This window comes from Gordonia terrae (assembly GCF_051789125.1).
GTDB lineage: Bacteria > Actinomycetota > Actinomycetes > Mycobacteriales > Mycobacteriaceae > Gordonia > Gordonia terrae_A.
The window spans coordinates 2,920,988-2,978,658 of record NZ_CP196526.1; the positions used below are offsets into that span (position 1 = coordinate 2,920,988).

Annotated in this window: 26 protein-coding genes (2 of these 26 running past the window's edge); 6 read left to right on the forward strand and 20 right to left on the reverse strand. The window is 69.0% G+C overall.

Annotated elements, in window-relative coordinates:
• The 17 genes from ACSUZC_RS13345 to infC all read right to left on the reverse strand — a co-directional run.
• Positions 1-1,670 carry the 5' portion of an AMP-binding protein gene (locus ACSUZC_RS13345; RefSeq protein ID WP_439029024.1) on the reverse strand. It extends 1,327 nt beyond the left edge of the window, so only the first 1,670 of its 2,997 coding nucleotides appear in the window; the start codon lies at positions 1,668-1,670; the stop codon falls past the left edge of the window.
• A gap of 78 nt (positions 1,671-1,748) precedes the next feature.
• Positions 1,749-3,215, reverse strand: coding sequence for an argininosuccinate lyase (argH, locus tag ACSUZC_RS13350; RefSeq protein WP_439029025.1), 1,467 nt, complete (start codon positions 3,213-3,215; stop codon positions 1,749-1,751).
• A complete protein-coding gene (locus tag ACSUZC_RS13355; RefSeq protein ID WP_238423305.1) occupies positions 3,212-4,411 on the reverse strand; it encodes an argininosuccinate synthase in 1,200 nt (399 codons plus the stop codon). Before ACSUZC_RS13355 ends, argH begins: the two co-directional genes overlap by 4 nt.
• Before the next feature lie 159 nt (positions 4,412-4,570).
• Positions 4,571-5,077: an arginine repressor gene (locus ACSUZC_RS13360; protein WP_004018766.1), complete on the reverse strand. Its 507-nt coding sequence runs from the start codon at positions 5,075-5,077 to the stop codon at positions 4,571-4,573.
• Between the two features lie 47 nt (positions 5,078-5,124).
• Positions 5,125-6,048 (reverse strand): ornithine carbamoyltransferase, encoded by a 924-nt coding sequence (gene argF / locus ACSUZC_RS13365; RefSeq protein ID WP_439029026.1) that lies wholly within the window; start codon positions 6,046-6,048, stop codon positions 5,125-5,127.
• Positions 6,045-7,280 carry an acetylornithine transaminase gene (locus tag ACSUZC_RS13370; RefSeq protein WP_439029027.1) on the reverse strand — a complete coding sequence of 412 codons (1,236 nt, stop codon included), beginning with the start codon at positions 7,278-7,280 and terminating at the stop codon, positions 6,045-6,047. Before ACSUZC_RS13370 ends, argF begins: the two co-directional genes overlap by 4 nt.
• A complete protein-coding gene (gene argB, locus ACSUZC_RS13375) occupies positions 7,277-8,194 on the reverse strand; it encodes an acetylglutamate kinase (protein ID WP_439029028.1) in 918 nt (305 codons plus the stop codon). The genes ACSUZC_RS13370 and argB overlap by 4 nt, the downstream gene beginning before the upstream one ends.
• Positions 8,191-9,444 (reverse strand): bifunctional glutamate N-acetyltransferase/amino-acid acetyltransferase ArgJ, encoded by a 1,254-nt coding sequence (gene argJ / locus ACSUZC_RS13380; protein WP_439029029.1) that lies wholly within the window; start codon positions 9,442-9,444, stop codon positions 8,191-8,193. The genes argB and argJ overlap by 4 nt, the downstream gene beginning before the upstream one ends.
• On the reverse strand, positions 9,441-10,466 hold the full coding sequence (argC, locus tag ACSUZC_RS13385) for an N-acetyl-gamma-glutamyl-phosphate reductase (RefSeq protein WP_439033117.1): 1,026 nt from the start codon (positions 10,464-10,466) through the stop codon (positions 9,441-9,443). The genes argJ and argC overlap by 4 nt, the downstream gene beginning before the upstream one ends.
• Before the next feature lie 140 nt (positions 10,467-10,606).
• Positions 10,607-13,084 carry a phenylalanine--tRNA ligase subunit beta gene (pheT, locus tag ACSUZC_RS13390; RefSeq protein ID WP_439029030.1) on the reverse strand — a complete coding sequence of 826 codons (2,478 nt, stop codon included), beginning with the start codon at positions 13,082-13,084 and terminating at the stop codon, positions 10,607-10,609.
• A 62-nt stretch (positions 13,085-13,146) separates the two neighbouring features.
• A complete protein-coding gene (gene pheS, locus ACSUZC_RS13395) occupies positions 13,147-14,199 on the reverse strand; it encodes a phenylalanine--tRNA ligase subunit alpha (RefSeq protein ID WP_439029031.1) in 1,053 nt (350 codons plus the stop codon).
• Between the two features lie 90 nt (positions 14,200-14,289).
• A complete protein-coding gene (locus ACSUZC_RS13400) occupies positions 14,290-15,717 on the reverse strand; it encodes an acyltransferase family protein (RefSeq protein ID WP_439029032.1) in 1,428 nt (475 codons plus the stop codon).
• 120 nt (positions 15,718-15,837) lie between these two features.
• Entirely contained in the window at positions 15,838-18,306 is a 2,469-nt protein-coding gene (locus tag ACSUZC_RS13405) for a helix-hairpin-helix domain-containing protein (RefSeq protein ID WP_439033118.1), read from the reverse strand.
• A 61-nt stretch (positions 18,307-18,367) separates the two neighbouring features.
• The gene (locus ACSUZC_RS13410; RefSeq protein WP_439029033.1) at positions 18,368-19,177 is read right to left on the reverse strand and encodes a TrmH family RNA methyltransferase; all 810 of its coding nucleotides are present in this window, start codon (positions 19,175-19,177) and stop codon (positions 18,368-18,370) included.
• A 47-nt stretch (positions 19,178-19,224) separates the two neighbouring features.
• Positions 19,225-19,605: a 50S ribosomal protein L20 gene (rplT, locus tag ACSUZC_RS13415; protein ID WP_188327984.1), complete on the reverse strand. Its 381-nt coding sequence runs from the start codon at positions 19,603-19,605 to the stop codon at positions 19,225-19,227.
• A gap of 43 nt (positions 19,606-19,648) precedes the next feature.
• The gene (gene rpmI, locus ACSUZC_RS13420) at positions 19,649-19,843 is read right to left on the reverse strand and encodes a 50S ribosomal protein L35 (protein ID WP_004018754.1); all 195 of its coding nucleotides are present in this window, start codon (positions 19,841-19,843) and stop codon (positions 19,649-19,651) included.
• Positions 19,844-19,974: 131 nt separating this feature from the next.
• Positions 19,975-20,619: a translation initiation factor IF-3 gene (gene infC, locus ACSUZC_RS13425; protein WP_439029034.1), complete on the reverse strand. Its 645-nt coding sequence runs from the start codon at positions 20,617-20,619 to the stop codon at positions 19,975-19,977.
• A gap of 275 nt (positions 20,620-20,894) precedes the next feature.
• On the opposite strand from infC, the gene ACSUZC_RS13430 reads away from it, so the two are divergent.
• The gene (locus ACSUZC_RS13430) at positions 20,895-21,320 is read left to right on the forward strand and encodes a DUF1844 domain-containing protein (RefSeq protein ID WP_439029035.1); all 426 of its coding nucleotides are present in this window, start codon (positions 20,895-20,897) and stop codon (positions 21,318-21,320) included.
• A gap of 67 nt (positions 21,321-21,387) precedes the next feature.
• Positions 21,388-21,684, forward strand: coding sequence for a PspA domain-containing protein (locus ACSUZC_RS13435; protein WP_439029036.1), 297 nt, complete (start codon positions 21,388-21,390; stop codon positions 21,682-21,684).
• Between the two features lie 58 nt (positions 21,685-21,742).
• On the opposite strand, the gene uvrA is transcribed toward ACSUZC_RS13435, so the two are convergent.
• Entirely contained in the window at positions 21,743-24,625 is a 2,883-nt protein-coding gene (gene uvrA / locus ACSUZC_RS13440) for an excinuclease ABC subunit UvrA (protein ID WP_439029037.1), read from the reverse strand.
• 290 nt (positions 24,626-24,915) lie between these two features.
• On the opposite strand from uvrA, the gene ACSUZC_RS13445 reads away from it, so the two are divergent.
• The 4 genes from ACSUZC_RS13445 (at position 24,916) to ACSUZC_RS13460 (ending at position 30,068) form a co-directional block, all read left to right on the forward strand.
• Complete coding sequence (locus ACSUZC_RS13445) at positions 24,916-25,617, forward strand: MBL fold metallo-hydrolase (RefSeq protein ID WP_439029038.1); 702 nt, start codon at positions 24,916-24,918, stop codon at positions 25,615-25,617.
• A 257-nt stretch (positions 25,618-25,874) separates the two neighbouring features.
• Complete coding sequence (locus tag ACSUZC_RS13450; RefSeq protein ID WP_439029039.1) at positions 25,875-26,969, forward strand: DoxX family protein; 1,095 nt, start codon at positions 25,875-25,877, stop codon at positions 26,967-26,969.
• A 106-nt stretch (positions 26,970-27,075) separates the two neighbouring features.
• On the forward strand, positions 27,076-27,708 hold the full coding sequence (locus ACSUZC_RS13455; protein WP_439029040.1) for a hypothetical protein: 633 nt from the start codon (positions 27,076-27,078) through the stop codon (positions 27,706-27,708).
• Complete coding sequence (locus ACSUZC_RS13460) at positions 27,705-30,068, forward strand: HelD family protein (protein WP_439029041.1); 2,364 nt, start codon at positions 27,705-27,707, stop codon at positions 30,066-30,068. Before ACSUZC_RS13455 ends, ACSUZC_RS13460 begins: the two co-directional genes overlap by 4 nt.
• Positions 30,069-30,084: 16 nt before the next feature.
• On the opposite strand, the gene ACSUZC_RS13465 is transcribed toward ACSUZC_RS13460, so the two are convergent.
• Complete coding sequence (locus ACSUZC_RS13465) at positions 30,085-56,289, reverse strand: non-ribosomal peptide synthase/polyketide synthase (protein WP_439029042.1); 26,205 nt, start codon at positions 56,287-56,289, stop codon at positions 30,085-30,087.
• Positions 56,286-57,671 carry the 3' portion of an amino acid adenylation domain-containing protein gene (locus tag ACSUZC_RS13470; protein ID WP_439029043.1) on the reverse strand. 6,849 nt of this gene lie beyond the right edge of the window, so the window shows 1,386 of its 8,235 coding nt (coding positions 6,850-8,235); the start codon falls outside the window, past its right edge; it ends in the stop codon at positions 56,286-56,288. The genes ACSUZC_RS13465 and ACSUZC_RS13470 overlap by 4 nt, the downstream gene beginning before the upstream one ends.

Here is a 57,671-nt window from a genome sequence, read left to right on the forward strand (position 1 = left end):
TCGGAGGCGGCCGTCGCGAGGTCGAGGTTGGTGGGATCGGTGACGATGACGGAGCTGTCGGCGAGCCGCATCATCTCCCGGACGTCTGCGTCGCCGGCCAGGAGTACCGCCACCGCACCCAGCCGTGACAGCGCCGCGACGACCACCAGTGCGCTGGGGCGGGTGTCCATCAGGACGCCGATGTGCTGACCCGGGCGGATGCCGCAGTCGACGAGACCGGCGACCACGTTGTTGATACGGGCGTTCACCTGCGCGTGCGTGAGCACGCGGTTCTCGAAGAGGAACAGCTCGTTGTCGCCGCCTCGCTTCGTGTTCTCCGCCATCAGTTTCGACAGCGAGATGCGGGTACCGCTCTGGATCTGACCGAGCCGGAAGAGCCGGGGCACGGTTCGCACGGACTCCGAGGCCACCGCCCTCGACGTCCGCTGCAGCGAATTGGCCAGGCCGAGCAGCTCGCGGGATGCCGCGGTGCCGGCGTCGGCGACCGATCCCACCCCGTGGCTGAGCCTCGACGACAGACTGACTCCGCCACCGTGACCCGGTTCGACCAGCGACATCTCGGTGATGAGTTCGGGCCGAGGGCCGTTGTCGGACAGCCAGTTCACCCAGTCCGAGGTCGTCGGCCAGGTGTGCTGGCCGGCCGTACTGCCGACCACGAGTCCGAAATGTCCGGCCGGCAGGGTGGATTCGTACACCTCGGCGTCGGGCGCCGCCCGCACGATGCCCCGGACCGCGGCCGGTTGGCCGATGTCGTCGGCGTCGCCGACGAAGGCCAGGACCGGGCAGGTGATCTCGGCCAGGGACACCAGATCACCGTTGATCACGAAGCCGCCCGAGACCATCCGGTTGTGGGCGACGAACTGCCTGAGAAGTTCGGCGATGGCCGGTCCCGACCAGGCGACCCACCCGTCGGCTTCGAGGAAGCGGCGTTGGTCCTCGCGCGGCAGGAGAGCTTCGCGGTCGTGGAGCCGGCGGAGGAAGTCGATGCGGCTCCGGACCGTCTTGACCGGGTCGAGGAGTTGAAACCCGGTGCGGGCCATCCAGTCCCGCACCCAGAGGTTGCGCGAGAAGGCTTTGTCCGCCAGGAACTCGGCCGCCGGGGCGACGAGTCCGGCGGGCAGTCCGAGCGGAAGTGCTGCGAGGACGTCGACGGGGCTGCCGAAGGTGATGAGGCTCGCGATCCCCTTGGACCTGCGGTATGCGGCGGTCTGGTAGGCGAACATGCCGCCCTGCGAATAGCCCGCGAGGTGGATGTCCCGTCCGGTCGCCTCGATGATGAGGTCGATGGCGCGGCTGATCGCGACCACGTGGTCGGCGAGATTGCGCTCCATCCCGCCCTCTTCGTCGTCGGGCGAGCCGAAATCGATCACCCAGGGCGTGATGCCGTTGCGGTGCAGGATCGACACGGCGCCGTTGTGCTCGGTCACGTCATAGACGTTGGCCGACACCATCATCGGCGGTACCAGCACGATGTTCGGCCCCGTCGACGGCTCGTTCGGGAAGTACCTGCGGAGCCGGAACATCCGGTGTGTCTCGACGATCGCGAACGGCGCCGGCTCCGTTCCGGTCTCCAGACCTCCGAAGCGGAGTACCTCGAGTCCGTTCTGGGCGGTGGCCAGCACACGTCCGACCACCCCGCCTAGATCACGGCCCCCGTCCCACACCGCCATCGTGTTGATCCTCCCGTCGTCGGTGACTTGACCACCGACGAGTCGGTGACACAGGTCACTGTACCTACTGGTGCGCGTTCAGCGTCGCCCTCCGGGGCCCGCCGTCCATCGTGTCCGTAGATCGGTGGTCTGAGCCGTCACGACGTCGAGCTGTCGGCGCAGCTGGACGGGAGCCGTCCCGCCGTGCGCGCTCCGCGATTCGACCGAGCCACGCACGGTCAGCACATCCCGAACCGCGGGGGTGAGACCCGGATTGATGGAGGCCAGGGTCGCGTCGTCGAGCTCGTCGAGCCCGACTCCACGGGCCTCGGCCTCGCGGACGCACGCGCCGGCCACCTCGTGGGCGACGCGGAACGGTACACCCTGCCGCACCATCCACTCGGCGATGTCGGTGGCGAGGGTGAAGCCGGCGGGTGCGAGCTCCTCCATGCGTTCGGTGTGGAATTCGAGCGTCGCGACGAGACCGGTGACCGCGGGCAGCAGCAGTTCGAGCTGCGCGACGGCGTCGAAGACGGGCTCCTTGTCCTCTTGGAGGTCGCGGTTGTAGGCGAGCGGCTGTGCCTTGAGCGTCGCGAGCAACCCGGTCAGATCACCGATGAGCCGCCCGGCCTTGCCGCGCATCAGCTCGGCGACGTCCGGGTTCTTCTTCTGCGGCATGATCGAGCTGCCGGTGGACCACGCGTCGGCGAGGGTCACGTACCCGAATTCCGGTGTGCTCCAGATGATCACCTCTTCGGACAACCGGGACAGATCAACCGCGATCATCGCGAAGACGAACGCGGCCTCGGCGGCGAAATCGCGCGCCGACGTGGCGTCGATCGAGTTCTCGGCGGGAGCGTCGAATCCGAGATCGGCGGCGATCGCCGCGGGGTCGAGACCCAGCGACGAGCCGGCGAGCGCACCGGAACCGTACGGCGACACCGCGGTTCGGCGGTCCGCGTCGGCCAGCCGGTCGATGTCGCGCAGCAGCGGCTGCGCATGGGCGAGCAGGTGATGACCCAGCAGGACCGGTTGCGCGGCCTGCAGATGGGTCTTGCCCGGCATGATCGCGTCGGGATGGGCCGCGGCCTGCGCAGTCAGCGCTTCCACGACATCCAGCACCCCCAGCGCGACCCGGCGCATGGCGGCACGCAGCCACATGCGGAACAGCGTGGCGACCTGATCGTTGCGCGAGCGTCCCGCCCTCAGACGACCACCGAGTTCGGGTCCGACCCGCTCGATGAGTCCGCGTTCGAGCGCACCGTGGACGTCTTCGTCGGAAGGTGCGGGGCCGAAGGTCCCGTCGGCGACATCTGCGGCGAGACGATCGAGGCCGTCGATCATCCCCGCGAGATCGTCAGCCGTGAGCAGTCCGGCCTTGTTCAGGACGCGGGCGTGCGCCTTCGACGCCTCGATGTCGAAAGGCGCGAGCGCCCAGTCGAAGTGGGTCGATTTGCTCAGCGCCGCCATCGCCTCGGCCGGACCGCCGGCGAAACGGCCACCCCAGAGCGAACCCTGGTTGGTGGTCCCGCCGGCGTCCGGACCGGCTCCGGTACCCCCACTCACAGATTCAGGTCCCGCTTCGCGGCGATCTTCGACGACAGGCCGTGCAACTCGACGAAGCCACGCGCGGCGGACTGATCGAAGGTGTCACCCTCGTCGTAGGTGGCGAGGTTGAAGTCGTACAGCGACTCGGCGCTGCGGCGACCGGTCGCGGCGATCGTGCCGCCGTGCAGGGTCAGCCGGATCTCACCCGTCACGTGTTCCTGGGTGGAGGCCACGAAGGCGTCGAGCGAGCGCTTCAGCGGCGAGAACCACAGGCCGTCGTACACCAGCTCGGCCCACTTCTGGTCGGTGCCGCGCTTGTAGCGTCCCAGCTCGCGCTCGATGGTGACGTGCTCGAGCTCCTCGTGGGCGCGGATGAGGACCATGGCGCCGGGGGCCTCGTACACCTCGCGGCTCTTGATGCCCACCAGGCGGTCCTCGACGACGTCGAGACGTCCGACGCCCTGCGCACCGGCGCGCCGGTTGAGTTCCTGGATCGCCTCCAGCACGCTCACCGGTCGGCCGTCGATGCTGACCGGGCGGCCCTTGTCGAAGCCGATGATGACCTCGTCGGGCGAGTTCCAGTTGACCGTGGGGTCCTCGGTGTAGTCGTAGACGTCCTTGGTCGGGGCGTTCCACAGATCCTCGAGGAAACCGGTCTCCACCGCGCGTCCCCACACGTTCTGGTCGATGGAGAAGGGCGACTTCTTGGTGACGTTGATCGGGATGTCGTTCTCGCCGGCGAAGGCGATGGCCTTCTCACGGGTCCAGGCGTAGTCGCGGACCGGCGCGAGCACCTGCAGGTCGGGTGCGAGGGTCGCGAAACCGACCTCGAAGCGGACCTGGTCGTTGCCCTTGCCGGTGCATCCGTGGGCGACGACCGTGCCGCCGTGATCACGCGCCGCGGTGACGAGGTGCTTGGCGATCAACGGACGCGACAGCGCCGAGACGAGCGGGTAGCGGTCCATGTACAGCGCGTTCGAGGTGATCGCGCCGAGGCAGTACTCGTCGGCGAACTCGTCGCGGGCGTCGACCACGACCGCCTCGACCGCGCCGCAGTCGAGTGCTCGCTGACGGATGACCTCCATGTCCTCGCCGCCCTGGCCGAGGTCGAGTGCCACGGCCACGACCTCTTTGCCGGTCTCTTTCTGGATCCAGCTGATCGCGACCGAGGTGTCCAGGCCGCCCGAGTATGCGAGTACGACACGTTCTGCCATGAGGTGAAGCTCCTGTTCTGCGCGTTGACCGGGTCCATCATCGGCCCCGGCGTTCCGGCGACACCGTCCGGGTACCGATTGGGGGTGTCGCGGCTGTTCGTTTGTTGTGGTCTGGGTGTTCTGTGCTGGTCAGCTTGTTCGGATCGATGGCGGGCGCGGCTACACGAGTCCCTCGATCCGTCGTGCGAGGCCGGCGCCGTCGAGCGGCTCGCGCGCCACCACGAAGATCGTGTCGTCCCCGGCGATCGTCCCGACGACGTCGGGCAGGCGTGCCCGGTCGAGTGCGGCCGCGAGGTAGTGCGCGGCGCCAGGGGGTGTTCGCAGCACCGCGAGATTGCCGCTGCTGTCGGTCGACACCAACAGGTCGGAGACGAGCCTGCCGAGCCGGTCGGTGCCACCGGACACGCCGCGGACGGGCGAACCGTCCTCGGGCACCACGTAGACCCCGGCGCCGCCGTCCGCGGCGCGCAGCTTCACCGCGCCGAGCTCGTCGAGGTCGCGCGACAGCGTGGCCTGCGTGGCGTCGACGCCCTCTTCGGCAAGCAACCGCTGCAGCTCGGACTGGCTGCGCACCTGATGCGTGGACAGGATCTCGATGATCCGCGCATGGCGCCCCGCCCGGGTGGCGGCGAGCCGGCTCTCCGAGGGTTCGGCCCCGGCGGTCATCGTGAAGGCCTGATCATGACGAACTCCTACTCACTGCGATTCGCGAGTCACTGGTGCTCCAGCAGCCAGATCAGGAGTGCCTTCTGCGCGTGCAGGCGGTTCTCCGCCTCGTCGAACACGACGCTGCGCGGACCGTCGATGACCGACGCGGTGATCTCGTCGCCGCGGTGCGCCGGCAGGCAGTGCAGCACGATGGCGTCGTCGGCGGCATGCGCGAGGAGGGCGTCGTTGATCTGGTAAGGACGGAACGGTGCGGTGCGGTCCTTGCCGTCGTCCTCGTGTCCCATCGACACCCAGGTGTCGGTCACCAGGACATCGGCACCGGTGGCCGCGGCGACGGGGTCGCCGACGAGCTCCACCGAACCGCCCGTCTGGGCCGCGCGGCGCTCGGTGTCGGCGATGATCCCGGGATCCGGCCGGAAACCCTCGGGCGCACTGATCCGGACGTGCATCCCGGCGGTGACACCGCCCAGGGCCAGGGAGTGCGCCATGTTGTTCGCGCCGTCACCCAGGTAGGTCATGGTGAGGCCGGCGGGAGAACCCTTGTGCTCGATGATCGTCTGCAGATCCGCGAGTACCTGGCACGGGTGGAATTCGTCGGAGAGAGCGTTGACCACCGGCACCGTGGCGGCCGAGGACAACGCGTCGAGTCGATCCTGGCCGAACGTGCGCCACACGATCGCGTCGACGAAACGGGACAGGACGAGGCCGGTGTCCTCCAGGGTCTCCTCGCGGCCGAGCTGTGTGGTGCGGCCGTCGACGACGACGGCGTGCCCGCCCAGCTGGGCGATGCCCACCTCGAACGAGAAGCGGGTGCGGGTGGAGTTCTTGTCGAAGATGACGCCGACTCCGCGCGGCCCCTCCAGGGGTCGGAACTCGAACGGTTTCGCCTTGACCTCGGCGGCCAGTGCGAGCACCTCGGCCTGCTCGGCCGGGGTCAGGTCGTCGTCGCGCAGGAAATGTCGGGTCATGCCTTGTCCCCCTTGGTCGATGTGGCCGCCTCTTCGGCCGCTGCGGTGTCGAGTCGAGCCGCTCCCGCGGCGGTGTCGAGCAGTCCCGGCAAAGCCGCCACGAAGGTCTGCCCCTCCTCCTCGGTGAGGATCAGCGGTGGTGCCAGGCGCAGGACGTCCGGTGCGGGCGCGTTGATGAGGAACCCCGCGTCCCGGGCTGCGGCCTCGACACGCTGCGACAGCGGCTCGTTGAGCACCACTCCGAGCAACAGGCCCGAGCCCCGGACGTGGGAGACCAGCGGGTGCTGCAGGTCCTCGATCCCTGCGGCGATCGACTTTCCCACCGCCGCAACGGAATCGACGAGACCTTCGGTGTCGATGACGCGCAGCACGGCGAGTGCGGCTGCGGCGCTGACGGGATTGCCGCCGAACGTGGTGCCGTGCTGACCGGGCTCGAACAACTCGGCCGCTCGACCGGTGGCGATACACGCACCGATCGGCATTCCCCCGCCGAGCCCTTTGGCCAGGGTCATCACGTCGGGGATGATCCCCACCTGCTGGTGCGCGAAGAAGGTGCCGGTCCGGGCCACCCCGGTCTGGACCTCGTCCAGGATCAACAGCGCGCCACGCTCTTCGGTGATCCGGCGAGCGGCAGCCAGATAGTCGGCAGGCGGCACGACCACACCGGCCTCCCCCAGGATCGGTTCGAGGATGACCGCCGCCGTCCGGTCGGAGACCGCTGCGTCGAGAGCACCGACATCTCCGTAGGGCACGAAGCGGACGCCGGCGGGCATCGGCTCGAACGGCTCCCGTTTCGCCGGTTGGCCGGTCATCGCCAGCGCACCCATGGTGCGCCCGTGGAAGGCCTTCTCGGCCGCGACGATCTCCGGCCGTCCGGTCCGCCGGGCGAGTTTGAAGGCCGCCTCGTTGGCCTCGGTCCCGGAGTTGCAGAAGAAGACGCGTCCCGGGTGACCGAAACGGTCGAGCAGCTTCTCCGCGAGTTCGACGACAGGCGGGGCGATGTACAGGTTCGACACGTGCCCGAGCGTCTGGAGTTGAGTGGTCACCGCCTCGACGATCGCCGGGTGCGCGTGGCCGAGTGCGTTGACCGCGATCCCGCCGAGGAGGTCGAGGTAGCGCTTGCCGTCGGCATCGGTCACATGGGCACCCGATCCGCCGACGAGGGCGATGGCGGGGGTGCCGTAGTTGTTCATCAGCGACTGTGTCCAGCGCTGTTGCAGTGGCGCGGTCATGCGTCCTCCTCCGGTACGACGACGGTGGTGCCCGTCGAACTCCCGGTCAGCAGTTCGGCGAGAACGGAATGTGCCACACGGCCGTCGATCACGTGGGCCCGTTCGACTCCCCCGGTCACCGCACGCAGGCAGGCCTCCATCTTGGGGACCATGCCCGAGTCGAGGGACGGCAGCAGTTCGGTCAGGGTGTCGGTGTCGATCTGTGAGGCCAGGGACCCGCGGTCGGGCCAGTCGGTGTACAGCCCTTCGACGTCGGTGAGCATCACCAGTCGAGATGCTCCGAGCGCTTCGGCCAGCGCTCCGGCGGCGGTGTCGGCGTTGATGTTGTGGACCACGCCGTCGCGGTCCGGCGCGATTGTCGAGACCACCGGGATACGGCCGGCGGCAACGAGATCCAGGACCGCCGAGGTGTTGACCGACGCGATGTCGCCGACGAGACCGATGTCGGTGGGCACACCCTCGACGAGCACCGTCCGCCGTGCGGCGGTGAAGAGGTGGGCGTCCTCGCCCGTGATGCCGACGGCGTAGGGACCGTGCGAGTTGATCAGCCCGACGAGCTCGCGGCCGACCTGGCCGAACAGGACCATCCGAGCCACATCCATGACCTCAGGGGTGGTCACGCGGAATCCGCCCTTGAACTCGCCCTGCAGTCCGAGCCTCTTCAGCATCGCCGAGATCTGCGGCCCGCCACCGTGAACCACGACGGGGTGCATTCCGCAAGCGCGCAGGAAGACCATGTCCGCGGCGAACGCCTTCTTCAGTTCGTCGTCGACCATGGCGTTGCCGCCGTACTTGACGACGACGGTCGCGCCCGCGAGTCGCTGCAGTGCGGGCAGGGCCTCGGCGAGGATCTTCGCCTTGGCGAGACCGCCTTCCGGATCGATCGGGCGAGCTCCCGACATCGTCTCGCTCATGACGAATACGCCGAGTTCTCTTCGACGTACGCGTGCGAGAGGTCGGTGGTCCGGACGCTGGCCCAGGAATCCCCCAGCTTCAGGTCGACGACGACGGCGATGTCGGCGCCGGACAGGTCCACGTCCCGTGCCCCGTCGACGCCGAATCCGTTCTCACACACCGGACTCCCGTTGAAGGACACCGCGATGCGATCGGGGTCGATGGTGACGGGCGAAGCCCCGACCGCGGCAAGCACCCGACCCCAGTTGGGGTCGGACCCGAACAGTGCCGTCTTCACCAGCGAGTCGCGCGCAACGGCACGGGCGACGGTCAGCGCGTCGTCCTCCGAGCGTGCGCCCGTCACCGTGATGACAACCCTCTTCGTGACCCCCTCGGCGTCGGCCATCATCTGGGCCGCGAGGTCATCGCAGACGGCGAAGACCGCATCGTCGAGGTCGGCCTGGTCCACCGGAACCTGACTGGCCCCGGAACTGAGCAGCAGCACGGTGTCGTTCGTCGAACACGAGCCGTCGATGTCGAGGCGGTCGAAGGTCCGGGCCGTCGCCCGTCGCAGTGCGGTGTCGAGTTGCTCCGGCGTGGCCGCCGCGTCGGTGGTGAGCACCACGAGCATCGTCGCCAAGGACGGCGCGAGCATCCCCGCGCCCTTCCCCATCCCGCCGACGTTCCAGCCCTGCGGATGATGCAGCGCAGCTTGTTTCGGCACGGTGTCGGTGGTCATGATCGCGTACGCGGCATCAGTGCCGCCGGACAGCCCGCCGCCCATGTCCTGCACGATCTCGGTGACCCCGGCCAGCACCTTGTCCATCGGCAGGCGATCGCCGATGAGTCCGGTCGAGCAGACCGCGACCTCGACGGCACCGGTACTGGTCCCCCAGTTGCTGAGCGCGTCGGCCAACGCCTCCGCGGTTTTGTGCGTGTCCTGGAACCCGCCCGGACCCGTACAGGCGTTGGCGCCACCGGAGTTCAGGATGACCGTGCGCAACCGGCCCGTGGTGAGGACCTGTTGCGACCACAGGACGGGCGCGGCCTTCACCTGGTTGCGGGTGAAGACACCTGCCGCGGCGTGGTCGGGTCCCTCGTTGAAGACCAGGGCGAGGTCGAGCGCGCCGGAGGCCTTGATCCCGGCGGCGATGCCTGCGGCCCGGAAGCCGAGGGGCGCCGTGACGCCCTGGTCCCGCACGAGGCGCGGGTGATCGCCGGGGGCACCGCCCTCGATCCGGTCGTCGTCGGTCTGCTCGGTTCCGGTCACGGCGCCACTCCCACGGTGCTCAGTCCCTCGTTCTCGGTCCATCCCAGCGCCAGGTTCATCGATTGGACCGCGGCGCCACCGGTCCCCTTGGTGAGGTTGTCCACCGCACCGACGACCACCAGGGTCTGGGCGCGTTCGTCGACGGTCACGCCGAGCTGGACGGCATTCGACCCGATCACCGAACCGGTCGCGGGCAACCGCCCCTCCGGCAGAACGTGCACGAATTCCTCGTCGGCATAAGCCTTCTCGTACACCGCACGGGCCTCCTCTGCGGTCGCAGAGGTGCGCGCGGTGCATGTCGCCAGGATGCCGCGGGCCATCGGCGCGAGGATCGGCGTGAAGGAGACGGTCACCGGCTGCTCCGCGGCGGCCGAGAGGGCCTGCGAGATCTCCGGTGTGTGCCGGTGGACCCCGCCCACGCCGTATGCGCGGGCGGATCCGATGACCTCGGAGGCGAGCAGATCGACCTTCGGTGAGCGACCGGCACCCGAGGCACCGCTCACCGCCACCACGGTCACGTGCGGTTCGGCGATACCTGCGGTGATCGCCGGCAGCAGCGAGAGGATCGAGACCGTCGGGTAGCAGCCGGGTACCGCGATCCGGCTCGCATTCTTGAGCGTCTCCCGGTTACCGGGCAACTCCGGGAGCCCGTAGGGCCAGGTCCCGGCATGATCGCCGCCGTAATAGGCGGTCCACTCGCCCGCGTCCCGCAAGCGGAAATCCGCACCGCAGTCGATGATGAGCGTGGTCGGCGGCAGCGCGTCGGCGATCACCGCGGACGCTCCGTGCGGCAAGCCCAGGAACACCACGTCGTGTCCGGCGAGGATCTCCGGTGTCGTGTCCTCCAGCACCCGATCGGCCAGCGGCAACAGGTGTGGGTGATGGGTCCCGAGGAGCGTGCCGGCATTGCCGCCGGCGGTGAGCGCACCGATCTCGAGGTCACCCGATCGCAGGCGGGGATGCCCGCACAACAGCCGGAGGATCTCACCACCCGCGTATCCACTCGCGCCGGCCACCGCCACCTTCACGACGTCGGTCGAGGCGGTCCCACTGTTGATCGAGCCTGTCTCGCCGCTGGTTGAGCTTGTCGAAGCCATGCTGATCATTATGCAGCAGGATGCAAATCAATTCACGACAGGGTGGTTCTCCCGCGGGGTCGGGGTCAGCGCAGACGGGCGCCCACCCGGGTCGCCGCCGCGTCGACGGCGGCGAGTTTGGCCGCATTCGCCTCGTCCTCGGTCAGAGTCCGGTCCGTGGCGCGGAAGCGAAGCGAGAACGTGAGCGACTTGTTGCCCGCGCCGACCTGCTCTCCGGTGAAGACGTCGAACAGTGCGATGTCCTCGAGCAGGTCGCCCGCCCCGTCGCGGAGCGCCGCCTGGACGTCCGCGGCCGGGACCTCGCCGCCGACGACGACGTTGACGTCCTGCAGGACAGCGGGGAACACCGACACCGATGGGGCCGGGAGGACCTCTCGGAGCGGCAGCGCATCGATGTCGATCTCCACCGCGCAGGTCCGCTTGGGCAGATGGGCCCGCTCCAGAACAGCCGGATGCAGCTCACCTGCGTAGCCGACCGTACGACCGTCGACCGTGAGCCGCGCGCAACGTCCGGGATGCCACGGCCGGTGGTCTGCGGCGGTGAGCTCGACCGTCACACCGGCTGCGCGACCGATGGTGCGCGCCGCCTCGAACGCGTCGAGGTGATCGGCGGGGCGCCCCGGACCCCACGGGCCGGCAGGGTCGCGGAGTCCGGTCAGGACCACGCCCACGTGCAAGGGCTGATGCGGCAGCGATGCGTCGAGTGCCGCGATCTGCTCCTCGGACGGCCGCCGGGTCACGTCGAGAGCGGCAACCGGGGCGACGTGGTCGCCCGCGATCACGACCTGGCCGATGGTGAACAGCGACAGGTCACGCTGCCCACGGGCGATGTTGCGGGCAGTCATCTCCAACAGTCCTGGCAGCAGCGTCGAGTTGAGCTCGGGGCGGTCGGATTCGAGCGGATTGAGGACCTTGACCGTGCGTCGTCGCTCGTCGTCGGCCGGAAGGTCCCACAGGTCGAAGACGCCGGACGGCATGAACGGGTACGGCAGGACCTCGACGTAGCCGTCGAGCGCCAGGGTGCGGCCGACGCTGCGACGCCGACGCTGGACCGGGGTCAGTCCGGTCCCGCCGGGGGCACGCGGTACCACGGCCGGGATGTCCTCCAGGCCTTCCAGCCGGAGGACCTCCTCGACGAGGTCCGCACGCTGCCGCAGGTCGGGCCGCCACGACGGCGGGAAGACGTCGAGCTGGTCGGTCCCGGTCACCACACAGCCGACCTCGGTCAGCCTCGTGACGGTGGTGCCGGCGGGATAGCTGACCCCCGCGACACGATCGGGTTCGTCCGCGGCGATGCCGATCGTCGACCGGACAGGGGTCGGGACGTGCGTTTCCGACAGCGGGGACGCGACCGTGCCGCCGGCGATCTCGACGATCAGCGCCGCCGCGCGATCGGAGGCCACCGTGGTGATCTCCGGGTCGACGATCCGCTCGAACCGCTTGCTGGCCTCGGAGGTCAGCTTGTGGCGCTTACCGGTCCGGAACACTCGAACCGGATCGAAGGTGGCCGACTCCAGCAACACCGCGGTGGTCTCGGAGCCCACCTCGGTGGTCGCGCCGCCCATGACTCCGGCCAGCGCGATCGGTCCGGTCTCGTCGGCGATGACCACGTCCTCGGGGTCGAGGACGCGCACGGTGTCGTCGAGGGTGGTGAGCTTCTCCCCCGCTCGTGCCGGACGGACGGTCATGGTTCCGCTGACCCGGTCGGCGTCGAAGGCGTGCAGCGGTTGCCCGAGTTCGATCATCACGTAGTTGGTGATGTCCACGATGGCGGAGATGGGCCGGATCCCGGCGACCATCAGTCGCTTCTGAATCCACCACGGGGAGACGGCGTTCGGATCGACGCCCGTGATCACGCGCGCGGTGTAGCGGGTCGCGCCGGAGTCCTCGTCGATGGCGACGGGCCAGGCCGAGACCGAGCCGTCGTCGGCGATGTCGCCAGACGCCAGACCCGGGTCGACGAAGGGCACCCCGAAGCTGCCGGCGAGTTCGCGGCCCAGTCCGCGCACCGAGAACGCGTAGCCGCGGTCCGGCGTCACGTTGACGTCGATGGCCGCGTCGTCGAGCCCGAGTACCTCGCGGGCGTCGGCCCCGGGCTCGGCGGTGCCGGGCGCCAGAACGAGGATGCCGCTGTGGTCGGTGCCGATCCCCAGCTCGGAAACCGAACAGATCATGCCGTCGGAGACGCGGCCGTAGGTCTTGCGCGAGGCGATCTCGAACGGACCGGGGAGCACGACGCCGGGCAGAGCCGCGACGATCAGATCCCCCTCGGCGAAGTTGCGTGCACCGCAGACGATCCCGCGCGGCTCGGACTCACCCACCGCGACCGTGCAGAACCGGATCGGCTTCTTGAACTCGGTGAGTTCCTCGATCGTCTCGACGCGACCGATCACCAGCGGACCGGTGATCTCCGGGAACTCCTCGATGTCCTCGATCTCGAAACCCACGCGGACGAAGCCGGCGTCGATCTCCTCGGTCGTGGCCGACCACTGCGGGTCGCCGGCTCGAAGGACCTCGGTGTACCAGGACTGAGGTGCACGCACTGTGTATCAACTACTTTCGTGGCGTCGTGAGAAGTCGGCGGGACTGATCGAGCCGGACGAGGTCAGGCGGCCGGCCCGAACGGAAGGGTGAACCGGATGTCACCCTCGACCATGTCGCGCATGTCGGAGATGTCGTTGCGGAACTGCAGGGTCCGTTCCAGGCCCATCCCGAATGCGAAACCCGAGTAGACGTCGGGGTCGATTCCACTGGCGCGCAGGACATTCGGGTTGACCATGCCGCAACCGCCCCACTCCACCCAGCCCGGCCCGCCCTTCTTGGCGGGGAACCACACGTCGACCTCCGCGGAGGGCTCGGTGAACGGGAAGTAGCTCGCGCGCATCCGTGTCGTGGTCTCGGGACCGAACAGTGCCCGTGCGAACGTCTCGAGCGTGCCCCGCAGGTTCGCGAGGGTGAGGCCCTTGTCGACGGCCAGACCCTCGATCTGATGGAACACGGGGGTGTGGGTGGCGTCGAGTTCGTCGGTTCGAAAGGTTCGGCCGGGGCAGGCGACGTAGATGGGGAGGTCGCGGTTGAGCATCGAGCGCACCTGCACCGGCGAGGTGTGCGTCCGCAGCACCTGACGCGATCCCTCGGGGGCGATGTAGAACGTGTCCTGCATCGACCGGGCCGGATGGTCGGGGAGGAAGTTCAGCGCGTCGAAGTTGTGGTGCTCGGTCTCGACCTCGGGCCCCTCGGCGATCTCCCACCCCATACCGACGAAGACATCCGCGACCTGTTCGGCGATGACGGTGATCGGATGACGGGCACCCACCGGGCGGCGTCCGCTGGGCAGCGTCACGTCGATTGACTCCGCGACGAGCACCGCCGCGTCACGCTCGGCCTCGAGCACCGCGGTGCGCGCCTCCAGCGCTGCCGAGACCCGCGCGCGGACCTGGTTGACAAGCTTCCCGCCCTCGGAGCGCTGCTCCTTCGGGATCGACCCCAGCGCCCGCCGCGCCAGCGCGATCGGGGAACGGTCGCCGAGGTGTGCGGACTTGGCCGCGGCGAGCTGGTCGAGATCGGCCGCCGCCTCGAAGGCCTCGATCGCCGACGTCGCCGACGCCTCGAGGTCGTCGGGTCCCGGAAATGCCGTTGCGTCGGCGGAAGTGGCCACGGTCGGCGTGCTCCTCATGCGTCGAATCGATGAATGGTCTGGTCGGCGTCGTCAGTCGGATGATCGCAGGCGAACCCGGCGCAGCGGCTGTCAGCGACGACGACCCCCATCGAGGGTAGTCGACCCCTCCGGTGCGCTGACCTGCAGGGAGGCGCGCTCTCCGCGACGACCCACCGCGGTCGTCCGTCCGCGAGCCGGAACCACCAGGCAACGCGCACCGACAGCGCACGCGCAACCGGCCGCCAGCCACCCGAGGCCACCCTCGGTCAGTCCGGCGCGGGCGACCATCAGCACCGCCACCCCGAGACCGGCCAGCATGACGAGCAGCGCGGCGTCACGCAGCGGGCCACCGCGCCTGGCAACCGGTTCGTCCCACCACGGCAGGGGCCTGTTCTCCCACGGGGAGAGCACCGCGACGACCGGGACCATCAGCGCGAGCAGGAGAACGGTCTGCGTCCCGACGATCATCGGAAACGACGCGGAATGCACATCGGCCCGGTCGATGCCGACGGCCGCACCGAGCGCGATGATCGTCGCCAGCACCGGCAGGTGCCACAGGTACAGCGTCATCGCCCCGCGGTTGCCCATCGCGACCCACCACCAGATCCGAGGACGGTCGGCGATCGCGGCCAGCGCGCGCCGGAGTGCGATCGCCCCGGCACACAGGACGACGGCGTGGCCGGCGAGGAGCAGGCTGGGCGGGCTCATGTTGGACAGTTGCTGGCCGGGCACGGTCACGAGCGAGACCTCGTACGGACCCCACGCCACGAGGGCCAGGTCGACGACGAGCGCGCCCGCTGCCGCGACGAGGGCCGACGCGGGCCGCAGGAGTTGCCTGGCGTAGGCGACGCCGAGAACGGCGGGAATCGTCCACACCGTCAGAAAGTTCAGGTACCCCAGCGCTGCCGGGCCGTCGTCGAGCCGGACGGCGTCCACGACCGCGGTGATCCCCCAGCACGATGCGAGTGCCACCACGACGTCCCGTCGGGAACCCATGCGTTGCAGGACTGGTACCACCGCGAGCACCAGTAGGTAGGCGCCGAGGAACCACAGCAGCTGCACACCGAGACGGGCCACGACGTCGGCGGGGGCGGCTGCGCCCAGGAGTGTCAGTGTGGCGAGCACTGCCCCCACCGCCCCCAGGTACCAGACCAGTGGACGCATCAGCCGTTGCGTCCTGGCGAACAGCCAGTGCCCCGCGGTCGGCGTGGCGTCGGGCCCTCGCGACATCCAGCCCCGGGTCGCCGCGGCGGCGCCGGCGAAGAAGAACAGCGGCAAGACCTGGAGCACCCAGGTCGCCGGTTGCAGGACCGGCACGTCGCCGAGGGTGTTGCCCAGTCGGATCGAGCCGCCGGTCGAATCGACCGTCAGCATGATCGAGTGGCCGGTGACGACGACCACGAGCGAGACGATGCGGATCAGGTCGATGACCCTGTCCCGCTCGACGGACAGGGCTGCGAGTTCGCGTGCGTTCGGCAGAGCAGACGACGACCGCATGGTCGGCTCGGTGGTGGACATGCGCCAAGTCTCGACAGCACCCGGCCTGTCGACCTGAGCAGAACTACTCGGTCGGGCTCGGCAAATCCCGCAGCACGTCGGGGCGGGTCCGCCAGTGCTGTGTCGCCGATCTGTTGTGTGCTACTTGCCGAACCCGGCTCTCTTGAGGGCGTCCGCCATCGCACCGCCCGGTGCCGGCCGGCGGTCGTTGCCCTTCCCGCCGCCACTACGGTTCGGCTGGCCGCCCCGATTCCCCTGGGCGGCCCGACCTCCGCCACGCTGGTCGTTCCGACGCGGCTGGCCCCCGCCCCGATTGTTCTCGCCCCGGTTGTTCTCGCCCCGGGGTGCGCGGACACCACCCTTGCTCCCGGCTCCCGGCTCGTCGTCGAGTCGCAGCGACAACCCGATCCGCTTGCGGTCGATGTCGACGTCCATGACCTTCACCTTGACGATGTCGCCGGACTTCACGACCTCGTGCGGGTCGGACACGAAACGGTGCGCCATCGCCGAGACGTGGACGAGTCCGTCCTGGTGCACACCCACGTCGACGAACGCACCGAAGGCGGCCACGTTGGTGACCTGGCCCTCGAGGACCATTCCGGGGGTGAGATCGGAGACCTTCTCGATGCCGGTGGCGAAAGTCGCGGTCTTGAATTCCGGTCGCGGGTCCCGCCCCGGCTTGTCGAGTTCGGCGATGATGTCGACCACGGTCGGACGTCCGAAGGTGTCGTCGACGAAGTCGTCGGCGCGCAGCTTGGTGAGCGTCGCGGTGTCGCCGATGAGGGATCGGACGTCGGTGCCGACCTTGTCCAGGATGCGGGTGACCACCGGGTATGCCTCGGGGTGCACGCTCGAGGCGTCGAGCGGGTTGTCGCCGTCGGTGATGCGGAGGAAGCCCGCGCACTGTTCGAAAGCCTTCGGCCCGAGGCGCGGCACATCGGTGATCTGTTTGCGACTCCGGAATGCGCCGTGCGCATCGCGGTGCGCGACAAGCGATTCCGCAAGCCCGGCGGTGATTCCCGACACCCGCGACAGCAACGGCACCGACGCGGTGTTCACATCGACACCGACGGCGTTCACCGCATCCTCGACGACGGCACCGAGCGAGCGCGCGAGCAGCGTCTCGGAGATGTCGTGCTGGTACTGGCCCACGCCGATGGACTTCGGGTCGATCTTCACGAGCTCCGCGAGCGGATCCTGCAGACGGCGGGCGATCGAGACCGCACCGCGGATGGAGACGTCGAGGTCCGGCAGCTCCTTCGAGGCGTAGGCCGACGCCGAATACACCGAGGCACCCGCCTCGGAGACGACGACACTCGTGGGCGGCTTCTTGCCGGCCTCCTTGATCGCGGACAGGAGTTCACCGGCGAGCGCATCGGTCTCGCGGGACGCCGTGCCGTTGCCGATGGCGATGAGTTCGACGCCGTGTTTCTCCACGAGTGCGCCGAGGACGGCCAGAGCTCCCGCCTTGTCGCGCCTGGGCTCATGCGGGTAGATGGTCGCGGTGTCTACGACCTTGCCGGTGGAGTTGACGACGGCCACCTTCACACCGGTCCGCAGACCAGGGTCGAGACCCATCGTCGTGCGCGACCCGGCGGGGGCCGCGAGCAGCAGGTCCTTCAGATTCGTGGCGAACACGGCGACGGCGTCGGCCTCCGCAGCCTGACGCAGCCGCATCCGCACGTCGAGGGACAGCCCCACGAACAGCTTGGTGCGCCATGCCCAGCGCACGGTGTCGGCGAGCCAGCGATCGGCCGGGCGTCCCTGATCGGAGATGCCGAAACGCGCGGCGATCCGCTGCTCGTATGGCCCGGGACCGGCCGGTCGGTCTGCCGCGTCGGGATCGGCGTCGAGGGTGATCGACAGGATCTCCTCGCGCTCACCCCGCAGCACCGCGAGTACCCGGTGCGAGGGCAGCGAGGTGAACGGTTCGGAGAACTCGAAGTAGTCGGAGAACTTGGCACCCGCCGACTCCTTGCCCTCACGGACCGCGGTCCGCAGGACACCGGTCTGCCACATCAGCTCGCGGAGCTCACCGACCAGGTCGGCGTCCTCCGCGAACCGCTCGACCGCGATCGCGCGGGCGCCGTCGAGCTGCTCTGCGGTGAACGTCGACGGATCCGTCATCGGGTCCGACAGCAGCGCGTCGGCGACCGGCTCGTGTCCGGCCTCCCGGGCGATCTGCGCCTTGGTACGACGCTTCGGCTTGTACGGCAGATAGATGTCCTCGAGACGCGCCTTGGTGTCGGCCTCGAGGATGCGTGCGTCGAGGGCTGCGTCGAGCTTCCCCTGCGCGGCGATCGACTCACGGACCGCCTGGCGGCGTGCCTCCAGGTCGCGCAGGTATCCCAGGCGCTCGTCGAGGGTCCTCAGTTGCGCGTCGTCGAGACCGCCGGTCGCCTCCTTGCGATAACGCGCGACGAACGGGACCGTCGAACCGCCGTCGAGCAGGTCGATCGCCGAACGAACCTGTCCGATGCCCACGCCGAGTTCGGTGGCGATCGCCGAGGCGATGCGCGTGGTCACGACGGCCGGGTCGGGCGCAGACACGGTTTGAGGGGCAGCGGCCGGCGAACCGGTCGGCTCCGTCGCGGAGTCGGGAGTGGACACGGACTCGGGTGACACAGTTTCTGACACGATCGCCGACCCTACCGGCCCCCTCGGACAGCGGTCAGACGCGACCCGCCGCGCCGTGGACCCGCGCGCTCTCGTACAGACAGATCGCCGCCGCGGCAGCCACATTGAGACTCTCCGCGCGCCCGCGGATCGGGATGGACACCCGATGGTCGGCGTCGCGCATCACCTCATCGGGCAAGCCGTGTGCCTCGTTGCCGAACAACCATGCGACGCGGCCGGACAGCACATCCGCGGCGTGGTCGAGGTTCACCTCGCCGTCGGCGGCGGTCGCCAGCAGCACGACGCCCGCACGACGGACGGCACCTAGTCCGTCGTCGACCGAACGCTCGCGTACGACGGGCACCGTGAACACGCTCCCGGCACTCGCCCGCACACACTTCCCGTTGTGCGGATCGACTGCGTCGCCCAGCAGGACAACGGCATCGGCGCCCATCGCGTCCGCGCACCGGATGAGCGTGCCCGCGTTGCCCGGCTCACGGGGCTCGACGGCGATCGCGAGAAGCCTCGGCGCATCGGTGAGGACGGCGTCGAGCGGCACGTCGAGGAGCGGGCAGATCGCGAAGATCCCGGCGGGGGTCGAGGTCTCGGCGAGCTTCGACGCGGCCCGCGCGCTGATCACGTGGACCGGCACACCGCGCGACGCCGCGGATTCGGTGAGGTGGCGGTGGCGAAGCTGTTCTTCCTCGGCGACCAGCAGCGACTCCACGCGATCGACGGCGAGGGCCGACGTGACGGCGTTGGACCCCTCGGCCAGGAAACGTCCCTGCTCGCGGCGCTCCGCGGCACGGTGGAGCTTCGCATACGACACGACCCGCGAGGATCGCTCGGACAGGATCTCCGTCATCGGATGATCGTCCTCGCGGCTCGCGGGTTGTGTGGAGTGTGACGCAATCAGGCAGCCGGGGCGTTGACGTCGGCCGGCAGCGCCTTGCGGGCGACCTCGACGAGACCGGTGAAGGCCTCGGGATCGGTGACGGCGATGTCGGCGAGCACCTTGCGGTCGACCTCGACACCAGCGGCCTTGAGGCCCTGGATGAAGCGGTTGTAGGTGATGTCGTTGGCGCGGGCCGCGGCGTTGATACGCGAGATCCACAGCTTGCGGAATTCACCCTTGCGCGCGCGGCGGTCGCGGTAGGCGTAGGTCAGCGAGTGGAGCTGCTGCTCCTTCGCCTTGCGGTACAGGCGCGACCGCTGTCCGCGGTAGCCCTTGGAGGCCTCGAGGGTGGACCGACGCTTCTTCTGGGCGTTGACGGCCCTTTTCACGCGTGCCATGTGTTAGATCCTTTTGCTTGTCAGATGTCTGGGGTCGCTGGCGTCAGCGGTTGAGCAGTCGCTTGATGCGCGGGGCGTCGTTCTCGCTGACGACGGTGGTGCCGTCGAGACGGCGAGTGCGCTTGGACGACTTGTGCTCGAGCAGGTGGCGACGGTTGGCCTTCTGGCGCACGATCTTTCCGCTGCCGGTCACCTTGAAGCGCTTCGCGGTGCCCTTGTGGGTCTTGCTCTTCGGCATGTTCTTCCTTCTCTCGGGCGAACTCGGGCACCGGACCGGGCGGGGTCCGGTGTGTGTCCGGGTTCGCGTGTCTGATCTCGGCCGGAACGGATCGGACTCTCGTCCGGCCGATCGACTCAGTTCTCGTCCGCTCAGTTCTCGTCCGCGGCAGCCTTGGGGCCACCGGAACGTTCACGGCTCTCTTGCGCCTTCTGGCGGGTCTTCGCACCCTTGTGCGGGGCGAGGACCATGGTCATGTTGCGACCGTCCTGCTTGGCCGACGTCTCGACGAAGCCGTAGTCGGCGACGTCGTTGCCCAGGCGCTGCAACAGGCGGTAGCCGAGCTCGGGACGGGACTGCTCGCGGCCGCGGAACATGATGGTGACCTTCACCTTGGAACCCGCCTCGAGGAACCGGATGACGTGACCCTTCTTGGTCTCGTAATCGTGGTCGTCGATCTTGGGCCGGAGCTTCTGCTCCTTGATGACGGTCATCTGCTGATTGCGACGCGATTCGCGCTGCTTCTGGGCTGCCTCGTACTTGAACTTGCCGTAGTCCATGATCTTGCAGACCGGTGGACGGGCGTCCGGAGCCACCTCGACCAGGTCGAGGTCGGCCTCGTAGGCCAAGCGAAGCGCATCTTCAACACGCACGATGCCCACCTGCTCCGAGTTGGGTCCGACGAGTCGGACTTCAGGGACGCGGATGCGCTCGTTGATGCGGGTCTCAGTGCTGATGGGGCCTCCTTGTTCAATCCTGCAGTGGTAACCGTCGCGTCGTGGCGAGGACGTATGCAAGAGAACCTGCGGAACACCTCAGCAAGGAAGCCCCGGGACTGATGTCCGCGGGGCTCCGATACCGACCGGTTCTTGGCGAGCGCCTTCACGGGCGCACGTCGCCGATCACGTGCAGCTCAGCATCGTAGGATGCGATCTGCGACGATCGGCGTGAACCGGACCGTACAACTGCGGCCCTCGGAAACCCGAGAGACTCGCGTCGAACGGTGGGAGCGGAACTCCACTTACGACCCCGGCGCATACCAGGGCGGTCGTGCTATGGGAGTCTAACAGCCATGGCCGAGAACTCCTATTCGTCACCTGCACCGTTACCCCCGGAGGGTGCGACGGACGGCGGCGCCGAAACGGGAGCTCCGGCGGACACCGATCTGGACAACGTCCGTGACCTGGGCGATATTCCGGCGATCGAGGTCATCACCCGGTCGATCGTGATGCTGATGTCCGCCGCCGCTGAGAAGCTCGGGCTCGCCGAAGACGCTTCGGCCGACAACATCGATCTCCCCGAGGCCCGCACGCTGATCACCGCACTCGCGGGCATCGTCGACGCGTCGAAGGCCGATCTCGGTATCCACGCCGCCCCGATCCGCGACGGGCTGAAGGGCCTGCAGCTGGCCTTCCGCGAGGCGAGTGCTTACCCGGACGAACCGGGTGAGGGCCCCGGCGAGAAGTACACCGGGCCGGTTCGCGCGCCGCGGCGGTAGGCGCAGCCGTCGGTCGAGCAGGCGAGGAACGCGGCGACGAGCCGTGTCGAACCACTACCCTGGTCGCATGACGAATGCCGATGAGTCCGGCGGATCCGACGAGATCGTCGACGCCGAGATCGTGCCGACACCGCCCACAAGTCCGGTGCCGGGGGCACTCCCCGACCCGGACTACACCGACAGCGGGGTCCCGACCTTCGACTTCGTCCGCGACAAGATCGAGAACCGGATCACCACCGCGATCGGGTCCCAGGAGCTGGCCGAGGCGAGTGCCGAAGGCCAGTCCGTCGACGAGATGATGCGCAAACGCGACGAGGCCGCGAAGAAGCGCCTCGAAGAGATCCGCAAGTCGATGGGTTCCTGAGAGCCGACCGAACCGCCTCACCCCCCCTGAATCGCCGCTTCCGGCGACACCAGTTCGGCTAGCCGACCGACGCCACGGCCTGCTCGACGTCGACGATCTCGGCGAGGAACTTTCCGGTGTGACTGCCCGGCGTCGCGGCGATGTCCTCGGGGACGCCCTCGGCGACCACGGTCCCGCCACCGGCGCCACCCTCCGGCCCCATGTCGATGACCCAGTCTGCAGTCTTAATGACGTCGAGATTGTGCTCGATCACGATCACCGTGTTGCCCTTGTCGACGAGCCCGTTGATCACCGCGAGAAGCTTCTTGATGTCCTCGAAGTGCAGACCGGTGGTCGGCTCGTCGAGGATGTAGACGGTGCGGCCCATCGATCGTTTCTGGAGTTCGGCGGCCAGCTTCACGCGCTGCGCTTCGCCACCCGACAGTGTCGGGGCCGGCTGGCCGAGCCGCACGTACCCGAGACCGACGTCGACAAGCGTCTTGAGGTACCGGTGGATCGAGGTGACCGGCTCGAAGAAGTCGGCGGCCTCTTCGATGGGCATGTCGAGCACCTCGGAGATGGTCTTGCCCTTGTAGTGGACTTCCAGGGTCTCGCGGTTGTAGCGCGCCCCGTGACAGACCTCGCACGGGACGTAGACGTCCGGCAGGAAGTTCATCTCGATCTTGACGGTGCCCTCGCCGGTGCAGGCCTCGCAGCGACCGCCCTTGACGTTGAACGAGAACCGGCCCGGTTGGTAGCCGCGGACCTTGGCCTCGGTGGTCGCCGCGAACAGGGTGCGGATCTTGTCGAAGACGCCCGTGTAGGTGGCCGGGTTGGACCGCGGGGTCCGGCCGATGGGTGACTGGTCGACCTGCACGAGCTTGTCGAGGTTGTCCAGACCCTTGATGCGCGTGTGCCGGCCGGGCACCTGGCGCGCCCCGTTGAGCTTGTTGGCGAGCACCGTGGCCAGGATGTCGTTGACGAGCGTCGACTTACCCGAGCCCGAGACACCGGTGACGGCGGTCATGACGCCGAGCGGGAACGACACGTCGATGCCGCGCAGGTTGTGCTCCCGCGCACCGACCACGGTCAGCTGACGCTTGCGGTCGATCGGCCGGCGGATCTCCGGCACCGGCAGCGTGTCCCGGCCCGCGAGGTAGGCACCGGTCAGCGACTTCCGGTTCTTCAGCAGATCCTTGTAGCTGCCGCTGTGCACGACGTGTCCGCCGTGCTCACCCGCGCGGGGCCCGATGTCGACGATCCAGTCGGCCGCGCGGATCGTGTCCTCGTCGTGTTCGACGACGATCAGCGTGTTGCCGAGATCACGCAAGCGGGTCAACGTGTCGATGAGGCGCCGATTGTCCCGCTGATGCAGACCGATCGACGGCTCGTCGAGGACGTAGAGCACGCCTGCGAGGCCCGAACCGATCTGGGTCGCGAGACGGATGCGCTGGGCCTCACCACCCGACAGCGAGCCGGCGGCGCGTTCCAGTGACAGATATTCGAGGCCGACGTCGAGCAGGAAGCGAATCCGTGCCTGGACCTCTTTCAACACACGACCGGCGATCGCCGCCTGCCGTGCGTCGAGCGTCAGCTGATCGAGGAAGTCGGCACAGTCGGCCACCGACAGCGCACACACCTCGGCGATCGACTTCGGGCCGTACTCCGGATGGTCCAGGGTCACCGCGAGGATCTCCGGACGCAGGCGCGCGCCCTGGCAGGCCGGGCACGGGACGTCGCGCATGTACCCCTCGTACCGTTCCTTCATCTGCTCGGACTCGGTCTGGTCCATCCGGCGCGCGAGGAACGAGAGGACACCCTCGAACTCGGTGTAGTACGAGCGGGTGCGCCCGTACCGGTTGCGGAACTTGACGTGCACCTGGTGGTCGCTGCCGTTGAGCAGGGCGCGGCGCGCCTTGATGGGCAGCTTCTTCCAGGGTGTGTTGATGTCGAACTTCATCTGATCGGCCAGACCCGACATCAGGCGCAGGAAGTAGTCGGCGTTGTGACCGGTCGACCACGGCGCGATGGCGCCGTCGGCCAGCGACATCTCCGGGTCGGGCACGACGAGTTCCTCGTCGACCTCTTTGCGGACACCGAGACCGTCGCATTCGGGGCAGGCACCGTAGGGCGAGTTGAACGAGAAGGACCGGGGCTCGAGGTCGTCGATCGCGATCGGATGGGCGTTCGGACACGCCATCCGCTCGGAGAACCGACGCTCCCGCTCCGGGTCGTCTTCTTCCAGATCCACGAAGTCGAGCACGATGATGCCATCGGCCAGACGCAACCCGGTCTCCACCGAGTCGGTCAGCCTCTGCTTGGCGCTGTTCTTGACCACCAGGCGGTCGACGACCACCTCGATGTCGTGCTTCTCCTGCTTCTTGAGCTTGGGCGGATCGGCCAGCGAGTGGACGACGCCGTCGATCCGAGCGCGGGAGAAACCCTGTGTCTGGAGCTCGGCGAAGAGGTCGACGAACTCCCCCTTGCGGGTCCGGACCACGGGCGCGAGAACCTGGAAGCGGGTGCCCTCATCCATCGTGAGGACCTGATCGACGATCTGCTGGGGGGTCTGCTTGGCGATCGGCTCACCACAGATCGGACAGTGCGCCTTGCCGGCGCGCGCGTACAGGAGACGGAGATAGTCGTAGACCTCGGTGATCGTGCCGACCGTCGACCGCGGGTTGCGGTTGGTCGACTTCTGGTCGATCGACACCGCCGGCGATAGCCCCTCGATGAAGTCCACGTCCGGCTTGTCCATCTGTCCGAGGAACTGCCGCGCATACGCGGACAGCGACTCGACGTAGCGTCGTTGACCTTCCGCGAAGATCGTGTCGAATGCGAGCGACGACTTGCCCGAACCCGACAGCCCGGTGAACACGATGAGGCTGTCCCGGGGCAGGTCGACATCGATGCCGCGCAGATTGTGTTCGCGGGCACCTCGGACGATCAGACGATCAACCACTACAGTCCTTACATTCTCGAGTCACAGGGCGCACACGTGGCGCACGGGCAGAGTACCGACGGCCCCTGACAAAAATCACCACCGACGACGTTCACCACCGACCGGAACCGCCCGGCACCGTCGCCCAGAGAGATTCGTGGCCCGACCATCGGACGATCGGTCTCGCCGTCCGGGCTCGTTGTCCACTGGCTTCACATCGTCGAACCGATAGTCCACGATACGCGTGCCTTGACCGGTAACGATGGTCGCGACCGTCACATTCCGCCATGTCGTTGTCATAGCCTGGCGGCATGACCTCAGCAGCGACACCGATCAGCGACAACTACACCGGCGATCTGTCCGAGTCGAAAACCCCCCAGCGTCGGACGCTCTCCTCGGCGACCATCGTGAAACTGTCCGTCGGGCCCATGGACAACAACGTCTACGTGGTCACATCGCGTGCGACCGGTGACCAGTTGATCATCGACGCCGCGAACGACGCCGACACCATCACGGGCGTCCTGGCCGCCGTCGAGGGAACGCCGGCTCTCATCTTCACCACTCATCAGCACTTCGACCATTGGCAGGCACTGGCAGCGATCGCCGAGCACACCGGGGTGCCGACCGCGGCCGGTCGCCTGGATGCCGGCGAGCTGCCGGTGTCGCCGGACCGGCTCGTCGACGACGGCGACACCATCGAGGTCGGAGACCTCCGATTCGAGGCGATCCATCTCGTCGGGCACACCCCCGGTTCGATCGCACTCGCACTGACCGACGTCGGAGGTGACGAGGGAGCCGGAACGGTGCACCTGTTCACCGGGGACTGTCTGTTCCCCGGCGGCATCGGCAAGACCTGGAAACCGGAGGACTTCGACACCCTCCTCGACGACGTGTCCACGAAGATCTTCGACCGTTTCGACGACTCGACGGTCGTCTACCCGGGTCACGGCAAGGACACGACCCTCGGCGCCGAGCGCGCGTCGCTGCCGGAGTGGCGCGAACGACGGTGGTGAGTGCCCGGCACCGGACCGGCGCCACGGCCACGTTCGGTGGCGTGCACGACACCGGGGTTTGACGAGGACCGTTGGGGGATACCTCACTCCCCAGATCCTCGACGAATCGTGGTCCGAGCCGGGCCGTTGTCTGCGAACAGATCATGACGAGTCGATTCACCTGCACGTTCGCCGCGGGCGGGTAGCGTTGATCGAGCAGTAAAACGCGCTTCACCGACGGATCTCGAATGAAACTCGACTGAAGAAGGTTGTGAACGATGATTCTCCGCCGTATAGCCCGTCCGCTTCTCGCCACGGCATTCGTTGCCAGTGGCGTGGAGGCAATCCGGAGCCCCAAGCCGATCGCGCAGTCCGCAGAGCCGGTGGTGGACAAGGCCCGGTCGTCGCTTCCCCCCGAGGTGGCCGGGCGAATCCCGGAGAACACCGAGACCCTGGTCCAGATCAACGCCGCCGCACAGATCGGTGGCGGCATCCTGCTGGCGACGGGCAAGTTCCCGCGCCTCGCATCGGTGGTCCTGGCCGGAACCCTGATCCCCACCACCGCGGCCGGAACCGACTTCTGGAACGAGGCCGACCCGGCCCGCAAGGAGGCGCAGCGGGACGCGTTCATCAAGAACGTCGGCCTCCTCGGCGGCGTCCTCCTGGCCGCGGTCGACACCGAGGGCAAGCCGTCACTGGCCTGGCGTGGCAAGCGGAAGGCATCGGCCGTTGCCGCCGCGCTCCCGATCGGAGCCGCGGCCGGGTCGTCGGCGTGGGACACCATCGTCGAACGAACCCACGATGGAGCCGAGGTGGTCGGTGAACGCGGCGCCGAGGCGGGCGAGCTGCTGAGCAAGGGGGCTCACCTGGTCTCCGAACGGTCCGCCGACGCCGCGGCGAAGTTCCGTGAGCACGCCCCCGACCTCGCCGAGGCCGCACAGAAGCGCTCGCTCGAGTTGGCGGAGAAGGCCGCCGACACGGCTTCCGATGTCGCCGACCGCATCCGCGATCGCGCGCCGGTACTGGCCGATGCCGCCGTCGGGCGTTCGGCGGAGCTGGCCGAGACCGCCCGCAAGCGCGGTCCGAAGCTGGCCAAGCAGGCGCAGAAGCGCGCCGAGAAGGCCCAGAAGAAGGCTGCGAAGAAGGCGCCGAAGATCGCCGACGCGGCTCTCGGCCGTGCCACCGACCTCGCCGACACCGCGCGCAAGCGCGGTCCGCAGTTCGCCGACGCCGCCAGGGACCGTTCGGCTGATCTGGCCGACGTCGCGCGCGCACGATCGGCCGAGCTGGCCGAGTCGGCACGTCAGCTCGCTGCCGCCGCCGAGGAGTCGGCCGCGGACAGCCGCAAGCGTCTGCGCAAGGCACGCCGCTGACCCCTCGGGACGTTCTCGCGCACCATCGCGGGATGCGAGTACACCGCTGAACAGGACCCACCTCACGACCGCGGACGCGGCGCACCCACCGGAGGACTATCCGTGGGTGCCCGCGTCCGTCGTGGTCAGCAGCTCCGTCGCAGCAGACGAGGAACCACCGGACCGGTCGCGCCTCGTGATCGCGGTCGGATCCAATGCAGCCGCCTCGGTGTTGCGCAGCAAGTTCGCGACTCTCGGGGACGTGCCGGTCCCGCGACTGCACCCGGTCAGCGTCACCAACGTCACAGTGGGTCATTCCGCTCACATCGCCCGCCGCGGATACGTGCCCGCCGCACCCGTTTTCGCAGGTCAGCACCTACTCACCACGGCGGCTGCGTGGCTCGGTCCCGACCACGTCGGCGCTCTCGACGCCACTGAACCCAACTACGATCGACAGACAGTGAACACGCACGACCATCCCCTGCTGCCCGCCCTGGCGGACGAATTCGACATCTATGTATCCCGTCGCGGAGTTCTCGCGGACCCGGGCACCGGCGAGATCCTCACCTTCGGGTCGCAGACGCGCGTCCACAAGTGGCTGGGCGCACAGCTCGACGACCCGATGTTCTCCGGCCCGCCCGCACTGGTCTGCGCACGGCTGGCCGCCGACCCCGCGGCGGTCACCGCACGCATCCGCGCGGCCGGGCTCGTGCGCGACCCGGTGTCGGGAGATCGCACGGGGCTCGGAGGTGGCGCGTGAGCACCCTCTCCCCCGACGCCGACGCCGACGCGCGCATCGACGAGGAGCAACGGCACCTCGACCGCGTGTACGGCAGGCTCGACCGGATGCGCCAGACCACGCGTCGTCGGTTGTCGTCGACGCTGAGCGAACGCGGCGGCACCCCTCAGGCCCGATCCGAACGCGAGTCCTATGAACGGATGTACAACGAGGACCTCGCCAAATTCGATGCCGCCGAACACAATCTGTACTTCGGGAGGCTGGATCTCGACGACGGTGAGGTCCGGCGAATCGGCCGTATCGGCGTACTCGACGACGGCTTCGGCGCCGACGGCGCACTCGACGACACCGCGACCGACGCGACCCTGCTGCTCGACTGGCGAGCTCCGCTGGCCCGCCCCTTCTACCTCGCGACGCCGGCCGCCCCCGAGGACGTCGCGCGGCGTCGTCACGTCCGTACCCGTAGCCGCAAGGTGCGTGGTGTCAGCGACGAGTACCTGACGTCGGGCGACGCCCTCCTCGATGATTTCGGTCATGGCGACGTCGTCAACGAGTCTGCGCTCGTCGCCGCGCTCAACGCGGCGCGCACCGGCGAGATGACCGACATCGTGGAGACGATCCAGCGCGAGCAGGATCTGATCATCCGCTCGACCCATCGGGGTGTGACCGTCATCCAGGGCGGCCCGGGCACCGGCAAGACCGCCGTCGCCTTGCACCGTGCCGCCTACCTGCTCTACACCCACCGCGAGATCCTCTCTCGGAGCGGCATTCTCATCATCGGGCCCAACGACGACTTCCTGAACTACATCGGTCAGGTGTTGCCCTCGCTCGGCGAGTCCGGCGTCTTGCTGTCCACCATCGGCGACCTATTCCCCGGTGTGCGGGCGGGCGTCGAGGATCCACGTGCCACCACCGCGGTGAAGGGCGGCCTGCGAATGGTCGATGCCCTCAAACGGGCGGTCCGCGCGCAGCAGTCCCTGCCGTCACGGCCCGAGACCGTGGACTTCGACAGCTACCAGGTCGAGATCGACTCGGCGCTGATCAAGACCGCGCGCGCCAAGGCGCGTGCCACTCGCCGGGCCCACAATCTGTCGCAGAACACCTTCCTGAAAGCGGGCCTCGCCGAACTCGCGGCACGCCACGCATCGACGATCGGGTCGAGTCTGCTCGACGGATCGCAGCTGCTCAGTCCGGCCGACATCTCCGACATCCGTGACGACATGAGCCGCGATCCGGACATCCGGGCCGCGCTGTTGCAGTTCTGGCCGACCCTCACCCCGCAGGACATGTTGCGTGACCTGCTGTCCGACGAACGCGCGATCCGCAAGGCCACGCCCGGGTGGTCGGATGTCGACCGCGACGCCCTGCTCCGGTCACCGCGCCCCCGGTCGGCCACGGGTGAGGACTTCTCCCCCGCCGATGTGCCGCTGCTCGACGAGCTGGCCGAGCTGATCGGTTACGGCACCGACGAGGCCGAGCGCGCCGAGCGTGCGCGTTGGCGACGACAGCTCGCCGAGGCGCAGGACGCTCTCGACATCCTGACCGGTTCCGCCCCACAGGACCTCGAGGACGAGCTCGATCCCGAGATCCTGATGGCGTACGACCTCATCGATGCCGAACAGCTCGCATCGCGCCAGACAGAGACCCGTCGGGCCACGACCGCCGAGCGGGCTTACGGTGATCGCACATGGACGTATGGGCATGTCATCGTCGACGAGGCCCAGGAGTTGTCGGCGATGGCGTGGCGAATGGTCATGCGGCGCATCCCGAATCGGTGGATGACCATCATCGGCGACACCGCCCAGACGTCCGACGAGGCGGGAACCCGCTCGTGGGCCGACGTTCTCGAGCCCTATGTCGCCAAGCGCTGGCAGTTCAAGGAACTCTCGGTCAATTATCGGACCCCGAGCGAGATCATGGAGTACGCAGCACGTGTGCTCGAGGAGATCGGCAACGGCGAGAAGGCACCGACATCATTGCGCAGCAACGGGATCGAACCCGTGGCGATCGCCGCGCACCCGACTCCGGATGACGCCGGCATCGTCGACGGCGTGTTGCGCGCGGTCGCGCTGGCCGAGCCGCAGGGTCTGACGGCGGTCATCGTGCCCGATGACCTCCTCGGCGCGGTGCAAGGCGCGGTGGAGTCGGACCGATTCGACGCGGAGGCGCGGCCCGAGGAACCGTCGAAGGTGTACACGGTCCGGAGCTGCAAGGGACTCGAGTTCGACACCACGATCGTCGTGGAGCCGACCGCGATCGTCGAGCAATCACCACGGGGTCTCAGCGACCTGTATGTTGCGTTGACCCGCGCCACGCAACGGCTCGTCGTGGTCCACCGGGACGCGCTGCCCGCCGCGCTGGCCGACCTCCCGCAGTACTGATCCGAGCCGGCTGGGTTCACCCCGGCGGGTCGGTCCGTTCGGCGGCGGCGATCCCGGCGTCGATCCGGGGTCCGATCTGCCGCAGCGCCTCGCTGCCGACGATGCCGAGGTGATCGACGTCGACGTCGATCCGGGTCACCGCGCCGGTCAGGTACGGCGTCCACCGTCCTGCCGTCGTGTCCGGATCAGCGTCCCCGCCCGCCGCGACGACGAGTGTGGTGTCACCGTCGAAGGGCCGCGGGCGGTGATCGACGGTGCGCCTCTCCGAACTCGCCATCCGCTCCACCATCCGGTCGAACGCGTCACGGTCCAGGAGACCGAGTTCGGTGACCTTGTCCCGCAGCGCATCGGCGATCGCGTCCGGTTCGGAAGAGGCGGTGACGTCGTCCACGTCGATGACGGCCCGCCACCCACCGAGCAGGTTGGCGAGCACGTCTCGAGCATCGCCGTGGCCGCCCGGTGACGTCGCAACGGGCCGTGCGGCGTCGGCCGCGAACTCGCCGGGATCGACGGGATGGCTGTCCAGCAAACCGAGGAACCCGACATCGACGCCGTTCTCGCGGAGTTCGGCCGCCATGTCCTGGGCGATCAGACCGCCGATGGACCATCCGACGAGGTGGACCGGCCCCTGCGGAACGATTCGCCGGACCTCGTCGACGTATCGCGCCGCGAGATCACCGATCGATGCGTCGGCGAGTTCGCCGGCCACCACGAACGGATCCTGCAGGCCATAGACGGGCCGGTCGTCGAGGTACGGCGTCAGTCCGGCGAACAGCCACGCCAGCCCGTCGGCGGGATGGACGCAGAAGACCGGAGGGCGGGAGCCGTCGGGCCGCAGCGGTACGACGACCGAATTCGCGGTCGAAGCCGTGCGATCCGAATCCGACTCACTCCGTTGCTGCCCGATGTCGGCGTGCTCGGCCAGTCTCGCCCCGAGATCTCGAGGCGTCGGCCCGGCGAACACCCAGGCGACATCCACCGGCATCCCGGTGTCACGGCGGAGGATCGACACGAGGCGGACCGCCGACAACGAGGTGCCGCCGAAATCGAAGAAACTCTGTCCGGCGGTGGCGACCACCGCACCGGTGACTTCCGACATCGCTGCGGCGACCATCGATTCCCAACCGTCCGCCGGTGGGCGGGACGTCGCTTCCTCTCCTACCGCCCCGCCGGCGCTCAGCAGTTCGGCGACGCGGTGGTGATCCGGTCGGCCGTCCGCGGTACGCGGGATCGTGCCGGACACTTCGATGACGGACGGAAGCCAGTGTGGCGGCACCTCGTCCGCGATGGCGCGGCGGATATCCGCGGCGCCGGGAGCGGAGCGAGCGGGCCGATCGACACCGGCCTCGAGATCGTCGCCGTCCGTGGTCGCCCACACGACGATCCCCGTTCCGTCGTCGCCGGCCACCGGGACGGCGACGGCTTCGGCGACACCGTTCACCGACGCCACGATCTGTTCCAGGACATCGAGATCGATGCGGCGGCCGTCTATTCGGGGATGGCGCTCGACCGCACCGAGGATCTCGACACCGATGCCGGGAGTGTGGACCCACCGTGCGAGTGTCCCCGTCGGGGACCTCGAGCCGTCGTCGCCGATGTCGTACAGCTCACCGGGGATCCGAGGTGGCACCGGCCGTCCGGCGGTGTCCACGATCGTCGTCGCTGAGCCCGGGACCGGTGTCAGGTCTATGTCGTCGAGAGCCGTGTCAGGGTCGCCGGTGACGGCATCGACCATGCGGAGGAAGACGTCCCGGATCGCCGCGACCGTGTCGACATCGAAGATCGCTGCCGCATAATCGATCTCACCCACGATCGCGGTGCCGTCGACGCCAGGATGCTCGGCGAGGCCGAGCGTCAGGTCCACCTTGGCCGGCGGCGCCCCGGCCTCGACGGGCGTGACGGTGAGCCCGTCCATGTCCACCGGGCCGTCGGCGGCATCGACCAGCGAGTCCGTCGACGGCTCGCCGAGGTAGTTGATCATCACCTGGACGAGCGGCGCGTGCGCGGTCGACCGGACCGGTGTCAGGTGCTCGACCAGCGTCTCGAACGGGATGTCGGCATGTGCGAAGGCCGCGAGGTCGACGTCGCGGATGCGGTCGAGGAGATCGGCGACCGTGTCCTGTTCGTACAGACGGGTGCGCAGCACCACCGTGTTGATGAACATGCCGATGAGTGCGGCGGTGGCCTGCTGCCCCCGACCGGAGACCGCCGCTCCGACACTGACGTCGGCGACATCGGCGACTCGCGCCAATGTGAGGGTCAGTGCCGCATGGCAGACCATGAAGGGCGTGACGCCCCGCCGGCGGGCCGTCGCCATCACCGCGGCACTGCGCCGCTCGCCCAGCTCGACTCCGAGGCGTCCGCCGGTGTGATCGGTGAAGGCGGGCCGAGGCCGATCGCCCGGCACTTCCAGCGCCGCGGGAACACCGGCCAGCGTCGACGCCCAGAACGAGAACTGCGCGGCCATCAACGACGTGGGGTCGTCGACGTCTCCGAGCACCTCCCGCTGCCACAGTGTGTGGTCGGCGTAGGCGACCGGGGGCGCCCCTACCGCACCGCCGCTCCGATAGGCGGCAAGGATCTCCGCGAACAGGATCTGCAACGACACCGCGTCGGCGGCGATGTGGTGCAGCACCACGACCACCCGGTAGTGCTCAGCATCGGTACCGATCTCGGCGACGGCTCCCCTGATCGGCAACTCGGCCGAGACGTCGAAGCCCTCGGTGGTGACGGCCATGGCCTCGTCGGCCGTGGTCATCCGATCCCAACGCAAGCGGGCGGCGGCGGTCGTCGTATCGAGGATGCGCTGTTCGGGAAACCCGTCGGCACCGAGCGGGTAGATCGTCCGCAACGGTTCGTGGCGGGTCATGACGGCGACGACCGCGTCCCGGAGTGCACTCACATCCAGGTCACCGGCGATGTCGAACGCGACGGGCATGTTGTAGACCGGCGAGGTGACGTCGAACTGATTGAGGAACCACATCCGTTGCTGCGCATACGACAGTGGGATATGGGGCGGCCGGGGTCGTGGCACGAGGGGATGTGCGCTGATCCGCCGTCTGCCGAGTGCCTGTGCGAGTCCGCGGACCGTCGGAGCCCGGAACAGGTCACGAACATCGACGTCGGTACCGACCCGGTCGCCGATCCGGGCCACCACTCTCATGGCCGCCAGCGAGTTGCCGCCGAGGTCGAAGAACGGCACGGTGACCGACACCTCGTCGAGACCGAGGACGTCGGCGAACACCTCGGCGACCGCACGTTCGACCGGGTCGGCGGGCCGCACCATCTCGGTAGCTGCTTCTGCCGGTTCGGGGAGCGCCCGGCGGTCGAGTTTGCCCGTCGCGGTGATCGGCACCGTATCGAGGACTACCCACCGGGTGGGTCGCATGTACTGCGGCAGGACCGATTCCACGTGGTCGCGCACCGCATCGAGGTCGATGTCGCCGGCGAGATACCCCACGAGGATGTCGCCCGCGGCACCGTTGCGCACCGCGACGGCGGCGTGGGTCACCCCGTCGACTCGGGCCAGGACGGTCTCGATCTCCCCCAGTTCGATGCGCTGACCGCGCAGCTTGACCTGGAAATCCGCGCGGCCGAGGTATTCGAGTTCACCGGCCGCAGTCCAGCGGACCAGGTCACCGGTCCGGTACAGCCGGGCACCACGACGGCCGGTGGGGTCGGCGACGAATCGTTCGGCGGTCAGATCCGGTCGGGCCGAATACCCCCGGGCCAGTTGGTCGCCGCCCACGTACAGCTCGCCGACCACCCCGATGGGCGCCGGTTGCAACCGGTCGTCGAGGACCCAGGTGCTCGTGTTGGCGTCCGGACGCCCGATGGGGACGACCACATCGCCCGGACGGATGCGGTGGGCGGTCACCTCGACCGCAGCCTCTGTCGGACCGTAGAGATTGTCGATCTCCGCGGCCGGTACGAGGTCCGCCATGGCCGCGGCCGTCGCGGCCGGGAGCGCCTCACCGGAGGCGTTGACACGCCGCAGGGAATCGAGCGCGCGGCGCCGCTCGGTGTGCTGTCCGACGTACTCCACGAAAGCGGCCATCATCGACGGCACGAAGTGGACCGACGTCACCCGGCGCTGCCCGATCTCGGCGAGGATGTACGCCGGGTCGACGTGCCGTCCGTCCTCGGCGATGACGAGACGAGCACCCGCCATCAACGGCTCGAAGAGTTCGGGCACCGAGACGTCGAACGTCACCGGCGTCTTGAGCAACACCACGTCGTCCGGCCGCAGCGGCGAGCGGACCGCCATCCACGCGAGACGATTCAGCACCGCACCGTGGCTGACCGTGACCCCCTTGGGAGTACCGGTCGATCCCGAGGTGAACAGGGTGTAGAGGGCGTTGGCCGGGCGAGGTCTGCGGAGCACCACACCCGACGGCTGCCAGGCGTCGTCCAGCGGGGCGCGACCATCCACCACGACGACGGGTGTCGACACACCCGACACGGCAGGCGGACGCACATCGTCGACGAGGATCACGACGATGCCCGCTGCGTCGATCATCGCGGCCGTACGCTCGGTCGGGGTGGCCGGATCGATGGCGACGTAGCTGCCGCCTGCCGCGACCACGCCGTGGATTGCGAGAACCAGTTCGATGGACCGCGGAATACACACGCCGACAGCCACATCCGGACCCACCCCCAGTGCCGCGAGCCGAGCGGCGATCTGCCCGGTGCGCAGGGTGAACTCGCGGTAGGTCATGACCCGGTCCCCCGCGACGAGTGCGACCGCCTCCGGCGAACGCCGTGCGGACCGGTCGATGGCATCGGTGACCGTCGACCACGGGACGTCCAGGTGCGGTCCGCAGACCAGGTCGGCGATGCGGGCGCGCTCGGCGTCGTCGGTCAGCTCGATCGCACCGATGGCCCGCTCGGAGGACCCGGTGAGTGCATCGAGCACCCGGGTGAGCCTCGTGGCCACATCGACCACCGTGTCCTCGACGAACAGGTCGGTGGCGTAGGTGATCTCGACGTTCCACGGGCCGTCGGACACGATCTCGACCGCGAAGGTCATGTCGAGCTGGGTGGTGCCGGTCGACGCCGCGATCGGCTCGAGAGTGAGACCGGTCCCGGCCGCCCCGTCGTCGGCGTCGGCGTCGGCGTCGGGGCCACCGGTCCCGGCGGAGCCGGGGTGCAGCACGGACAGCATCACCTGACTGATGGGCGCGAAGGCTTCCGAACGTACCGGCGCCAGCCTGTCCACGAGGTATTCGAAGGGCACGTCCGCCCGGGACAGGGCATTGACATCGTCGATGCGCACACGCTCGAGGAAATCTCCGATCGGGATCGACGGGTCGACCTCGGTGCGCAGCACGACGGTGTTCACGAACATTCCGACGAGATCATCGAGGTGTGCGTGCCCGCGCCCGGCCACCGGGGTGCTGATCACGATGTCCCGACTCGCCGACAGTCTCGCCAGGAGCAGCGACAGTGCCGCGTGGAGCACCATGAAGTCGGTCGCGCCGTGTTCCTGTGCCGCAGCGCTGATCCGAGCGGTCAGTTCGGCGGGGATCGCGGCGGTCACGCGCGACCCTCGCTGCGAGGCGACCGGGGGCCGCGGACGGTCCGTGGGCAACGGAAGCAGTTCGCCCATGCCCGACAGACGGGTCAACCAGTACGCGACCTGACCGCCCAGGATGGAATCCGGGGAGTCGATGTCGCCCAACGTGTTGCGCTGCCACACGGCATGGTCGGCGAACTGGATCGGCAGTTCGGCCCGATGCGGTGGATGCCCGGCGGTGCGCGCGAGGTACGCGCCCCACAGGTCGGCGACGAGTGGCCGCATCGACTCGCCGTCGGCCGCGATGTGGTGCAGCAGCACGACGATCACGTGGTCCCGCTCACCCATCGTGACGAGGCGGACACGGATCGGGATATCGACGGTCACATCGAATGTCGCGGTCCCGATCATCATCGCCGGGTCGAGGTCCGCGCCGGTCCCCTCGTCCACAGTCGCGGTGATGGTCTCCCAGACCAGCCGGGCACGCGCCTCGTCGACCGAGAGGATGTGCTGGTAGGGCTCGCCGGCGTCGGCGGGGAAAACGGTGCGCAGGATCTCGTGACGTGCGATGACATCGACCACGGACTCACGCAGCAGGGCGATGTCCAGTGCGCCGCGAAGACGGACGGCCACAGGGATGGTGTAGGTTGCGGACTCCGGCTCCAACCGGTTCAGGAACCAGATGCGTTGCTGCGCGTATGACAGCGGGACACGTTCCGGCCGGGGGTCTGCTCGTCGCAGCGGCGGAGGTGCGATCCCGGTGTCGTGCGCGGTGTCGATGCGTCGGCCCAACCGCCGGACGGTGGGTGCCTCGAACACGTCGCGGACGCCCACGCGCACCCCGAACGCGTCGCCGGCGCGGGCACTGACGCGAGTGGCCGACAGCGAGTTCCCGCCGATCGCGAAGAAGTCCGCGTTCACCGACACATCCTTGAGGTCGAGCACGTCCGCCACGATTGCGGCGAGTGTCCGCTCGGTGAGCGTGGATGCCGGCACGTGATCGTCGATCGGTTCGACGCCGATGTCCGGGAGTGCATTCCGGTCGATCTTGCCGATCGGACTGCGAGGCAATCTGTCCAGAACCGTCAGCGCGCCCGGGATCATGTGCGGCGGAAGGAGAGTCGCGAGGTGCTCGCGCAGCGCACCGACGGTCACGGGGTGAGCCGGGTCGACCGGTTCGACATACCCGGCGAGTGACGTGACGGGGTTGCCGACACCGATGACCGCCGCGGCCCGCACGCTCTCGTGGGCGGTCAGCACCGCCTCGATCTCCCCGGGTTCGAGGCGCTGTCCCCGCAGCTTCACCTGGAAGTCGGACCGGCCGACATAGGTGAGATCCCCGGTGCGGGAACGCAGGACGAGATCACCGGTGCGATACATCCGCGTGCCCGGACCACCCATCGGGGACGCGACGAACCGTCCCGCGGTGAGTGCGGCCCGGCCGTGATAGCCGCGGGCCAGTGCCGGGCCGGCGAGGTACAGCTCGCCGGCCACCCCGGGAGGCACGGGGTGCAGCCGATCGTCGAGCACATGCGCGACGACGCCGGGCACCGGACGACCCAGACGGACCGGACTTCCGGCGTCGATCGTCGGTGACGTGACGCTGATGATCGTCGTCTCGGTCGGTCCGTAGCCGTTGTATACGTCGAGATGCCGGGCCCACCGGTCCTTCTCGGCGTCGGGCACGGCCTCGCCGCCCAGGAGGACGTCGGTCAGGGGCAGCAGCGCCGGTTCCGGAATCGACGCGGCCACCGAGGTCACCAGGAAGGCGTGGGTGGTGCGCTGCGCGGCGACGAAGTCGGCGAGGTCGCGCCCTCCGTAGATGTCCGGCGGGACGATGACTAGTGTCGCCGCACTGCCGTAGACGCCGAGGACCTCCAGCATGGCGGCGTCGAAAGCAGGCGAGCTGATGCCGAGCCAGCGTGCGTGCGATCCCGAACCGTGGCGGTCCCGCAGTACGGTGGCGACACCTGCCAGACCACGGTGCGGAACGAGGACTCCCTTGGGGGTTCCGGTCGATCCCGAGGTGAAGATCATGTAGGCGCCCTGGTCGACGTGCAGGGGCCGGGACGGTTCTGGCGACTCGCGCGGTTCGCGAGCAGCCAGGTCATCGGCGCGGCGGGCATCGACGAGCAACCACTCCGTCCCGTCGGTCGTCGGGCCGGACCCCAGGGCGGCCACACTCCCGTCGGTGAGGCCGATCCGTGCGCCGCTCGCCTCGATGACGCGCGCGATCCGCTCGGCCGGGTATCGCGGGTCGACGGGACAGTAGACGGCGCCGGCCTTGGCGACGGCCCACAGTGCCAGCTGGGCCTGTGCCGAACGCGGGAAGGCGCACAGCACGACATCGTCGGGCCCGATGCCGCGCTCGATGAGTTCCGCTGCGAGATGCGTACTGGCACTGTCGAGTCGGGCATAGGTCCACGTCCGGTCGGCGTCGACGACCGCCGGGTGTCCGGGCCTCGACCGGGCGGCGTCGCGCAGTAGGTCACCCAGGAGTGCCGGCCGGGGGTCCGGATCACCGGAGAACAGCGGGAGCATGTCCTCGTCGGCGGCGAGCAGGCGAAGGTCCCCGACCGCGCGGACGGGGTCGTCGACCGCCGCGGCGAGCAGCCCGGTGAAGCGATCGGTCAGGCGTCGGGCGTCGGCGGCGTCGTAGAGGTCCGTCGCGTAGGTGAGCGTGCCCCGCCATGGAGCAGCGTCCACGGGGTCCGTTGCGATGGCGAAGGTGAGGTCCAGTTTCGCCGAGTGGTCCTCGACGGCAACGGGTTCGATGTCGAGACCGAGGCCCCGGGTTTCGTCCGCCGGGAGCGAACCGGTTTCGAGTGTGGTGAGCAGCACCTGTACCAGGGGGGCGTACGCGGCGGTTCGGGCGATGTCCAGGGCGTCGACGACGTCGTCGAACGGCACGTCGGCGTGGCTCAGCGCATCGAGGTCCACCTCACGCACGGCGGCAAGCAACTCCGCGAACGACTGGGCGGGAGCCAGTGCCGTGCGGAGGGCCACGGTGTTGACGAACATGCCGATCAGGTCATCGGTGTTGCCGTCCCGCCCGGCCGTCGCAGTGCCGATGACCACGTCGCCGGTGGCCGACAACCTGCCGAGGACCGCGGCCAGAGCGGCATGGAGGACCATGAAGTCGGTGGCATCGGCCCGACGGGCGACACCTCGGATCGCCTGCGCGGTTCGTCCCGGGATGACGAAGTCGACTGTCGCCCCCCGGCCGGTGGGACTCGCCGGGCGGGCGTGGGTGGTGGGCAGGTCGAGCAGCACCGGCGCACCCGCGAGTTCATCGGCCCACCAACGACGATGGCTCTCGGTCACCTCTGCCCGATCGCCCAGGATCAGGACGTGGTCGGCGTACTGGATGTCCAGCGGGGACCAGTCCGGCGCGATGCCCTCCCGGCGTGCCATGAAGGCGGCCAACAGGTCTCGGGCCAGAACAGCCCCCGATTCGCCGTCCGCGGCGATGTGGTGGATGGCGATCACAAGGAGGGCGCTCGTCTTCCCGGTGGCCCGCACGGCCTCGACATGCAATCGCGCCCGCAACGGGAGATCACGGGTCAGGTCGTACGGTTCGGCGGCGACCGCTAGCGCCTCTCCGGCCGAGTCGACCACCTGCCAGTCGAACGCATCGCCCATGTCGACGATGAGCTGATGCGGACGTCCCTCGGAGTCGAGCGGATACCTGGTGCGCAGGACCTCGTGCCGCGCAACGACATCGGCGAGCGACAGACGCAGATGCTCGGCGTCGACGTCACCGCGGATGCGGAACGCGAACGGGATGATGTACGACGCCACGGACGGCTCGTACTGGTTGATGAACCACATGCGTCGTTGGGCGCTCGACAGCGGCAACACCGACGGGCGCGTCGGGACGGCCGGGACATGGGACGCGGTGTCGGCGAATCCCGGCATCGATTCGATGCGCGCGGCGAGGTCCCGGACGGTCGGGGCGTCGAAGACGTCGCGCACGCCGACGTCGGTGCCGAGTACCCGTCCGGCCCGTGCCGCGAGACGCGTGGCCGCGAGCGAATTGCCGCCGAGCTCGAAGAAGCTGTCGGTCACCGACACCGGCGCGGGCGCCGGGTCGTCTCCACGGAGACCCAGCACCTCGGCGAAGACCTCGGCGAGCGCGGATTCGGCGGGGGTCCGTGGTTCGACCCGACCCGGTGACGCGAAGTCGGGCGCAGGCAGCGCTTTCCGGTCGACCTTGCCCGCGGTGTTCAGCGGCAGCGCGTCCAAGACCATCCACGACGTCGGGCGCATGTACTCCGGCAGTTGTGCAGCCGTCGCACGCAGCTCGTCGACGTCGACGTCGACACCGGTGACATGGGCGACGAGCTGGTCGCCCGCCGGGAGTGTCATGACCGATGCGACGACCTGGGCGACCCCAGGCGTGGTGGCCAGAACTGTTTCGATTTCGCCCAGTTCGATGCGTTGCCCCCGCAACTTCACCTGAAAATCAACACGACCCACATACTCCAACTCACCCACACCCGACCACCGCACCCGATCACCCGTCCGATACAACCGCCCACCCACCACACCAAACGGATCCGCCACAAACCGCTCCGCCGACAACCCCGACCGCGACGCATACCCCCGCGCCACCTGCACACCACCCACATACAACTCACCCACCACACCCACCGGCACCGGCCGCAACCGCGAATCCAACACCCACACCGACACATTCGGCACCGCCCTACCAATCGGCACCACCACCTCACCACCACCCACCACATACGACGTCACATCCACCGCAGCCTCGGTCGGCCCATACAAATTCACCACCCGCACCGACGGCACCAACCCCCGCAACCCCACCACCGACCCCACACCCAACGCCTCACCCGAACAAAACACCTGACGCAACGACCCCAACCCCACCAAACCCCCCGCCACCGAACCCCCCGGCACCAAACCCCCCGGCACCGAATCCCCCTGCACCGAATCCTTCAGGGCATCAACAAACACCGACAACATCGACGGCACAAAATGACACACCGACACCCCGAACCGCTCCACCACCGACGCCACATACCACGGATCCCGATGACCACCAGGCTCAGCCACCACCACCGAAGCCCCAACCATCAACGGCCAAAACAACTCCCACACCGACACATCAAACGACACCGGCGTCTTCCACAACACCACATCCCGCTGCTCCAACCCGAACAACGACTGCATCCACCCCAACCGATTCACCACCGCAGCCTGCGACACCGTCACACCCTTCGGCCGACCCGTCGACCCAGACGTGAACAACGTGTACACACCCGCCCCCGACGCCACCTCACCCACACCCGACACCACCGCACCCAACAACCCCGCACCCTCACCACCCGACACACCACCAACCACCACACCATCAACCGAAAGACCCACCCCCTCACCACAATCCACCACCACACGCCGCACACCCGACACACCCGAAACCTCACCATCCCCCGCCCGCACCAACACCACACCCACACCCGCCGTCGACAACATGAAACCCACCCGCTCCACCGGCGCATCCACCTCCACCGGCACATACCGACCACCCACAACCACCACCGCATGCACCGCCACCAACAACTCCAACGACCGCGACATCACCACACCCACACCCGAATCCACACCCACACCCAACCCCAACAACTCCCGCGCAACACCCCCCACCAACCCACCGAACTCCCCATACGACACCACCCGATCACCACACCGCACCGCCACCGAACCCCACGACAACCCCACCCGCTCAGCAACCACCGACCCCACCGAACGACCCGACCACTCCACCCCCACACCCACACCACCCGAACCCGACCACCCCACCACCGCGGCCCGCTCGGCGGCGTCGAGGAGGTCGATGTCGCCGACGATCACGTCACCGTCGGCGAGGCCCGCACCCAACACGTCCGCGATCCGGTCACCGAGACGCCGAACCGTCCGGTCGTCGAACAGGTCGGTGGCGTACACGATCCGGCTGGTGAGACCGGTCAGGTTCCCGTCCGCATCGCGCCCGGCGGTCATGCCGATCATCAGGTCGAAACGTGCGGCGGGAGTTCCCGCCTCGACAGGGCTGACCGTCAGTCCCGGAACCGTCAGCTCACCGACCGGTGACTGCTCGAGGGTGAGCATCACCTGGGTCAGGGGCGCGAACGACTCGCTGCGCGTCGGTGCGAGAACGTCGACGAGATGCTCGAACGGCACATCGGCTGCCGCGAAGGCATCGAGATCGGTGTCCCGCACGTGACGGACGACCTCGTCGAAGGTGGCACCCGGGTCGATGTCGGTCCGCAGGACGACGGTATTGACGAACATGCCGACGAGACCGTCGAGTTCGGCGCGCCCACGCCCGGCGACCGGCGAACCGACGGCGATGTCCGTCGAACCCGACAGTCGGGACAGAACGACGGCAACCGCGGCGTGGAGAACCATGAAGACGGTGACTCCGCGCTCCCTGGCGAACCGGTCGATCCTCGCCGCGAGATCCCCGGGCAGCTCGATCTCGGCAGTCGCACCGCGGTAGGACGCCACCGGCGGCCGCGGACGATCAGTCGGCAATTCGAGGACATCGGGCAGATCGGCGAGCCGGGTACGCCACCACCGTGACTGCCGTCCGAGTTCGGAGTCCGGGTCGTCGACGGCGCCGAGGGCAGCCTGCTGCCAGAGCGCGACATCCACGTACTGCACGGGAAGCGGCGGGCGGTCCGGTTCCCGACCGCCGACGCGAGCTCGATACGAGTGCAGGAGGTCGTCCACCAGAGGTGCCAGGGATTCACCGTCGGCGGCGATGTGATGCAACACCACCACCAGGACCTGATCATCCGGCGTGCCCCCGTCGCCGGGGGTGACGATGCCCGCTCGGATCGGCAGATCCCGTGTCACATCGAACGGGGCCGTTGCCAGCGTCTCCGCGGAACGATCACGCCACCACAGATCCACCGTGACCTCGTCGGCCGGGAGGACTTCCTGCCACGGACGCCCGTCCGCGCTCTGCGGGTACCGCGTACGCAGGACCTCGTGGCGATCGATCACATCGGCGAGGGATGCACGGAGGGCGACCCGGTCGAGCCGGCCGCGCAGGCGTAGGGCGAACGGGATGTTGTAGGCGGGCGAGGCGGGATCGAACTGGTTGATGAACCACATCCGCTGCTGGGCAGCCGACAGCGGAGGTCGGCTCGGACGCGGAATGGTTCCCAATTCCGGTGTCGCGGCCGCCACGTCGAGGCCGGCACCGCGCGCGTCGTCGACGTATGCGGCCATCAGGCGCACCGTCGGCGCGTCGAACAGGTCGCGGACCCCGAACGGGACGGCGAACCCGTGAGCGATCCGCGCAGCGACGCGAGTCGCCGACAGCGAGTGCCCGCCCACGTCGAAGAAGCTGTCGGTGACCGAGACCGCGGCCACATCGGAACGCCCGAGCACGTCGGCCACGATCGCCGCGACAGCACGCTCGGTGTCGGTGACCGGTTCGATGATGACCCGCGACTCGAATACCGGTGCGGGAAGCGCTCGACGATCGATCTTGCCCGCGGTGTTGAGCGGCATGTCGTCGAGAACGACGACGGTGTCGGGAACCATGTACGACGCCAGCCGGCGCGCGGCACTCTCACGCACGCGTGGGATGTCCGAATCATCCGGTCCCGCAACGTAGGCGACGAGACGATCGTCGCGCACCATCACGGCAGCGGCCACGACACCGTCGACTCCGCCGAGCACGCTCTCGATTTCGCCCAGTTCGATGCGTTGCCCCCGCAACTTCACCTGAAAATCAACACGACCCACATACTCCAACTCACCCACACCCGACCACCGCACCCGATCACCCGTCCGATACAACCGCCCACCCACCACACCAAACGGATCCGCCACAAACCGCTCCGCCGACAACCCCGACCGCGACGCATACCCCCGCGCCACCTGCACACCACCCACATACAACTCACCCACCACACCCACCGGCACCGGCCGCAACCGCGAATCCAACACCCACACCGACACATTCGGCACCGCCCTACCAATCGGCACCACCACCTCACCACCACCCACCACATACGACGTCACATCCACCGCAGCCTCGGTCGGCCCATACAAATTCACCACCCGCACCGACGGCACCAACCCCCGCAACCCCACCACCGACCCCACACCCAACGCCTCACCCGAACAAAACACCTGACGCAACGACCCCAACCCCACCAAACCCCCCGCCACCGAACCCCCCGGCACCAAACCCCCCGGCACCGAATCCCCCTGCACCGAATCCTTCAGGGCATCAACAAACACCGACAACATCGACGGCACAAAATGACACACCGACACCCCGAACCGCTCCACCACCGACGCCACATACCACGGATCCCGATGACCACCAGGCTCAGCCACCACCACCGAAGCCCCAACCATCAACGGCCAAAACAACTCCCACACCGACACATCAAACGACACCGGCGTCTTCCACAACACCACATCCCGCTGCTCCAACCCGAACAACGACTGCATCCACCCCAACCGATTCACCACCGCAGCCTGCGACACCGTCACACCCTTCGGCCGACCCGTCGACCCAGACGTGAACAACGTGTACACACCCGCCCCCGACGCCACCTCACCCACACCCGACACCACCGCACCCAACAACCCCGCACCCTCACCACCCGACACACCACCAACCACCACACCATCAACCGAAAGACCCACCCCCTCACCACAATCCACCACCACACGCCGCACACCCGACACACCCGAAACCTCACCATCCCCCGCCCGCACCAACACCACACCCACACCCGCCGTCGACAACATGAAACCCACCCGCTCCACCGGCGCATCCACCTCCACCGGCACATACCGACCACCCACAACCACCACCGCATGCACCGCCACCAACAACTCCAACGACCGCGACATCACCACACCCACACCCGAATCCACACCCACACCCAACCCCAACAACTCCCGCGCAACACCCCCCACCAACCCACCGAACTCCCCATACGACACCACCCGATCACCACACCGCACCGCCACCGAACCCCACGACAACCCCACCCGCTCAGCAACCACCGACCCCACCGAACGACCCGACCACTCCACCCCCACACCCACACCACCCGAACCCGACCACCCCAGCACCGTCTCGCGCATACCGGCCGGCATCGGGTCGAGTGCCACCACGGGCACCGCGGGGTCGTCGATCACCGCGTCGAGGACGTCCGTCACCGTCGCGGCAACCACCTCCGCGACACCGTCACCGACAACGGCGAGATCGGCGCGCACCGTCAGACGAAGACCGTCGCCGTCGTCGGCGACGATGAGCGCGAGCGGGTAGTGCGTGGCGTCGGAGGTGGTCACGTCCCGGATCCGGAGGCCGGAACTGCGGGATCCCTCGACGACCATGTCGGCGTCGACCGGATACGACTCGACGACGACCAGCGTGTCGAACAGGGCGGGATGCCCGGTGGCAGCGGCGATCTCGCCGAGGCCGACGAACTGGTGGTCCAGGACACGGGTCCGGGAGTCGTGCAGATCTCCGATGAGCGCGCCGAGCGACCGTCGCGGATCGACGTCGGCGACCACCGGGACGGTGTTGATGAACAGGCCGATCATGCCGTCGACGCCGTCGAGGTCGGCGGGACGACCGGAGACGGTCTCGCCGAACACCACCCGCTGCTCGCCGGTCAACCGCGACAGCAGGACCGACCAGGCGGCGTGCAGCACCGTGCTGGTGGTGGTACCCAGTTCGCGCACCCTGCGTTCCAGCTCCGACCGGGTGTCGGCCGACAGCCTGACCACGACCTCATGCCGATGTGGCTCGTCCGCCTCCTGCGCCGTGCGGTTCGGTGCGACGAGGGTCGGGGTGGCGTCCGCGAGCTGGTTCCGCCACGCGTCGACGGCGGCGTGGTGATCGCGTCCGTCGAGCCAGCGGAGATATGTCTCGAAGTCGCGGGAGGGAGTCACCGCCGGACGCCCCAGGTGTGCGGCGAGGAGATCGGCGACGAGGATCGGCCCCGACCATCCGTCCAACACGATGTGGTGAGCGGTGATCACGAGGGTGTGCGCGCGTCCGTGCGGGGTGTCGTGCGATACGGCGGAGAACCGGATCGGTGACGCCGAGTCGAGTGTGAATCGTCGGTCGCGATCCTCTTCGGCGATCCGCGCGATCCGCGCGTACGCCTCGGCGTGGTCGAGGTCGGTCAGGTCGACGGCCCGGAAGTCAGGGTCGGTGACGGCCGGATGATCCGCGGGCGGCACGACCACCACGAGCCGCCCGGACGTCGTGCGCACGAAGGCCGACCGGAGTACGCGCTGCCGCGAGAGGAGTTCCCGGATCGCCGGTAGCAGCGTGGCCTCGTGGTGATCACCGTCGAACTCGATGATCGATTGGGTGACATAGGGATCGGCGCCCAGCAGACGCTCGTGCTCGTAGAAGAGCCCGTGTTGCAGCGGTGTCGGCGGCCACACCACGGATGCGGTGTGCGAGGAACCGGCCGCGAGTCGCGCCAACACCTCGTCGATCTCCGGTTGGGTGAGTCCCCCGCCGATGACGTCGGATTCGCTCGGCCCCGGGTGGCCCACCGAGTCGAGATGACCGACCAGTGCGGTCAGTGCCGACTCCCAGCGGCTCGCGATACCTTCCAGGGCGGCACGGTCCCAGATCGATTCGGCCGCGGTGAGATTGACCCGCAGTTCGCGGCCGCGGCCGGTCACGACCGAGCCGACGGTCACCGTCAGTCCCGCCGTCGCCATCATCTCGCCCCGGATCGAGGGCGGGAGTGTCGGCGCGTCGGCGACGGGCATGAACTCGGTGGCGACCGGATCGGCACCCTCGCCGCCGGCGTCGTCCTTCCCGAGGCTGCCGAGGTAATTGACGGTGATCAGCGGGAGGTCCCGCCCACGCAGCGGTGACTCTTTCCGCAACCATCGCAACGGACCGAACGCGATGCCGTTGTCGGGCATGCGTGCCTGGACGTCCTTCAGGGACTTCACCATCGCGGCGACCCGACGCCCGGCCGTCCCGCCCGCAGTCGTCGGATCGGCCGGCGGAACATCGACGGTCACCGGTACGAACGAAGTGAACCAGCCGACGGTCTCACTCAGATCGGCGCCCGGCGCGATCTGCTCCTCGCGGCCGTGGTTCTCCAACATCATCGAGACCGGTTCGGTCCCCTCCGACCCGACGGCGAAGGCGACCGCGGCGGCGAGGACGGTGTCGGGGCGGGCACCGAAGGCCTCGGCCACCGTCCCGAGTGCCTGGTCGGCGAGGTCGGCCTGCACCGCGAGATCGACAGCGACGGTGCTGCGCAGGCGGTCGCGTGAGCGGTCCAGACGGCTCGACGTCTGCGGTGGCGGCAGGTGCCTCGACCACCAGTCCAGTTCGTCGGTGCGCTCGGCGAGTTCGGTGAGCACGCTCGCCCATCGGCGGAAGGACGTCCCCGTACCGGCCAGTCTCGGCGGCTCCCCGTTCCGGTGCTGCCACCATGCCCGGGCGAGACCCGACACGATCGTCGTCCACGACACCGCATCCACACCCAGGTGGTGGACGGCGATCACGACTCTGCCCGTGCCGTCCGGAAGGCGGACGCCCGACGCCGCGACGAGTCGCCCGTCCGGCGGTGACAGGGTGCGCAGAGCGCGCGCGTGCGCCGCACGAACTGCGTCGGCGACGCTGTCCGGCGATTCCGGTACGAGGTTCTCGACGATCTCGACGGCGACATGATCGGGGTTCCCGTCGCCCGCGGTCATCGTCGGCCGGCCGGTCTCGTCGACCCGCAGCGAGGCGGTCAGCATCGGGTGCGCCTCGACCACCGCACGCACGACGGCACGCAGACCCTCCTCGTCGGCGTCCGCCGGCAGTGTCAGCACCGTGCTCTGCGAGAAGTCCGCGATCTCCGCCGGATCGTCCGCCAGATCCAACATCCAGGCCGCGCCGGGGGTCATCGCCACCGGGCCGATCCCCCCGCCGGGAGGTTCGTCGAGTGTCGCCGCCTGCTGTGTCCGGGCGAGGGCCGCGAGCTCGCGGACCGTCGAAGCGGCGAACACGTCACGCGGGGTGAGGACGAATCCGGCCGCGCGCAGCATCGACGTCAGCCGGATCGAGGCGATCGAATCACCGCCGAGTTCGAAGAACGACCGCGTCACGGGCACGTCGGGCACCCCGAGAACCGCACCGACGACCGAGGCCACCGTCCGCTCGGCGTCATTCGCCGGCGCCGCAGCATCGTCGAGCAGTGGGAGAGGGTCGAATCGCGGTGCCGGAAGCGATTTCCGGTCGAGCTTGCCCGCGCTGCTCAACGGAGCCTCGGCCAGTGTCACCCACAGCGCCGGACGCATATATGCCGGGAGCGACCGCGTGACGGCCTCCCGGGCGGGCTCGATCAGGCCCTCTGAGCCCGGCCCGATCAGGTAACCCACCAGCTGTTCGGCGCCGGCAGCGGTCGCGGCCACGGTGACCACCGCCTGACGTACCCCGTCGACGGCGGCGAGCACCGACTCGATCTCGCCGAGTTCGATCCGCTGGCCGCGGAGTTTCACCTGGAAGTCCGTGCGCCCGAGGTACTCCAGTTCGCCCGAACGCGTGCGGCGGACCAGATCGCCCGTGCGGTACAGGCGCGTCCCGTCCCCCGCGGGATCGGCGACGAACCGATCTGCCGTCAGGTCGGGGCGCGATGCGTACCCGCGTGCCAGCTGGACCCCGCCCAGGTACAACTCACCCGCCACGCCGGGCGGCAACGGTCGCAACCGGGCATCGAGGACGTGTGTGCGGGTGTTCCAGACCGGCCTGCCCATGGGGACGACGCTCGCGCTCGTGTCCAGGGTTGCCGACGTGACCTCGACGGCCGCCTCGGTGGGCCCGAACAGGTTGTGGACACGGACATGCGGGAGCACGGCGCCGATCTCGTGCAGCGTCGCCGGCGACAGGGCCTCCCCGGAGCAGTAGAGATGCCGCAGGGACGGAAGCGCCCATCCATGATCGACGTCAGGAGACTCACGGTCGACTGCGTCAGCGGCTCTGCGGTCGACTACGTCAGCGGCTTTGCGGTCGACTACGTCGAGGAACACGCCCAGCAGCGACGGCACGAAGTGGACCGTCGTGACCCGCTCGGAGTCGATGAGTCCGGCGATGGCGTGCGGGTCGAGGTGCGCGTCGTCGGGCGCGACGATCATCCGTGCGCCGGCCATCAACGGGGAGAAGAGCTCCGGTACCGAGACGTCGAAGGTGAACGGCGTTTTCAGCAGAACCGCGTCCTCGGGCCCGAGGCCGAACTCCGTCAGACCCCAGCGCACACGGTTCAGTACAGCCCGGTGACTCACCGTCACGCCCTTGGGACGCCCGGTGGAACCCGATGTGAACAGCGTGTACGCCGCGTGCTCGGGGCGCAGCGGGAGGCGACGTTCGGCGTCGGTGACCGCGGATACATCGAGGTCGACGGGAACGGTGGAGTCGACCACTATCGTGCGACCGACGAGACCCCGCAGTGGATTGTGCTGGTTTGCGACGAGCGCTGTTCTGGCCCTTGCGGTCTCGACCATGTACCGCACGCGCTCGATGGGTGCGTCGGGAGCGACGGGGACATACTGGCCGCCGGCCGCGACGACGGCATGGATCGCGACGACGAGTTCCACCGATCGCGGCGCACACACCGCGACGGCATCCTCGGGGCCCACTCCGATGGCCAGCAGTTCGCGCGCCAGCGTGGCCACGCGCGCGCCGAACTCACGATGGGTGACGGTGCGGTCGCCGCATCGCAGGGCGACGGAGTCCGGGGTGCGGAACGGCCCGGACGCGACGGCGTCGGCAAGCGTGTCGGCCGGCAACTCGACGGCCCGCCCGATCGACAATCGTTGCTGCGCTCGTTCTTCGGCCTCCGTCAGCAGCGCGATGTCCGCGACCGGGACGTCCGCGTCGGTTGCGAATGCGGTCAGGGTCGCCACCAGCGCAGATGCGATCATCTCCGCGGTCTCGGCGTCGAACAGAGCCGTGGCGTAGGTGATCGACCCGGCCAGACCGCCGTCCGCCGATTCGCGGACACCGATCGTCAGGTCGAACTTGGCGGCCGTCTCGTCGGTCTCGACGAACTCGGCGGTGAGATCGCCAAGGGACGCGGTGATCGCCTCGGGCACCCGGGCGGCATGGACGAGCATCACCTGTGCCAGTGGCTCGGCGTTCTCGATCCGCGCCGGCCGGACCGTGTCGACCACCCGCTCGAACGGCACGTCCGCGTTGTCGACGGCGGCGAGGTCGGTGCGCCTCACCCGGTCGAGCAGCGCGGCGAGGGTGAGGTGCGGATCGACGTCGACGCGCAGGATGACCGTGTTGACGAACATGCCGACGAGACGGTCGATCTGCTCGTGTCCCCGGCCTGCCACCGGAGTGGCCACCGCGATCCCGGGGGTTGCGGTGAGGCGGGTGAGCACGGCCGCAAGTGCGGTGTGCACGACCATGAAGAGCGTGGCCCGATGTTCGGTGGCGCGGTGTCGGAGCCCGGCGACAACCGCCATCGGCAGCGACCACCGCATGGTCTGCGCGCGCCCGTCCGGTGTCCGCGACCGCGGACGATCGGTGGGCAGCGGCAGCACGTCGGGCAGACCGTCGAGATGTTCCCGCCAGTACCCCAGCTGCCGTGCCATCAACGAGCCCGGGTCGGCCGGGTCACCGAGCCGATCCCGCTGCCAGAGAGCGTAATCCGCGTATTGAACATCCAGGGCCGGCCACTCCGGCACGTGCCCGGCGCGCCGGGCCCGATATGCACGGGCGATGTCTGCCGACAGCACGGGAGCGGATTCGCCGTCCGCGGCGATGTGGTGGAGGGCGATGACGAGCACATGCTCGCTCGCCGAGACCGTGATGATCCGTGCGCGGAGCGGCAGGTCGACCGTGACGTCGAAAGGGGTCTCGATCACGTCGCGGATCGCGCGTTCGGTCATCGGCTCGGCGTCCGCCCCGCCCGTCGCAACAGGCCGTGCATCCGCCGAGACGAGTCCGATGGTGAGCCGCCCGGACCAGTCGTCGCAGATCACCTGGACGGGTTCCGCGCCGTTGCCGTCGTCGGTCGTCGGATAGATCGTCCGCAGGACCTCGTGGCGTTCGACGACGTCGTGGAGCGCGGCGCGCATCGCGGATACGTCGAGGCGGCCGCGCAGACGGATGACGACCGGGATCACATAGGCACTCGAGTCCGGTTCGAAGCGGTTGAGGAACCACATCCGGCGCTGAGCGTACGAGACGGGGATCGGGTCGGGACGCCTGACGGCCCCCGGGACGGGACCCGGTGTCGCAGTACCGACATGACCGGCGTCGATCGCCGCTGCGAGGTCACGCACGGTCGGCGACTCGAACAGGGCGCGCACCGGGATCGTCGCACCCACCGCGGTGCCGAGGCGCGCGACGACACGGGTGGCCGACAGAGAAGTGCCACCGAGATCGAAGAACGACGCCGTCGCCGACACCCCGCCCCCGTCGTCGAGACCGAGCACGGTCGCGTATACGTCCGCGACCGTGCGTTCGGTGTCGGACGCCGGCTCGACATACGAGCCCCCGTCGAACCGTGCCGGCGGCAGTGCGGCGCGGTCGAGTTTTCCGGTTGCCGCGAGAGGGATCTCATCGAGGACGACGATCGCGGCGGGAACCATGTGGGCCGGTAGCTTGCGGGCCGCATGCGCGATCACCAGGTGGGTGTCGGGCCGGGTGCCGTTCGGGCCGTGGACCCACGACACCAGCACCGTCTCCCCCGACGTCGGATGGTCGACCCCGGCGCTGGTCGCGAAATCCACCGAGTCGAGTTCCTCGAGGACCGCGTCGATCTCCCCCAGCTCGATGCGGAAGCCGCGGACCTTCACCTGGAAGTCGCTGCGGCCGAGGAAGTCCAGTGCCCATTCCCCGGCACGCCTGCGCCACCGGACGATGTCGCCCGTTCGATACATCCGTCGCCCGGGGGCCCCGAACGGCGCGGCCACGAAGCGCTCCGCGGTCAGCCCGGTCTGACGCAGGTATCCCGCCGCGAGAGCGGACCCGGAAAGGTACAGCTCACCGGAGACACCAGGCGGCACCGGATGCAGACGGGGATCCAGGACCATGGCCTCCATGCCCGCGATCGGACCGCCGACGGTGATCGGTCGGTCCGGTCGCAGCGGGCTCGACGACGTCGCCCAGATCGTGGTCTCGGTGGGGCCGTAGAGGTTCAACATCGTGCGCGACGGCGCCCATGCCCGGACCAGTTCGGGCGAGCAGACGTCGCCGGCGACACAGACCACGGCCAGATGAGGGAAGGTGTTCTCGGACAACGCGTCGGACACCGTGGCGAGTGCGGTCGGGGTGATCGTGGCGTGTGTGACCGACTCCCCCGCGATGAGCGCGGCGAGTTCGGCACCCCCCGACATTCCGTCGGGTGCGACGACCATCGTGGAAGCCGCAGCCACCGCGATCAGTGTCTCGAACACCGTTGCGTCGAAACCTGGTGCGGCGAAACGCAGTACACGCGAGGAGGGCGTCAGTTCGAACCGGCGCCGCGCGTCGGCCACGAGGTCGGCCACACCGCGATGCGCGACGGCGACACCCTTGGGCCGGCCCGTGGAGCCAGACGTGAAGATGACGTAGGCGGTGTCATCGACCCGGATGGCCGGATCGTCGCCCGAGAGATCGGGTCCGGCGGCCGGCTCGGCCGGATCATCCGGTTGGCCGTCCACGACGAGCCACTCGGCGGTGCCGGACGGTGTCCGGAGGGCAGCGAGTCTGTCCGACGTGGTCAGTCCGAGGCGGGCGTCGATCGTGTCGAGCATGTAGCGGATTCGGTCGCCGGGCAGCCCGGGGTCGACGAGCGCCACGGCGGCCCCGGTGCGCGCCACGGCCCAGAAACCGACCGCACCGGCGAGCGAGCGTGGTGTGGCCAGGGCCACCACCGCACCCGGTACGGCTCCTCGCCTGCGCAGGACGCGGGCGAGACGACCGGTCCACCGATCGAGTGCGTCGTAGGTGAGCGACTGCCCGCCCTCGATGACCGCCACACCATCGGGGTTCTGCCGCACAGCCGTCGCCAGCAGATCACGCAGCACCATCGGCGACGACGCTGCACCCGGGGCGCGGACCACCGCCTGCCTCGCATCGTCTCCGGTCGGGAGATCACCGACCGGAGTGCCCGGCGACTCGACGACGGCTCGGGCGAGCGTGAGGAGACGGCGTGCGAACGACTCGACGGTGTCCGCATCGAACAGTGCGGTGGCGTAGGTGAGGAGGATCCGGGTGTCCTCATAGGCCGGTCTGCCGGGCGTGTCGAGAACCGTGATCTGCAGATCGACCTTCGCCGTGGTGACCGGGGGTTCGATCTCGGCGACGGTCAGTCCGGGCAGTTCCACGGTCGGTCGTTCGGCGTTCTGGAACGCCAGCGCGACCTGAAAGACCGGCGGGTGTGCCGTGCTCCGGGCCGCGAGCACCTCGTCGACCACACTCTCGAACGGCAGGTCGGCGTGGTCGAGTCCGGCGATGTCGGTGTCGCGGACGTCGGCGAGCAGGGCGTCGAAGCCGACGTCGCGACGCACTGTGGTGCGTAATGCCAAGGTGTTGACGAACATTCCGATCATGCCGTCGAGCGCCCGTTCGCCCCGCCCGGCCACCGGCGTGCCGATCACCACGTCCTCGCTGCTCCCCGACCGCATGAGGGCCACCGCGAGCAGGGCGTGAACCACCATGAACGGCGTCGCGCCGTGCCGGTCGGCCAGTGCGGTCAGGCCGGCCCAGGTGGTGGCATCGACAACGGTGGACACCTCCGCTCCGGCGTCGTCCCGGAGCGCGGCGCGAGGACGGTCCACAGGCAGGTCGACGAGTTCGGGCGCACCGGCCAGTCGTGTCCGCCAGTAGTCGAGTTGCCGTGCCGCGAGGGACGCCGGGTCCGTGGGGTCGCCGAGTCTGGACCGTTGCCAGACCGCGTAGTCGACGTACTGCACCGGCAGGGGCGCCCACCCGGGTGCCCTCCCCTCCAGTCGAGCGCGGTAGGCGTCGACGAAATCGGTGACCATCGGCGCGACCGAGCCGCCGTCACTGATGATGTGGTGGACCACGAGGACCAGAATCCAGTCGTCCTCGCCCACCCGGATCAGCCGTGCCCGCACCGGCGCGGCCCGCTCGAGATCGAAACCGCGAGTGGTGATCTCCGCGACGGTGTCGGTGATGTCCGCCTCACCCGCACCGCGCAGGTCGATCGGCGGATCGGCGCGGACGTCGTGACGGGTGTCCCCGGGCGCGGCGATGAGTTGTTCGGGAACGCCGTCGGGTGCGACGAATCGCGTACGCAGGACCTCGTGTCGGGCGAGGAGGTCGTCGAGTGCCGCCGCCACGACCGCCGGTTGCAGTCTCCGCACCTCGCCGTGCGCGCCGTCGGTGGATGCGCCGCCGAGCCGGAGGACAGCGGGGATGAGATAGCCGGCGCCACCGGGGTCGAGACTCTCCAGGAACCAGATACGTTGCTGCGCGGGCGAAAGCGGGAGGACGCCGTCACGATCCGCCGGGCGCAGGGGGATGCGGGCCGCGGCGTCGCCCGACGGCGCGTCGGCGTCCTGGGCGAGCCGCTCCTCGATGACCGCGGCCAGACCGCGCACCGTCGGTGCGGCGAAGACATCGCGCGCGGACACCGTCGTGTCGAAGGAGTCGGCTGCACGGGCGGCAACTCTGGTGGCGGTGAGCGAGTTTCCGCCGAGATCGAACAGGGAGGAGGTGACTCCCACCTCGTCCACGCCGAGGATCTCGGCGACGAGGGCGGCGAGATCCTCCTCGATGGCCGTGGCCGGCGGTTCCGCGGTTGCCGACCCGGCGGCGGCCCCGGGTTCCGGCAGCGCGTCCCGGTCGAGTTTGCCGTTGACCGTCAGCGGCAGTCTGTCCAACCACACGTATCGCGTGGGGATCATGTAGTCGGGTACCGCCGCGCTCAACCGAGCTCGGATCTCGTTCTCGGACCGTTGCTCCGAGTGGGCCGCGACGAGATATCCGACGAGGTGCTCGGTGTCGCCGAGTGTCCGGATGACCGCGCCGGCGGCGTCCACACCGTCGAGCGCGGACAGCGCCGCCTCCACCTCGCCGAGCTCGATGCGGAAACCCCGCAGTTTCACTTGTCCGTCGCGTCGACCCACGAACTCGATCGACCCGTTCCGGGCCACCCCGACGTCGCCGGTGCGGTACATGCGCGTCCCCGGCGGCCCGAACGGGTTCGCGACGTATCGGGTCGCGGTCTGCCCGTGGCGGCGGAGGAAGCCGCGGGTGACCTGGACTCCCGAGACGTAGAGTTCGCCGGGTACCCCGTCGGGCAACGGCGCGAGTCGACCGTCGAGGACGTGGACGCGAGAACCGAGCAGTGGCGTACCGATGTCGGAGGCGGTCGCCGCGTCGACGAACGCGCGGGTCAGCTCGCGACGCGTCATGTAGACGGTGGTCTCTGTCGGGCCGTACATGTTGTTCAGCTGCGGACCCGCTACGTCGGCCCCCGGCCGCGTCACCGATCCGTCGACGTCCCGGTCCGCCTGCCAGGTACGGACATGTTCGTAGTCCAGCAACTCGCCGGAGAAGTGCAGTCGCCGAACCGAATCCGGAATCCGGCGCCCGTGGGGCGGGCGCACGGCCGCGCCGAACTGATAGAACGACGATGGGGTGAAGTTGACGATCGTGACGCCCTCGCGGTCGAACGCCTCCACGACGTCGTCGGGTGCCCGCGTGGTCGCGTGGTCGAGGACCACGAGACGTCCGCCCGCGACGAGGGCGGCCCAGATCTCGCCCACCGACACGTCGAACGCGTAGGAGTGGAACATCGACCACACATCGTCGGGCGAACTCTCCACCAGCACGTCGAGCGCAACCAGCAGGGATACGACGTTGTCGTGGGTGACGACAACGCCTTTCGGCGTACCCGTCGAACCGGAGGTGTACATCACGTAGGCCGCCGAATGCGCGGCGACGTGGGTCGGGAGGCTCGGTTCTGCCCGTTCGCCCGCCGCGAACAGGTCCTGCCGGGTGGTCAGCGGCGCTGGCATCCCGTCCCAGGCGCGCACCGTGTCGGAGTCGGCGACGATCAGGACCGGTGCGGCGTCGTCGATGATGGTGTGCAACCGTGCGCGTGGATGCGTCCGGTCCAGCGGGAGATACGCCGCTCCGGTCTTGAGAACGGCCAGCAGGGTCACGATGAGCTCGGCCGAGCGCGGGAGCGCCACTCCCACCAGAGTGTCGGGCCCGGCGCCGCGAGCGGTCAACGCGCGTGCCAGTCGGTCGGTCTGTTCGTCGAGTTCCCGGTAGGTGATCGCGGCGCCGTCGAGATCGGTCAGGGCCGGCGCATCGCCGCGTCGGCGCGCGGCGATCCGCACCAGACCGGGCAGCGATTCGCGGTCTCCCGTGCCGAGCACGTCGTCGATGCGCGTGCCCAGCTCGTGCAGGATCGCGCTCGCCGCCGAGGCCAGCTCGGCCGGGGTGAGTCCGGCGCGGGGCATGAGTGCGGTGACGGTTGCGCGGACTGCCGCGCCCGGATCGACACCCCGTTCGGTCAGCGTGACCACAGAGGCCGACACCCGGCGCCACAGTATGCGGAACGAGATGGGGCCGGCGGCCCCCGGCATCGCCTCGACGTCGCCGGCATGGGTGGCCGCGAGCGCGAGCGATCGCAGCACGGGAGGCTGGCCCGCCGACACCGGTGTCGGCCCCGATCGGGTGCGGGGAATCGAGGTGTCCGAGGTCACGCGGGTTCCACGCGATTCCGCGGGACCGGACCCGGTCCGCCTGCTGTGCCGTTGCCCAGCACCGACCCGGCGGCGGCCCGAACGGACTCGAAGACGTCGTCGATCGAACGGTCGGCGTCGGCGAGGAGGGTCGCGACGGCGATCGTGAGAGCTTCGTCGGCGTCCTCGCCCGGCAGCGACAATGACATCGCCACGGCGGTTGCCTCCAGGTCGGCGAAGGTCACCTCCGGGGCGCCGGGCACACCGATGAGGGTGTCGGGTGCGACGGCCGCGACCTGTGAGACCAGTTCGTGGAGGGGGCGTTCGTCGTCGGAATCCGTTGCCGACGGCCCGGCCTCCTCCCAGATGGCGAGGTCACCCACGGGGGTATGGGGCCGGGAGACGATGTCGGCCAGGATGTTCCGGTACCGCTCGGCGAGGAGTTCGACCGTGGTGTGGTCGAAGAGGTCGGTGTCGTAGGCGATCTGGCCGCCGAGGGCACCGGCGCGGTCGACGCCGTCGAGATCTCCCGGGTACAGCATCAGTTCGAGGTCGACCTTCGCGGGGAACGAAGCCGGTGGCCGGGGACGCACTCGCAACCCCTCGAGGTCCATCTCGGGCACCTGGAGGTTCTGGTAGGCCAGCATGACCGAGAAGAGCGGGTTCCGACGTCCGCGTCGCTGCAGTCCACTCTCGCCGCGGGCGAGGTGGTCGACGATCTCGTCGAAGGACACGTCCGCGTGTCCGAGATCGGCGAAGTCGTCGGTCTGCACGCGCCGCAGCAGCTCGTCGAACGGCTCGTCGAGTCGCAGGCGGGTGCGGAGCGGGACCGTGGTGGCCAGCATGCCCACCATGTCCGCGAGGGCCGGGTCGTCGCGGCCGGCGAACGGCGTGCCGATGACGATGTCGTCGTGCCCCGACAGTCGTCCGACGAGTACCGCGAGGGCCGCGTGCATCACGACGAACTGTGTCGTGTTGTTGACCCGCGCCAGCTGCTGGAGCAGCGTTGCGGTGGTCGACGGGATCGTCAGGTCGACCACACCGCCGATGTGGCGGGGTTCCACAGGTCGCGGCCGGTCGGCCGGGATAGTCGCCGGTTCGCTCGGCCGGGCGAGACGGCGACCCCAGTAGTCGAGCTGGCGTCGGTGTTCGGTGATCCCGTCAGGTCCCGGTGTCTGTTGACGTTCGGCGTGCCAGATCGCGTAGTCGGCGAATTGCACGCGGGTGGCACGTGCGTTGCGGCTGCCGGGAGCCGATGCCGCGGTTCCGGCATGTCCGGCGATGCGTGCGGCATATGCCTCGGTGAGGTCACGGGCCAGCGGGCCGAGTGAGTGGCCGTCGGCGTTGATGTGGTGGATCACGACGACGAGGATGTGCCGGTCGGCGCGTACCCGGAGGATCGC

Coding starts and splice junctions, on each gene's coding strand:
- ACSUZC_RS13355 (WP_238423305.1), bottom strand. CDS start 4,411: ATGGCAGAACGTGTCGTACTCGCATACTCGGGCGGCCTGGACACCTCG.
- ACSUZC_RS13360 (WP_004018766.1), bottom strand. CDS start 5,077: ATGACCGCCGGGGCCGAACCCTCGGAGAGCCGGCTCGCCGCCACCCGG.
- argF (WP_439029026.1), bottom strand. CDS start 6,048: ATGACCCGACATTTCCTGCGCGACGACGACCTGACCCCGGCCGAGCAG.
- ACSUZC_RS13370 (WP_439029027.1), bottom strand. CDS start 7,280: ATGACCGCGCCACTGCAACAGCGCTGGACACAGTCGCTGATGAACAAC.
- argB (WP_439029028.1), bottom strand. CDS start 8,194: ATGAGCGAGACGATGTCGGGAGCTCGCCCGATCGATCCGGAAGGCGGT.
- ACSUZC_RS13400 (WP_439029032.1), bottom strand. CDS start 15,717: ATGTCCACCACCGAGCCGACCATGCGGTCGTCGTCTGCTCTGCCGAAC.
- ACSUZC_RS13410 (WP_439029033.1), bottom strand. CDS start 19,177: ATGACGGAGATCCTGTCCGAGCGATCCTCGCGGGTCGTGTCGTATGCG.
- rplT (WP_188327984.1), bottom strand. CDS start 19,605: ATGGCACGCGTGAAAAGGGCCGTCAACGCCCAGAAGAAGCGTCGGTCC.
- rpmI (WP_004018754.1), bottom strand. CDS start 19,843: ATGCCGAAGAGCAAGACCCACAAGGGCACCGCGAAGCGCTTCAAGGTG.
- ACSUZC_RS13430 (WP_439029035.1), top strand. CDS start 20,895: ATGGCCGAGAACTCCTATTCGTCACCTGCACCGTTACCCCCGGAGGGT.
- ACSUZC_RS13435 (WP_439029036.1), top strand. CDS start 21,388: ATGACGAATGCCGATGAGTCCGGCGGATCCGACGAGATCGTCGACGCC.
- ACSUZC_RS13445 (WP_439029038.1), top strand. CDS start 24,916: ATGACCTCAGCAGCGACACCGATCAGCGACAACTACACCGGCGATCTG.
- ACSUZC_RS13450 (WP_439029039.1), top strand. CDS start 25,875: ATGATTCTCCGCCGTATAGCCCGTCCGCTTCTCGCCACGGCATTCGTT.